Origin of the sequence: Nitrosomonas sp. Nm51, from assembly GCF_900111165.1 — a bacterium.
Lineage (GTDB): Bacteria > Pseudomonadota > Gammaproteobacteria > Burkholderiales > Nitrosomonadaceae > Nitrosomonas.
Genome location: NZ_FOGH01000001.1, coordinates 115,343 through 173,013, shown reverse-complemented (window position 1 = coordinate 173,013; position 57,671 = coordinate 115,343). Strand labels below are relative to the sequence as shown.

56 protein-coding genes (2 of these 56 running past the window's edge) are annotated in these 57,671 nt (G+C 48.7%); 25 read left to right on the top strand and 31 right to left on the bottom strand.

The genetic code is table 11. The features are described from left to right. From BMY60_RS00800 to BMY60_RS00765, 8 genes are all read right to left on the bottom strand, one after another. Positions 1-337 carry the 5' portion of a cysteine desulfurase family protein gene (locus BMY60_RS00800; protein WP_090330435.1) on the bottom strand. Its footprint begins 821 nt before the window's first position, so 337 of the gene's 1,158 nt are visible here — the first part of the coding sequence; it begins with the start codon at positions 335-337; its stop codon lies off the left edge, out of view. A gap of 225 nt (positions 338-562) precedes the next feature. Continuing rightward, positions 563-1,414: a formylglycine-generating enzyme family protein gene (locus BMY60_RS00795; RefSeq protein WP_218141590.1), complete on the bottom strand. Its 852-nt coding sequence runs from the start codon at positions 1,412-1,414 to the stop codon at positions 563-565. Next, positions 1,386-1,727 carry a formylglycine-generating enzyme family protein gene (locus BMY60_RS00790; RefSeq protein WP_090330432.1) on the bottom strand — a complete coding sequence of 114 codons (342 nt, stop codon included), beginning with the start codon at positions 1,725-1,727 and terminating at the stop codon, positions 1,386-1,388. Before BMY60_RS00790 ends, BMY60_RS00795 begins: the two co-directional genes overlap by 29 nt. 2 nt (positions 1,728-1,729) lie before the next feature. After that, complete coding sequence (locus BMY60_RS00785; protein ID WP_090330430.1) at positions 1,730-2,737, bottom strand: RNA-directed DNA polymerase; 1,008 nt, start codon at positions 2,735-2,737, stop codon at positions 1,730-1,732. Then, positions 2,712-3,206, bottom strand: a complete 495-nt coding sequence (locus tag BMY60_RS00780; protein WP_090330429.1) for an HRDC domain-containing protein — start codon at positions 3,204-3,206, stop codon at positions 2,712-2,714. Before BMY60_RS00780 ends, BMY60_RS00785 begins: the two co-directional genes overlap by 26 nt. Beyond that, positions 3,203-6,088, bottom strand: a complete 2,886-nt coding sequence (locus BMY60_RS16100; protein WP_256250602.1) for a formylglycine-generating enzyme family protein — start codon at positions 6,086-6,088, stop codon at positions 3,203-3,205. The genes BMY60_RS00780 and BMY60_RS16100 overlap by 4 nt, the downstream gene beginning before the upstream one ends. 3 nt (positions 6,089-6,091) lie before the next feature. Beyond that, positions 6,092-7,117: an AAA family ATPase gene (locus BMY60_RS00770; RefSeq protein WP_090330427.1), complete on the bottom strand. Its 1,026-nt coding sequence runs from the start codon at positions 7,115-7,117 to the stop codon at positions 6,092-6,094. A 20-nt stretch (positions 7,118-7,137) separates the two neighbouring features. Further along, positions 7,138-8,604, bottom strand: coding sequence for a toll/interleukin-1 receptor domain-containing protein (locus BMY60_RS00765; RefSeq protein WP_090330426.1), 1,467 nt, complete (start codon positions 8,602-8,604; stop codon positions 7,138-7,140). Positions 8,605-8,842: 238 nt separating this feature from the next. Here BMY60_RS00765 and BMY60_RS15590 point away from each other — a divergent pair, with 238 nt between their 5' ends. Beyond that, positions 8,843-8,989, top strand: coding sequence for a hypothetical protein (locus BMY60_RS15590; RefSeq protein WP_177166523.1), 147 nt, complete (start codon positions 8,843-8,845; stop codon positions 8,987-8,989). A 152-nt stretch (positions 8,990-9,141) separates the two neighbouring features. Here the strand turns inward: BMY60_RS15590 and BMY60_RS00760 are convergent, their stop codons facing one another. Further along, positions 9,142-10,725, bottom strand: coding sequence for a M23 family metallopeptidase (locus BMY60_RS00760; RefSeq protein WP_090330424.1), 1,584 nt, complete (start codon positions 10,723-10,725; stop codon positions 9,142-9,144). A 108-nt stretch (positions 10,726-10,833) separates the two neighbouring features. On the opposite strand from BMY60_RS00760, the gene BMY60_RS00755 reads away from it, so the two are divergent. The 3 genes from BMY60_RS00755 (at position 10,834) to BMY60_RS00745 (ending at position 14,029) form a co-directional block, all read left to right on the top strand. After that, entirely contained in the window at positions 10,834-11,034 is a 201-nt protein-coding gene (locus tag BMY60_RS00755) for a hypothetical protein (RefSeq protein ID WP_143057314.1), read from the top strand. 235 nt (positions 11,035-11,269) lie between these two features. After that, on the top strand, positions 11,270-12,502 hold the full coding sequence (locus tag BMY60_RS00750; RefSeq protein ID WP_177166522.1) for a porin: 1,233 nt from the start codon (positions 11,270-11,272) through the stop codon (positions 12,500-12,502). Positions 12,503-13,120: 618 nt separating this feature from the next. Next, the gene (locus BMY60_RS00745) at positions 13,121-14,029 is read left to right on the top strand and encodes a LysR family transcriptional regulator (protein WP_090330419.1); all 909 of its coding nucleotides are present in this window, start codon (positions 13,121-13,123) and stop codon (positions 14,027-14,029) included. 11 nt (positions 14,030-14,040) lie between these two features. Here the strand turns inward: BMY60_RS00745 and rluD are convergent, their stop codons facing one another. Further along, entirely contained in the window at positions 14,041-15,063 is a 1,023-nt protein-coding gene (gene rluD, locus BMY60_RS00740; RefSeq protein ID WP_256250600.1) for a 23S rRNA pseudouridine(1911/1915/1917) synthase RluD, read from the bottom strand. A gap of 19 nt (positions 15,064-15,082) precedes the next feature. On the opposite strand from rluD, the gene BMY60_RS00735 reads away from it, so the two are divergent. Further along, positions 15,083-15,889 carry an outer membrane protein assembly factor BamD gene (locus tag BMY60_RS00735; RefSeq protein WP_090330415.1) on the top strand — a complete coding sequence of 269 codons (807 nt, stop codon included), beginning with the start codon at positions 15,083-15,085 and terminating at the stop codon, positions 15,887-15,889. A gap of 13 nt (positions 15,890-15,902) precedes the next feature. Here BMY60_RS00735 and BMY60_RS00730 read toward each other — a convergent pair whose 3' ends face one another. Then, the gene (locus tag BMY60_RS00730) at positions 15,903-16,349 is read right to left on the bottom strand and encodes a universal stress protein (protein ID WP_090330413.1); all 447 of its coding nucleotides are present in this window, start codon (positions 16,347-16,349) and stop codon (positions 15,903-15,905) included. A gap of 112 nt (positions 16,350-16,461) precedes the next feature. Next, entirely contained in the window at positions 16,462-17,334 is an 873-nt protein-coding gene (locus tag BMY60_RS00725; RefSeq protein ID WP_090330412.1) for an alpha/beta hydrolase, read from the bottom strand. A 258-nt stretch (positions 17,335-17,592) separates the two neighbouring features. On the opposite strand from BMY60_RS00725, the gene BMY60_RS00720 reads away from it, so the two are divergent. After that, positions 17,593-19,245 (top strand): diguanylate cyclase, encoded by a 1,653-nt coding sequence (locus BMY60_RS00720; RefSeq protein WP_090330410.1) that lies wholly within the window; start codon positions 17,593-17,595, stop codon positions 19,243-19,245. Positions 19,246-19,466: 221 nt separating this feature from the next. Here BMY60_RS00720 and BMY60_RS00715 read toward each other — a convergent pair whose 3' ends face one another. The 4 genes from BMY60_RS00715 to BMY60_RS00700 all read right to left on the bottom strand — a co-directional run bounded on the left by BMY60_RS00715 (position 19,467) and on the right by BMY60_RS00700 (position 23,696). Further along, a complete protein-coding gene (locus BMY60_RS00715; protein WP_218141589.1) occupies positions 19,467-19,847 on the bottom strand; it encodes a hypothetical protein in 381 nt (126 codons plus the stop codon). Between the two features lie 374 nt (positions 19,848-20,221). Beyond that, entirely contained in the window at positions 20,222-21,454 is a 1,233-nt protein-coding gene (locus BMY60_RS00710; RefSeq protein WP_256250598.1) for a hypothetical protein, read from the bottom strand. A gap of 287 nt (positions 21,455-21,741) precedes the next feature. Beyond that, positions 21,742-22,695 (bottom strand): cytochrome-c peroxidase, encoded by a 954-nt coding sequence (locus BMY60_RS00705; protein WP_090330521.1) that lies wholly within the window; start codon positions 22,693-22,695, stop codon positions 21,742-21,744. A 389-nt stretch (positions 22,696-23,084) separates the two neighbouring features. Next, positions 23,085-23,696, bottom strand: a complete 612-nt coding sequence (locus tag BMY60_RS00700; RefSeq protein WP_090330405.1) for a hypothetical protein — start codon at positions 23,694-23,696, stop codon at positions 23,085-23,087. A gap of 285 nt (positions 23,697-23,981) precedes the next feature. Between BMY60_RS00700 and argH the strand changes: the two genes are divergently transcribed. From argH to htpX, 6 genes are all read left to right on the top strand, one after another. Beyond that, positions 23,982-25,391 carry an argininosuccinate lyase gene (gene argH, locus BMY60_RS00695; protein ID WP_256250597.1) on the top strand — a complete coding sequence of 470 codons (1,410 nt, stop codon included), beginning with the start codon at positions 23,982-23,984 and terminating at the stop codon, positions 25,389-25,391. Between the two features lie 41 nt (positions 25,392-25,432). Next, positions 25,433-26,317, top strand: a complete 885-nt coding sequence (locus tag BMY60_RS00690) for a fructosamine kinase family protein (RefSeq protein WP_090330402.1) — start codon at positions 25,433-25,435, stop codon at positions 26,315-26,317. A 93-nt stretch (positions 26,318-26,410) separates the two neighbouring features. Further along, on the top strand, positions 26,411-28,093 hold the full coding sequence (locus tag BMY60_RS00685; protein ID WP_090330400.1) for a CTP synthase: 1,683 nt from the start codon (positions 26,411-26,413) through the stop codon (positions 28,091-28,093). A 322-nt stretch (positions 28,094-28,415) separates the two neighbouring features. Further along, positions 28,416-29,699 (top strand): phosphopyruvate hydratase, encoded by a 1,284-nt coding sequence (gene eno / locus BMY60_RS00680; RefSeq protein ID WP_090330399.1) that lies wholly within the window; start codon positions 28,416-28,418, stop codon positions 29,697-29,699. Between the two features lie 10 nt (positions 29,700-29,709). Next, the gene (ftsB, locus tag BMY60_RS00675; RefSeq protein WP_090330398.1) at positions 29,710-30,036 is read left to right on the top strand and encodes a cell division protein FtsB; all 327 of its coding nucleotides are present in this window, start codon (positions 29,710-29,712) and stop codon (positions 30,034-30,036) included. Between the two features lie 216 nt (positions 30,037-30,252). Further along, positions 30,253-31,140, top strand: coding sequence for a protease HtpX (gene htpX, locus BMY60_RS00670; RefSeq protein WP_090330396.1), 888 nt, complete (start codon positions 30,253-30,255; stop codon positions 31,138-31,140). 124 nt (positions 31,141-31,264) lie between these two features. Here the strand turns inward: htpX and BMY60_RS00665 are convergent, their stop codons facing one another. Together BMY60_RS00665 and BMY60_RS00660 are read right to left on the bottom strand one after the other, a co-directional pair. Continuing rightward, on the bottom strand, positions 31,265-31,636 hold the full coding sequence (locus BMY60_RS00665) for an exosortase system-associated protein, TIGR04073 family (RefSeq protein ID WP_256250596.1): 372 nt from the start codon (positions 31,634-31,636) through the stop codon (positions 31,265-31,267). Positions 31,637-32,056: 420 nt separating this feature from the next. Next, on the bottom strand, positions 32,057-32,566 hold the full coding sequence (locus tag BMY60_RS00660; protein ID WP_090330394.1) for a protein tyrosine phosphatase family protein: 510 nt from the start codon (positions 32,564-32,566) through the stop codon (positions 32,057-32,059). An 822-nt stretch (positions 32,567-33,388) separates the two neighbouring features. On the opposite strand from BMY60_RS00660, the gene BMY60_RS00650 reads away from it, so the two are divergent. From BMY60_RS00650 to dapD, 3 genes are all read left to right on the top strand, one after another. Next, on the top strand, positions 33,389-33,778 hold the full coding sequence (locus tag BMY60_RS00650; RefSeq protein ID WP_177166520.1) for a DUF4168 domain-containing protein: 390 nt from the start codon (positions 33,389-33,391) through the stop codon (positions 33,776-33,778). A 735-nt stretch (positions 33,779-34,513) separates the two neighbouring features. Further along, positions 34,514-35,719 carry a succinyldiaminopimelate transaminase gene (dapC, locus tag BMY60_RS00645; RefSeq protein ID WP_090330390.1) on the top strand — a complete coding sequence of 402 codons (1,206 nt, stop codon included), beginning with the start codon at positions 34,514-34,516 and terminating at the stop codon, positions 35,717-35,719. Between the two features lie 78 nt (positions 35,720-35,797). Next, the gene (gene dapD, locus BMY60_RS00640) at positions 35,798-36,619 is read left to right on the top strand and encodes a 2,3,4,5-tetrahydropyridine-2,6-dicarboxylate N-succinyltransferase (protein ID WP_090330389.1); all 822 of its coding nucleotides are present in this window, start codon (positions 35,798-35,800) and stop codon (positions 36,617-36,619) included. Positions 36,620-36,758: 139 nt separating this feature from the next. Here the strand turns inward: dapD and BMY60_RS00635 are convergent, their stop codons facing one another. The 10 genes from BMY60_RS00635 to BMY60_RS00580 all read right to left on the bottom strand — a co-directional run bounded on the left by BMY60_RS00635 (position 36,759) and on the right by BMY60_RS00580 (position 46,995). Further along, a complete protein-coding gene (locus BMY60_RS00635; protein ID WP_090330387.1) occupies positions 36,759-37,091 on the bottom strand; it encodes a BON domain-containing protein in 333 nt (110 codons plus the stop codon). A gap of 638 nt (positions 37,092-37,729) precedes the next feature. Continuing rightward, positions 37,730-38,098 (bottom strand): VOC family protein, encoded by a 369-nt coding sequence (locus BMY60_RS00625; RefSeq protein WP_090330384.1) that lies wholly within the window; start codon positions 38,096-38,098, stop codon positions 37,730-37,732. 93 nt (positions 38,099-38,191) lie between these two features. Continuing rightward, complete coding sequence (locus BMY60_RS00620; RefSeq protein WP_090330383.1) at positions 38,192-38,908, bottom strand: glutamine amidotransferase-related protein; 717 nt, start codon at positions 38,906-38,908, stop codon at positions 38,192-38,194. Between the two features lie 37 nt (positions 38,909-38,945). After that, positions 38,946-40,109, bottom strand: a complete 1,164-nt coding sequence (locus BMY60_RS00615) for an iron-containing alcohol dehydrogenase (protein WP_090330382.1) — start codon at positions 40,107-40,109, stop codon at positions 38,946-38,948. 10 nt (positions 40,110-40,119) lie between these two features. Beyond that, the gene (locus tag BMY60_RS00610; protein ID WP_090330380.1) at positions 40,120-41,511 is read right to left on the bottom strand and encodes an aldehyde dehydrogenase family protein; all 1,392 of its coding nucleotides are present in this window, start codon (positions 41,509-41,511) and stop codon (positions 40,120-40,122) included. Positions 41,512-41,787: 276 nt separating this feature from the next. Further along, on the bottom strand, positions 41,788-43,182 hold the full coding sequence (locus BMY60_RS00600) for a glutamine synthetase family protein (RefSeq protein ID WP_218141588.1): 1,395 nt from the start codon (positions 43,180-43,182) through the stop codon (positions 41,788-41,790). A 436-nt stretch (positions 43,183-43,618) separates the two neighbouring features. Further along, entirely contained in the window at positions 43,619-44,389 is a 771-nt protein-coding gene (locus BMY60_RS00595; RefSeq protein WP_256250608.1) for a formylglycine-generating enzyme family protein, read from the bottom strand. After that, on the bottom strand, positions 44,383-46,266 hold the full coding sequence (locus BMY60_RS00590) for an NACHT domain-containing protein (protein ID WP_090330375.1): 1,884 nt from the start codon (positions 46,264-46,266) through the stop codon (positions 44,383-44,385). Before BMY60_RS00590 ends, BMY60_RS00595 begins: the two co-directional genes overlap by 7 nt. A gap of 164 nt (positions 46,267-46,430) precedes the next feature. Further along, entirely contained in the window at positions 46,431-46,772 is a 342-nt protein-coding gene (locus BMY60_RS00585) for a type II toxin-antitoxin system PemK/MazF family toxin (RefSeq protein WP_090330374.1), read from the bottom strand. Continuing rightward, positions 46,765-46,995, bottom strand: coding sequence for a type II toxin-antitoxin system MazE family antitoxin (locus BMY60_RS00580; RefSeq protein ID WP_090330373.1), 231 nt, complete (start codon positions 46,993-46,995; stop codon positions 46,765-46,767). The genes BMY60_RS00585 and BMY60_RS00580 overlap by 8 nt, the downstream gene beginning before the upstream one ends. Before the next feature lie 447 nt (positions 46,996-47,442). On the opposite strand from BMY60_RS00580, the gene BMY60_RS00575 reads away from it, so the two are divergent. The 4 genes from BMY60_RS00575 (at position 47,443) to BMY60_RS00560 (ending at position 49,978) form a co-directional block, all read left to right on the top strand. Further along, positions 47,443-47,730 (top strand): type II toxin-antitoxin system ParD family antitoxin, encoded by a 288-nt coding sequence (locus BMY60_RS00575; protein WP_090330371.1) that lies wholly within the window; start codon positions 47,443-47,445, stop codon positions 47,728-47,730. A 23-nt stretch (positions 47,731-47,753) separates the two neighbouring features. Next, the gene (locus BMY60_RS16520) at positions 47,754-47,975 is read left to right on the top strand and encodes a type II toxin-antitoxin system RelE/ParE family toxin (RefSeq protein ID WP_371264173.1); all 222 of its coding nucleotides are present in this window, start codon (positions 47,754-47,756) and stop codon (positions 47,973-47,975) included. Positions 47,976-48,080: 105 nt separating this feature from the next. Continuing rightward, on the top strand, positions 48,081-48,446 hold the full coding sequence (locus BMY60_RS00565; RefSeq protein ID WP_256250595.1) for a hypothetical protein: 366 nt from the start codon (positions 48,081-48,083) through the stop codon (positions 48,444-48,446). Then, positions 48,443-49,978, top strand: a complete 1,536-nt coding sequence (locus tag BMY60_RS00560; RefSeq protein ID WP_090330370.1) for a recombinase family protein — start codon at positions 48,443-48,445, stop codon at positions 49,976-49,978. The genes BMY60_RS00565 and BMY60_RS00560 overlap by 4 nt, the downstream gene beginning before the upstream one ends. Before the next feature lie 57 nt (positions 49,979-50,035). On the opposite strand, the gene BMY60_RS00555 is transcribed toward BMY60_RS00560, so the two are convergent. Continuing rightward, a complete protein-coding gene (locus tag BMY60_RS00555; RefSeq protein ID WP_090330368.1) occupies positions 50,036-50,413 on the bottom strand; it encodes a hypothetical protein in 378 nt (125 codons plus the stop codon). Between the two features lie 342 nt (positions 50,414-50,755). Between BMY60_RS00555 and BMY60_RS00545 the strand changes: the two genes are divergently transcribed. The 4 genes from BMY60_RS00545 (at position 50,756) to BMY60_RS00530 (ending at position 54,281) form a co-directional block, all read left to right on the top strand. Continuing rightward, positions 50,756-51,163: a hypothetical protein gene (locus BMY60_RS00545; protein WP_218141587.1), complete on the top strand. Its 408-nt coding sequence runs from the start codon at positions 50,756-50,758 to the stop codon at positions 51,161-51,163. 437 nt (positions 51,164-51,600) lie between these two features. After that, positions 51,601-52,461, top strand: coding sequence for a flagellar motor stator protein MotA (gene motA / locus BMY60_RS00540; protein ID WP_090330366.1), 861 nt, complete (start codon positions 51,601-51,603; stop codon positions 52,459-52,461). 42 nt (positions 52,462-52,503) lie between these two features. Continuing rightward, on the top strand, positions 52,504-53,442 hold the full coding sequence (gene motB, locus BMY60_RS00535; RefSeq protein WP_090330365.1) for a flagellar motor protein MotB: 939 nt from the start codon (positions 52,504-52,506) through the stop codon (positions 53,440-53,442). Between the two features lie 17 nt (positions 53,443-53,459). Further along, the gene (locus BMY60_RS00530; protein ID WP_177166519.1) at positions 53,460-54,281 is read left to right on the top strand and encodes a class I SAM-dependent methyltransferase; all 822 of its coding nucleotides are present in this window, start codon (positions 53,460-53,462) and stop codon (positions 54,279-54,281) included. On the opposite strand, the gene cysS is transcribed toward BMY60_RS00530, so the two are convergent. Continuing rightward, the gene (gene cysS / locus BMY60_RS00525) at positions 54,278-55,660 is read right to left on the bottom strand and encodes a cysteine--tRNA ligase (RefSeq protein WP_090330364.1); all 1,383 of its coding nucleotides are present in this window, start codon (positions 55,658-55,660) and stop codon (positions 54,278-54,280) included. The genes BMY60_RS00530 and cysS overlap by 4 nt on opposite strands. Positions 55,661-55,796: 136 nt before the next feature. Between cysS and BMY60_RS00520 the strand changes: the two genes are divergently transcribed. Both BMY60_RS00520 and BMY60_RS00515 read left to right on the top strand, forming a co-directional pair. Beyond that, positions 55,797-56,390, top strand: coding sequence for a peptidylprolyl isomerase (locus tag BMY60_RS00520; RefSeq protein ID WP_090330362.1), 594 nt, complete (start codon positions 55,797-55,799; stop codon positions 56,388-56,390). A gap of 11 nt (positions 56,391-56,401) precedes the next feature. After that, positions 56,402-56,893, top strand: coding sequence for a peptidylprolyl isomerase (locus BMY60_RS00515; protein WP_090330360.1), 492 nt, complete (start codon positions 56,402-56,404; stop codon positions 56,891-56,893). A gap of 98 nt (positions 56,894-56,991) precedes the next feature. Here the strand turns inward: BMY60_RS00515 and BMY60_RS00510 are convergent, their stop codons facing one another. Next, positions 56,992-57,671 carry the 3' portion of an O-succinylhomoserine sulfhydrylase gene (locus BMY60_RS00510; RefSeq protein ID WP_090330359.1) on the bottom strand. It continues 499 nt past the right edge of the window, so 680 of the gene's 1,179 nt are visible here — the last part of the coding sequence; the start codon falls outside the window, past its right edge; its stop codon occupies positions 56,992-56,994.

Here is a 57,671-nt window from a genome sequence, read left to right as displayed (position 1 = left end):
CAGACCGCTGCGACAACGCCTGCGCCGGTTTCAGAACGCAGGGATGCTCGATAGCGCTGATCGCGATATGACCCGGCTGCAGACTGTCCGCCGCGCCGCGGATAAACAGATTGTTGGCTTCGGAACCGCCGCTGGTAAAAATCACCTGCACCGGCTGCACCCCGGCAGCAGCCGCCACCTGTTCGCGCGCCTTGTCGATGGCGCGCCGCGCAACCGTTCCCAGCGCATGGCGGCTGGACGCATTACCGTATTCCTGCTGAAAATAAGGCAGCATCGCCGCCATCACTGCATCATCCACCCGCGTAGTGGCATTGTGGTCAAAATAGTTGAGTGTCATTGTTTAACATAAATTACGTTTTATTTCTCATTAGGGGTGTTGATACTAATACTGACCCGGTTCAGACATAGCGTATGCGATCGCTCGGACAAAAGCAAACGCATTGTTTTCGTTTCACCGCCGGATAAACCGCTACCGCACGGCCTGCCGCGCCTGCTTCAGTGCAGGCGCAGCTGTCCGTGCTATCCGCCGAATGCATGACTTTGCCCGCCTTTTTGCCTGAGCTCAATGACCTAGGGCAAGACGGAAACCAAGAAGGTCGTTACGCCCGTCAGGGCTGAACCCGGAGCGGTGAGCAGAACGAACGAGCCTGCCGAAGTTGAACCAGGAACCACCGCGGATAACACGCCCCGCGCCGCCGGCCAATTTGTCTTGCCGCCAGGGATCCACCTGAGGCTGCTTACCTAAATGTTCCTGCCACGCATCCGCGCACCACTCCCAGACATTGCCATGCATTTCATACAAACCCCACGCGTTGCACGGATAGCTTTTAACTTCGGCAGTCGATCGCCGCGCCCCTTTCCCCCATCCATTTGAATCATTAAAATCCCAGACGCCACGGTAATTGACTTTTTCCAGATGCAATTCATCGCCAAAATGAAACGCGGTTTCACTGCCTGCACGGCAGGCGTATTCCCATTCCGCCTCCCACGGCAGGCGGGTTTTGAGCGCCGGATGAAAACGATTGAGTGTTTCGATAAATGCCTGAACATCATCCCAGCTTACCTGTTCCACCGGCAGATTGTCTCCTTTGAAATAACCCGGATTGTCTCCACGCACCGCACGCCACAATGCCTGCGTTACCGCCGTTTCACCGAGCCAGAAACCGTGGCTGATTGTTACACGATGCCGGTCTTCCCAGTCAAAACGTCCGTTCTCATTTTCAAGCGAACCCATCCAGAACATCCCCGGAAGTATCCAGCGGAAAACAGTGCGCACGCTCTTAAAATCCAGCGCCATCCACAAACCGTAACGGTCTTCGCCCCATGCCGGCGCCCATGGATACGGGAACGCCGGTGGAGAACCGGCATGAAACTCTGTTTCCATGTCAAGAACATTGTGAATCAATTGCTTCATTGGCACCAGGAATCGTATATTTGACCAAATCGGCCACCCGGCAAGCGTTCACAGCGGACTTACGCGCATTACTAGCGTACCGGCGGCCTGGCTTTTTGTTCTTGCGCACGGCAAAAAACGGGATGACGATCTGGTCATTCACGCACCATCCGGCCGCATGTTGAGCTAGGGCAAGACGGAAACCAAGATTGTTGTTACGCTTGTCAGGGCTGTTCCTGTTGCGGTTAGCAGAACGAACGTTCCTGCCGTTGTTGTTCCAGGAACCACCGCGGATAACACGCCCCGCGCCGCTTGCTGATCTGTCACCCGCCATTATCATACCGCATACGCGGGATGACGGCGCAGGTTTTCTATACGCCACGCACGGGAATCAGTTTGCGCGGTAATAGCCTGCACGCCGGCGTATGCCCGCTGTAGCTGTTGCGGGCTGATTTCGCCATGCCGGCAAAGCTGTTCCCAATAGAGCCGTCGTTGCTGATAGCGCCGCTTGCGCCGTCGACTAAGGCGCATGGCGCCGCGCAAAACACGAAAGCCGCAATAGGTCACACCATGGCTGCTCGGTTGAATTTGCGCATTCGGCTTGATCTTTAGGGTTCTTTCCCGCCATAACCATTCAACTAAAAACTGCAAAACGTCGCGAACCGACTGTCTGTCATCACCCCACCAGATAACATCATCCATATAGCGTACATGTCCTTTGACCAGAGTCGATGCAGACAACAACCGATCCAGACCATCCAGATAATAATTGGCGAAATACTGCGATGTCAGCGATCCAATCGGCAAACCAGTTTCTGGGCCACTCTGGTAACTGGCAATGATACGTTTGAATTGCGCAATGCACGCCTCACCCTTGTAGCGGCGCAACAAAACTTCAAGCAGGCGGCCGTGCGGTATCGATGCAAAATAGCCATCGATATCGATTTTGCCATACCAGGTATTGCGGCATAGAAGCTGCTGTACTTTTTTCGCTGCTTTATGGACACCCATTCCCCGACGGCAGGCAAAGCTTTGTGGCATCATTGCCCGTTCCAATACTTCACCAGCAAGATTCATCAAAGCATGGTGAAAAACGCGGTCTTCAAAACAAGCCGCATGAATGAGGCGTTTTTTCGGATCATGAATTTCAAAAGTCCTGAACAGCCCATACGGCAGGCGTAATTGGCAAATATCTCGACCCAACCGGTTCAAATTGGCATCCATATTGTGAAAAAAAGCCTGCACATCGGACCGGTGCCGCTTGCCCCTTGCTGCTTTATGCAAGGCAAGCACAAGATTCTTGCGCTCGGAAATGGCCTCAAGTGTGATCAGTATTCTTTTCATCCGCGTGACCGCTGGCGTAAAAATTTTTCAAACATGCCAGCAATTCATCGGCATACTTTTCTACACGCATTTTTCCTATGCCCTCGATTTCCAGCAAAGCCGATTTTGTTGTGATGCGCTGCTGCACAACGGCGGCAAGTTGCGCATTGGTGAATACGTTATACGCCGGCGTTCCTTCGCGTTCAGCAATCGTTTTGCGCAGTACGCGCAACCGGGAATAGAGGGTGAACTCATCATCGCCCAGCAATTCCTTGTAATCGATTTTATCATTGCGCTGCCTGACGCTGCCCGAAGTCAGAGCAGTTTCCTGATCGGTCCATGTCACACAAAATGACCAAAAACTGGCTGCGCCATGCGCCACAAAGTGTTTTTCGACTTCGCAAATTCTGTGCTGCGCACAGAATTGATTCAGTTCATGTGCAGCGTTGACTGTATCACTTACCGGTATGGTGAAAAAACGGTATTTCATTGTTTTTTTCGTAGCTTCTGCTTCAACCGCTTCAGCATTCCCTGCTGATTTGCGTCATGATTGCCTGCCGCATCGTCCCTCAGCGGCTGTCCATCATGACCGGCCTGTCCGGGCTCAACATGACCCAGGGCAAGACGGAAACCAAGATCGTCGTTACGCTCGTCAGGGCTGCGCCAGTTGCGGGAAGCAGAACGAACGCGCCCGCCGAGGTTGAGCCAGGAACCACCGCGGATAACACGCCCCGCGCCGCCGGCCGGCCCTTGCGGATTGGTAACCGGTTCTGCCGGATAATCACCGTACCAGTCCTGACACCACTCATAGACATTACCATGCATTTCGTACAGTCCCCACGGATTGGCTGGTAATGATTTGACTGCAACGGTTTTCCCACGATAATCACCCTTTTGGCCACCTGCATAGGGAAAATTACCATCAAAATTCACCTGACCAGCAGTCATCGTTTGACCAAACGAAAATGGCGCTTCGTTGCCTGCCCGGCACGCGTATTCCCATTCCGCTTCGGTCGGCAGTCGCAATTGAACAGCCGGGTGCTGTTTATTCACCGTTTTGATAAAGTGTTGCACATCATCCCAGCTCACCTGCTCCACCGGATTATCGTCACTCTCTTTAAAATGCGCCGGATTTTCCCTCATCACCGCCTGCCACAGCGCCTGCGTGCAGGTGGTATCCGCAAGCCAGAAACCCTTGCTGACTGTTACCTGATGCTGTGCTTCGTCATCAAATCGCTCAAGCTCGGTTTCCGGTGAGCCCATTTGGAACGTGCCGGGCTCTATCCAGCGGAAGCGCTGGGTGACGCCGCTGATCGTCAAATCGAAATACAGGCCGCAGTCATCAAATTGGACAATATCCTGCGGGTCCTGATTGATCCAGCCATACAGTGAGATACCTTCACGTTCTCGTTGAAACGCATCCCAGGAAAAATAGTGTGTCGCGGCAGCCAGCGTCATGCTGGCGTAAAGCTTACTGTCCCAATAAATGGCGTGCGCCCAGGCGGGTTTTTGCATGGCTTCCAGATGCACCCGCTCCCAAAATGTGTGCAGCGCAAGCGCTTTGTCATGCGGCACGCGCACGTGCGTGCCATGCTGAACCGGAATACGCTCACCGGATGGCAGAGTCAGTACCGGCGGTATCTGCGCTTGCGCCTGTATTGCAGCCACAGGCGCAACAACCGTTTGACCCGCTGCATCCGCCTTGTCCTGTTGCAGCAATACACATTGCCCCTGGTCGCCCGTTTGCGCCACCAGCCACGTTACCCGCTGTTCATGCTGATCGTCATCGAACAGCCAGCGCAGTTGCGCCGGATCGAACCCCGGTTCCAGATATTGCGGCCATTTTCCAGCCCGGATGTCATCTTCATATGCAGATGCAAACAATTGATAACCCAGTTCGCGATAATTCCGATTCGGGTCTTGCCAGATACCGGGTGGTGCGGAAGCCAGAACGGTGCGGCATTGCTGTTGCAGCATTTTGCGCCGCGCGGCGTCCGCGTCCGGCTTCGCAAGCGTGGCGCACAAGCTTTGCATATACTCGAACATGCCGTCATCCTGCTGATCCTCGAACAGACACTGATTCAGTTTTTCCAGTTGACGCAACCCGGTAAAGGCGCTCCGGTGATGTACATTGACGATCCGCCAGAATTTTTCCGCCTGGAGGGTTTTGGCAAACTGCGCCTGGTAGCGCTCCCGGTATAACTTTGCGACTGGCTCTTTCAACCGGATGCCGATCCCGATTCGGTCGATAGCCACATGGTTCCAGAGCAGACTCTCCAGTTCGCTGCCGCCCCAGCGCAATTCATCGCGCAGCCGGCGCAGCAGGCCGCTGTCCACCACCGGCAACGCGGACAGAAACGTCAGGCAGTCCTGTAATTGATCGCCATCCTGAACACCGCAATCAAAACCGCTGCGCCCGGGATGACGCGGCAGGCTGCGCTGATCGTTCAGCGCGTGCGGCCGGAATATGCGGCAGGCCACCGGATCTTGCGGAGACTGCCGTGCCGGACTCAGCGTGACAACAGGAGCAGCATGCAAGTACAAACGGCGCGCAAAACGCCGCCAGCGGATTGCGGCATTACCTTCCGGCTCACTTGCGCCCAGATCGCCCAGTATCAGGATGGATGTATCCGGCGAAGGCAATTGCCAGCGCTGCCACTGAATTTCATGAGCGGCGCTTTCTTTTGCCACGGCACCGGCTAGCCAGGTAATGCGCAGACAGTCTTCGCGGTCCATCCGGTCGTGTTCCAGCCGCACCGATTCAACCGCCTCGTCGCCGAGCAGTTTTTTCAGCGCGCTCACAATCAATGCAAAATCAGACCAGAACGGCTCCAGCGCATCGCGGCAATCGACGATAATATGCAGCCGCTGCGGCCAGCGCTGCCGTTTTTTGTACGGCAGCCGTTGCAGCGGCTTGCCCTGTGTAATCCAGCGTGCGAGCCGGTGATGATCGAGCCGGTTACTCATCACCGGTTGGCCCAGACTGTTCAGCAAAAACGGCAGCAGACGCGCCAACGGCAGCAGCGGGCGCGGCGGTACAAAAGCGTATGTTCCCGGCTTACCGTCGTTCAACGCTAGTTGTTTTTCAGGATCGTCGAGATAGCCGGGACGTTGCGGTTGTTCAACGTCGCCCGGAAATTCGGTTTGCGTCACGCAAATGAAACGCGCGGGCGGTCTGCGTATTTTTGCAGCAGGCACGCTATGCTCCGGTTTCTTTTCCGCAACAAAGTCTTCAACCCGCTTTGAATCGCCGTCTTTCTGCAACGCATCGTTCAACGGCAACTGTTCGTAACCGAATAGCGCCGCCGTCTGCTGCAAAACCTGTTCCGACTCGCCCGCAGCCTGAATCAGCGCCAGCCGCCCCCATGCCATGATTTAATCGCCCGCTTCCTTTTGCAGCGCATAGCATGCAATTTTCTGCAAGCGATCTTTTTGTTCCTGTTTAGGTAAATCCCGCAGCACATTCAACAGATCGATATACTCAGCCAACCCGGGCGGGTAGCGCAGATGCGCACCGGACGTTCTGTCCTTCCACAGCAAGTCAGCCGCCACTTTGTATACATCATCAGCAATTCGCGCGCCGAAATGAAGTTGACCGCGTTTGACCAGCCAGTCGACACGCGCTTCCAGGCCATTTTCCAGTTTTTTCGTGGAATCTTCCATGGTTAAGGTATGGACAAAGCAGCGGCGTACAAACGCGCTCGGCAGTTCGCGCTCTTCATTGGTGGTAATGACAATCAGTACCCGGGATGGATCGGCACCAATTGGGTTTTTCACTGACTCTTCAGTAACGTCATCTTTGAGGTACGGCACGGTGAACCGGTACTGCCCGAGTGTCTCGAGCAGACCGTTGGGCAGATCGGGTTCAGCCTTGTCGATTTCATCGAGCAACAGCACCACGCCGCCCGTTTCAGGCTGCCAGTTTTTTCCTGTTTCGTTTGTCGCATCAGGTTTTTCCGGTTTGGGACGCAAGTGGTTGTTGCGGCCCGTGTATTGCTGCTCAGCGCTTTTCCAGTGAAACGCCCACCAGAAAGCGCCCGGCGACAGAAAGTTGAGCGGATCGAGCCTGTCCGTGCCGTGTGTATCTCCTGCAATACCACGCGCCTGTGCCTCCCCCAGACGGCCGATGGCGTCAAAATGCCAGTGAAGATCACTCAATTCGGTATTGCCGCGAATCACTTCGCTGACAAACGCCCACCCGAGCTGTTCGGCAATCGCTCTGGCCAACTGGCTTTTCCCGGTTCCCGGCTTGCCGCGCACCAGCAACGGCCTGCCCGCCGAATACGCCGCCCAGAGCGCATAGCAATCCCGTTCGTCAAACAGGTGATGCAATTGTCTCGAAGGATTTGAAATTTTCAGGTCTTGCGGGAAAAAATTTTCAAGCGGAAGTTGTGTCGACATACCAGGTCCTTAGTCATTATTTATCTGCCTCGCAAAGACAGCAAATATCCGATTTGTCCGATCAAACCCTCCTGTTCTTCCAAACTGGAAGGCATGGTTTTCAGTGCTTCATCGCGCGGAGGGATATCGCAGTAAACGAACTGCAGATAACCTGTGAGTTTCTGTCTGGCGTAGGCATACCAGGATTGCTGCTCAAACTGGTTCAGAATATCACGCGACAGCAAATAACAGACAGGCCTTCCTTTGGACTTATATATCGCATAAGCCCGACCATAAACCTCATCCACAATCATTTCGTCCGTGTCATTCGGGCCCTTGTTTTTATCGCACAAATCTTTGTAGATATCCGACAAAAACTGTTGACCTAGCGCATCTTTTGAAGCATCAAATACCACCATTAAATTGATCTCAGCATCTATCGAGGGCACGGCTTTGTTTTTGTCCAGCCTGAAACTGGCGTTACGCAGAATGCTGCGGGAAATAATCACTTCAGCATACGCATGATGCTCCAGTATTAACTGGTTCCTGATATCCGTTTTCCCAATGTGTTTCATTTTCAACTGGTGATGGAACCACCAGACCGGATCGACGCTGCCGATCAACAGCCAGCCGCAGATCTGCTCCGCATCGGATAACGCCTCATACCAGCGGTTATCCTGTTTTAATTGCGCTTCCTGATTGGTGATTACCCCCGTGATTGCTCCAATTGCGTCGCTGACTTGTTTTTCCACAAGGACTTCGGCCAATTCTTCGATATCGGTACCTGGTAGAAGTCCAAGCCTATGCTTCAAATGCTTCAGCGGAATATTGTGTTCTTCCAGAAAAAATGTCAGTTCTGATTGAATCCTTTTGCATAACAGTTCGTGTTCATCGGCAATTGCTTTATCGATGGTTTCCCTGACCGTTGCAAGCTTTGCCTCCAGAACCTCCTCAGGCCCGTTTTGTTCCAGTGACGGGGTTACCGTATCCAGATTTTTGCCAACGATCGCATCCCAGGCATCAAGAACACATTCCCAGACTGCGCTTTCATCATTTTCTTTCAGCCTGCTGCACAATTCGTTGCGCACCGCTTCACTTTTCAGCCAGCAGTCATTTTTGGCACCGGTTTTTACATATGCGCTCATATCCGCTGTCGCGCGCAATGGAAAAATAAAGCGCCTGTCCAGGTCTGCATTTTCATAAATGCGGATGAGTTCATACAGGGTATAGGCCGATTTGAAATATTCGGGACTCAGAAGTATCAAAACACAGCGCGCTGATCCGAGATCATTCATAAACCGGGTCAGGTTTTCCCCTTCGCCCAGTGTATTCTCATCGTAGATCAGTTTAAATCCATGCTTGGTGCATAATGCTGCAAGCATATCGCGTGCTTTTATATCGTCAGGATTTTTCTGTCGGTATGACAAAAAAATGTGGATTTCATGCCCCATGCGCGTTTTTTTAATCCCCGTTTTCGGGATTATTTTACCCTCAGGAATCGTCGGCACAAGGAAAATGTTTCGAAAATACGAATGTTCGTTTTAGCCAATTCGAAAGCGAACGCAGAATTCTGAATAAACTGCGCGTTCATTTACTCCATTAAGTTTAACGCATTCCAGTAACTTGCAATCAGCGACTTGAATCAGTTCAGCAAGCACATTAACCTATTTTCCTCAGTTAGATCTACAAAAATTAGCTCAAACGTAGTAGTGTCAAGGTTTTCGGACTAAAGACAGGAGTCACCCAATGGGTGAAATGGAATTTGAGCAAAGAGAGCTGGTAAAAGCAGTTAATCTCGCTGTACATGAGATGAATCAAAGTACAAAGGAATTACGTTTATCAACACCTGGCGGACGATTTCATGTACGTTGGGATGAAGGATTAAAGTTTTAGACTCATGGCCGGGAACGGCAACGTACCGGCACTAGCGATGTCGGTACGTTGCCGCTTAAAGTGGTCAGCGTGCATAGATCAGAATAAACAGTTCAAGCCGGCACTGAATTTCCGCCACGTTTATTGATAACAATCCTGCGCGATAACGCAGTTCATTTGCGCCACAATCCCGCAAATCTGTGTTTTGAAGCAGCGCCGTCAAATGCGGTCAGAATCATGGTGTTAAAACCTTTATCCACGGCATTTTTCCACTCTTTCTGCAAAACGGATGCACTCATACCATGCCTGGCTTTTAAACTGCCGCCGCCATTTTTTGCAAAAATTGCAGAAAAATACGTCGTTCCTTTGTGTTTATAGGCATTGAGATACACAGGTGTTTTACCGGCTTTCTTGAAATCGTTGAAGACTTTCTGGTAATCGCCCTCTTTGATCCGGGATTTAATGTTCCAGGCGCCATAATTGCGGTTACGGTAAAGTACTGTGTAACTCAGGTTATTCCCAACGGAAGCAACGGAAACGTTAACCGGCTCAAGTTTTCTTTTTTTCGCTTCCTTCATAACCTGCATATGCTGATCATAGGTCAATCCATGACGCGCCATGTAATTGCCTGGCACCGCTTTCAGAATCACGTTGTAACGGACCTTTCCGCCGATTGTGTAGCTGTCAACAAAAATGGGGGCCAGATTCTTGTTGGTGTCATATCGCTTTTGATACTGCGCGCCGGTTTGTCCGAAATAGGCTTTCCATTTCTTTCCTGAGGCCGGCTTCCAGCTGAAATTGAGGTAGCCCTGATTATTTACACTGTATCCATCGATCCATTCCAGTTCATAGCCTGAATCAACCAGATGGTCAAACAACCGTTGGAAATCGTCATCTTTATAACCAAAGCGTGTGTACTCATTGAACACTGTCCGCGGCGGCCAGATTAAAATTTTTCCATCCGGAATTTCTTTTTTAGCAAAATTTTTCCATCCGTTCAGATCAGCATTGACACTGCTTTTATACAAGCCGCGCTCGAAAAACATTTTTGCGGCTTTTCCAGCTTTTTGCATATGGAGGTGAAGATGCGGACCGGAAGAACTGCCTGAGTTACCCGCTTTTCCCAAAAACTGTCCTTTTTTAATCTTTACCGTTTTACCGGCGGGCAACATCACATAATTACCCTCTGGATTGGCGTCGGATTTTGGCTTGGGAAACAATTGGGCATTATTGGCACATAATTTCTCATAAATTGAGCCTGGAATCATATGCGCATAGAGCACTCTGGTTCCATCGGCATGATCCACCCAAAGCATGTTACCGCCGCCCGGAATTCTATCTTTTTTTGCATGCCGCTCTCCAGGACGAGGATTTTCGGGGGCATTCCGCCAGCAACCGACTATCGTACCGTCACCAATCGCATAAACCGGTTTGCCATATATCAGATAGTCCGTATTTTTCTTGCCATCGGTGCCGTTTTTAACATGACTCCACTTTTTATTTCCCAAATAGCGTTTTACGCCAAAATCTTCTCCTTCGCCTTGTATACCGCTGGCATGATCTCCCGTAGAGACCCGTTCTCCAGCTTTTAAATCTTCCGCTTTAAAAGGCAGGGCATGGTATGTAACAGCGCTATGGGCATTTTGCATAAACCCGGCCATCAGAAAAATTCCAGCCGCAACCGCCCACAAAAACTTGAATGATTGCTTCCGGAATATGTCGCGCATCCCATTAGCGGCGATTTCATACTTGTTCATTTGTATTTCCTCCAATTTAGGGACATAGACGAACAAAGAAAAACGAAGAGTCGTTTCCTTCTAACAGGAATACACTTTAAATGCGGTGCACAAAACAAACAGTGCCAAATGTCACATTCTCATCAAGATTGGGATGCCGGCATGACCTTAACTGGTCAACGTAACATTTACCTGTCTAATAATCGCATTCGCATCAAGAAAAAAGAGGCTGGAGATTTTCTCCAACCTCTTAGTTTATGGCTGGCCCAGCCTGAATCAGCTCTTTTTATACCCTCAAAACTGCAGCTTGATTGGCATGCAGACGCGTAATTTGCTCAAAATAACAGTAAAGTGGGAACTTTTCACAACAGATTGTTGTAATTATGTAAAATAAATGACGAAAATGTTTGCGTGTTAAGTTGCCGTTCAGTAAGCTAAACCTTGCGCAGGATATGGATTTTTCTTCGTGCCTCGATCTGAAGGGCGGACAGTATGTTTTGCCCTTAAAAAATAATGAATCAAAATATTAATTATGGAGGACTACGTTTTGGTTACGCATACAAAAATGAGAATGAAAGAATTGACGCTTGCCATTTGCGGCGCGTTTTTTGTTTCATCGCTGGCACATGCTAATACAGAAGACTGGGAATATAGTGGCCATGAAAGCTATGGCGATTTAATCGATGAACTTACAAGTGATGACGAATCTGGGCTGATTGAGAGTTTGACAGGTTATAAATATAATGAATCGTCATTTATGCAGGCGCTAGGTATACAGTTTAAGGGTTGGACTGAAATTGGCTTTTCTGGTAACACCGGCACTTCGAAAAGTTCGCACGGGAATGGACCGGTCACATTTAATGATGGACCAAATGAATTCAAGCTGCATCAGGTCTATGGCATTATTGAACGGGAAGTTAATACCGCTTCTGATTCAATCAGCTTCGGTTTTCGCGCGGACGTCTTGTACGGAACCGATGCGCGTTTCACAACAGCATCAAATTTTGACACCAATATTCTGAATGATACGAATCAGCGTAAGCTGGCGTTTCCGCAGGCTTATGTGGACGTTTTTCTGCCAATAGGCAATGGGTTGACCGCAACAATGGGGCATTTTTATACGATGATCGGATATGAAACGGTACCTTCGGCGGGCAACTTCTTTTTCTCGCATGCCTATACAATGCAGTACGGCGAGCCCTTCACGCATTCAGGCGGTTACCTGACGTATCAACTGACCGACAACATCACGTTGAGAGGCGGTGCCGTGACAGGATGGGACGCGCACTTCGATCAACCGGTAAACTTCCTGGGCAGTGTTGCGTATGCGACAGACGATGAGAGAACCTCGCTGACCGCGTCTTTAATCACCGGCAGTGTAGAAACCGGGAGTCCGCATGACGACCACAACCGGACCATGTACAGCATTGTGCTTGAACATGACATTACCGACAGGCTGCATTATGTATTGCAGCATGATCTGGGCGTAGAAAGCAGTACATCAACAAACACTTCCGCGGAATGGTATGGCGTGAATCAATATCTGTTCTACGAAATTATGCACAATCTTGCTGCCGGCTTGCGTATGGAGTGGTTCCGCGATGATGATGGCACCCGCGTAAATAGTTTTGCCGAGAATTATATTGGCGTGACAGGTGGATTGAACTATACACCGATTGCCGGTTTCACTATCCGGCCAGAGGTCAGATATGATCGCACGACGGAAAATAAGGCTTTTGATAACTTCAGGGATAACGATCAGATCATGCTGTCAGTCAGCGGGATTTTCCGTTTCTGATGCTGAGTTGTTTGTCTAGGAAAAAACCAGGAAGAAAAGAAATTATTCTGACTATATAAATAACTTCTCTCTTCCTGTTTTTTTTGCTGCTTGCTGGCCACTACAGGCCTTTTATTACGATTTTATAGAGCTGTTTTTCATCGTAAATCTGCTGCTCAACTAAAGAGCATATATGCTTGCTGCCACCGTAAGAAGCTAAATCCTGTCAGAACTTTTTAAACAATACTGGCCGGCAGAAAAAATGTAAAAGAAAGCACCTTAATGAGTATTACCACACCTATAACCTTGATCAAGGTCAGATCTAAATCCTTATTTACTTTCATTTGATCTTCCTCATAGCAACCAGACCATATTCTCGTTCTTCCAGGTTGACAATTGTAACGTTACAATTGAGCCGTCCAAAAGGACAAGAACGATTCTAATAAACGCCATTAATTTTTGGCTTTAGACATCTGTTTGTTATAAAATGCGTTTTTATCCTGTCTCAAACAAATCTTCTCAAATTCGTCTTGTCTTTAATTTAGAGTGAATCATACAGACATAAATTCCACACGATAAGTACCAAAAATTGAATTATATTGTTTCCTTTTAGTTGACAATAATTAGCCATCGTTGGCAATGCAGGATCTTAATCTTTTTATCATTTTTGCGCGCGTCGTTGAATCGGGCAGCTTTGCAGAAGCTGCGCGAAGAATGCGTATTTCGCGATCAGCAGTCAGTAAAGCAATATCAAAGCTGGAGAAAAGCCTTGGGGCGCAGCTATTGAATCGCAGTACCCGTGTTCTTAGTTTAACCGAGGCAGGCGCTGTCCTGGCAGAGCACTCCGCACATATTCTCGATGAGGCCGAACAGGCGGAGCGTGTTGTCAATAGTCTGCAAGCCGAACCGCGCGGCATGTTGAAAGTCAGCGCTTCTGTGGCATTTGGAACGCTTCATGTTGCGCCGGCGCTGGCTGATTTTTTGTCCCGGTATCCGGAAATCCGGATTGATCTGACGATTACCGACCGGCCTGTCGACCTGATTGGTGAAGGATATGATGTGATTATTCGAGTGACCAATGAGCCGGATCTTAATTTGGTTGCGCGCAAGCTTGCGCCTGTACGGCGCAAATTATGCGCAACGCCACAATACTTTGAAAAAAACGGCGTGCCGCAGACACCCGAGGATTTAATCAGACATAACTGTCTGGACTATACGCTCTCCGGCGAACAGGGTTACTGGAACTTTACCGGACCGGAAGGGGTGATCGCTGTGCCTGTGTCAGGAACGCTGCGCATTAATGATGACGATGCTTTGTCGCAAGCGGTATTGGGCGGCTTAGGTATAGCGTTGCTTCCCACTTTTACGGTGGGGAAAGATCTGCAAAGCAGTAAATTGCAGGCTGTGCTGTCGGAATATATTCCAGTGGAACGCTATGTTTATGCATGTTATCTGCCCAGCCGTCACGTGCCGGCCAAAGTACGCTCCTTTATTGAATTTCTGCTGACGCGTATCGGAACAGTACCCTACTGGGATCAAGACGCCTGACCGGAATTTCGTTAGCAGGGGTCCAATGGGATATTACATCCTCGCCGGCATCGCCTGAGTTGATTCAATAACGTTGTCAGATCATCCGGCAATTCCGCCTGCCAATGCACCGTTTGCGCATTTTCCGGGTGAGTCAATGCCAGTTGCCAGGCATGCAGTGCCTGTCTGGGAAATTCTGCTAACAATCGTCCGATTTCTGCAATTGTTTTTTTGGGTTTTCCGCCGTAGACCGGATCCCCTACCAATGAGTGATGTATGGAATGCATATGCACGCGAATCTGGTGCGTGCGCCCCGTTTCCAGACTGCATTGCAGCAGCGAACAACCGGTCAGGGATTCAATTGGTTTAAAATGCGTTCGTGCCGGCTTTCCCCGTGAGGTTACAGCCATTTTGGTGCGATGGGTGGGATGACGGCCGATGGGGGCGTCGACAGTACCGGCCTGGTTCACTTGACCCAACACCAGCGCAAGGTATTCGCGTTTCATCGTCCGTTGCTGTAGCTGACGTACCAGCCGGATTTGCGTTTCAACCGTTTTAGCGACGACCAATAATCCGCTGGTGTCCTTATCCAGCCGGTGAACAATACCCGCCCGGGGTACATTTTCCAGTTGCGGCGCATGATGCAACAATGCATTCAGCAAAGTGCCCTGCCGATTACCATTACCCGGATGCACAACCATACCGGCTGGTTTGTTGACAACAATCATCGTATTGTCTTCATGAATGATGTTTAATGCAATTGCTTCGGGACCATGAACGGATGGCGGCTCGTTAAAATAAGGATAAACCCGTATATGTTCATTACCCCATACCTTTTGCTTTGCCGTACACGATTGATTATCGAGCTTGACGCGCGCCTGCGCTATCCATGTCTGAATACGATTGCGCGACCAGCCGGGAAGCTGTCTGGACAACGCCTGATCCAGGCGCAACCCGGCACAGTCCACCGGTATCTGCAAATGGATACAGGATTCGCCGTCCTCGCCCCATGAAGCGGATAAAGGATTTACGTTATAATCATCGTCAGTTTTCATGTTTTTGATGAAGGATATCATGTTGCATCACGTGACTTTAGTGTTAATTGTTATTTCGGCGCTGTCCGCATGTGGTTTGTTGCCCGATCAAACAGAAGATACGCATAACTGGTCTGCAAACAGGTTTTATACTGAAGCGAAAGAAAAACTGAATAATGGCAACTATGAAGCGGCGATCAAGCTGTTTGAAGGACTGGAAGCGCGATATCCTTATGGCCGTTACGCGCAGCAGGCGCAGCTTGAAACCGCGTACGCGCATTACAAAGATTTGGAGCCTGCATCAGCGATTGCGGCGGCTGACCGCTTTATTAAATTGCACCCCAATCATCCCAATGTTGATTATGCCTATTATATCAAGGGACTGGCTAATTATCACGACAACTGGGGAATTATGAATTTTATGATGCGTGGTTTTTTAAAGCAGGATATGAGCGAGCGCGATTCCAAAGCATCGCGCGAGTCCTTTGACAACTTCAGGGAACTGGCCAGGCGTTTTCCGGACAGCAAATATGCCGCGGATGCCCGGCAGCGCATGGCGCATTTGCTGAATGTTATTGCCATGAACGAGGTGCACGTGGCGCGTTACTATATGAAGCGCAAAGCCTATGTTGCGGCAGCCAACCGGGCGCAGTTTGCGGTGCGGGAATATCCGCGCACACCCGCAACCGAAGAAGCGCTTTTTATCATGGCGCAAGCATACAATGCGCTGGGTATGCATGCGTTGAGCGACGACGCCGAACGCGTTTTAAAGCAAAATTTTCCGGATAGTGAATTTATCGAAGATATTCATGAAACCGAGAATCCACCGTGGTGGAAGATCTGGTAACAGCTTCATTGGCCTATTGGTCGCCACGTAAATGTACTGTCATCACATCGCATTCAGCGTGGAAAATAACATTTTTGGCGGTTGATCCCATGAGCGCGGCAAGTCCATGCCTGCCATGCGAACCGACTATAATCAGATCAATTTTTTTCTGCAGAGAGAGCCGCGTGATTTCTTCTTGAGGCACACCCCATATCAACCAGCGATTGGCGGGTATTATCTGTACTGCATCGCAGATCTGGATAAACTTGTTTTTCTCGGTCTGCAGCAGCAAATCGTCCGACGGCCCGTCCAGAGGGATCAATGTGCCATAGGGTGTATCCGGCATAGGGATATTATCAAGAACATGAATTACATGCAGTTCGGCACGAAAAGTATCGGCTATATATCTGGCCTGTTTGGCAACCAGGTTACCATAGTCGGAAAAATCAATCGCAACTAAAATTTTTTTATAATTGTGCATGGTTTATCTGTTTGAATGGTGTGTCCGGGGTTTTTGATTCGCGCACCTGGTCCGATATTTTTTGGTTTTTTATTATATACCGTGGCCGATTGAGGATACATATCCTGAATCGTCAATGGTATGCAGAAGGTCTGAGGTAATAAGACAAAAATTCCAGCACTTCCTGTTCATATACTTTGCCTGCATATTCGTGCATATTAAAATGTCCTGCGCCTGGAACTATCCAGAGTTCCTTGGGCTCTCTTGCTGCGGCGAACAAACGTTCGCTCTCGGGTGGGGTGGTATGTTTATCGCTGGCGCCGGATATAAACAATACAGGTGAATTCAGGTTATTGATATGTTTAATCGGACTCAGCTCATCAACATTCGTATCGGTAAAAAAAGCAATTTGCGCGAGTAATAATGGTAAAAACAAGGTGCCCGATTCGCCAAGAAAAAGTCTCAGCCGGTTTTCTACGGCTTCTTCCAGCGTTGGATGTAACGATTCGAGGATTACAGCGCTCAGCCGTATATCTTGCCTGGCGAGAACGATCGCTGCCGCGCCCAGCGATACACCAATGGCGCCAATGCGTTCGTTAGGGAACGTACGGCTTAAAAAATTAATGGCCGACTCAACATTTCTTGATTCGCGGGCACCGAAAGTAATACGGGAACCGGGTGTTTCCCCGTGCGCTTGCAAATCTATCATCAGCACATGATAGCCATGAGCGGTCAGAAAACGCGCACGACTCAGCATTTCAACGCGGTTACTGCGAATGGAATGCACAAGCAGGACCGCTCCGTTGCCATGCTCGCCATTAACGAGCCAGCCGTGAACATTCGCCCCGTCTCCGGCTGGAATGTTGACCGATTCTACGGGCAGGTCTGCCAGCAAAGTCTCGGTGGCAGTGGCGGCGGAACCCGTAACCAGTTCGCCAGCTAGAAAACTGATAGCCAAAAGAAGAACGGTTACGCCAGCCAAGCAAGTCCATATACGTTTAAACATGTCCGTGTTAATCGTACAGATTTTTGTAAAGTCTTAATGTTACAATTTAACGGGCAAACAGAGAATATAAATTTGTTTGCGACGATTGGTTGTTAATGCATTTTCGTACCATTACATGCAAGATCTAAACATTGAGAGGAAAGCAGGTATTCGCAGTGTATATTCGATTTCCCCGCAAAAGCGAATACAACACAAGTCTGCTTGTCTGAAACACTGAGACAGCTATATAAATCTTTATTTACAAATAGGTAACCTGACATGAATAGTTCTGTAGCAGATTTTCAAGAAAGAATGCAGCTTTTGGCAAATGCATTTATCAAGGAACTTCCGGGAAAAACCGAAGATTTAAAAACGTTATGGCAACAGCTTCAGAACGAATGGCATGCCGAAAAACTTCAAATTGTGCATCGTAAAGCGCACGGCCTTGCCGGCTCAAGTAAAACATTCGGCCTGAGTGAGTTGAGCCGGGTGGCGGATTCTATGGAGCAGACCCTGAAAGCGGCGCTACAGAACAAAACCCCCATGGATGAACGGCAGTGCGAAGAAATCTTTTCTCAGCTACTGGAACTAAGCCGCCTGGCAGCCAACCCGGCGCCGGATCTTTCTCAAGTGATTGCTCAGAAGCTAAATGATTATCTGGTGGATACAGATGATGCGTGTCGTGTTTTTGTTGTTGACGATGACCAGGAAGCCGCGCAGGAACTGGCATTGCAGATAAGCTATTACGGTTATGAAGTTGAGGTTTTTGGCCGTTTGGCGGATTTCCGCAAAGCAATCAAAAAAACACCTAACGCCATCGTGTTAATGAATGTCGAGTTTTCTGATGACGCAATGGCCGGTATACGAATTATGAAAGAAATTCAGCGTGAAATGGCAGAACCCGTGCTGGCTATGTTTCTTTCCTCGAATGACGATTTGGCTGTTCGGCTTGAGGCCGTACGTGCAGGTGGTATTGCGTATCTGACAAAACCCATTAATTCTACAGAATTGATCGAACAGCTCGATTCGTTTGCAGTGCCGCAAACGCAGACCCCCTTTCGGGTTTTAATTATCGACGATAGCGCCAGTGACCTGGCCTATCACACCGCTGTCCTCGAACTGTCCGGCATGGTCGTGAGGGGAGTTGAGCAAATGGATGGGGTCATGAAAACATTACTGGAGTTTAATCCGGATGTTATTTTGATTGATGTTTATTTGCCTGAATGCAGTGGTATCGAACTTGCGAAAGTAATTCGCCAGATCGACGGCCTGCTCAATGTCCCAATCGTGTACTTATCCTCAAAAAATGATTTCAATACCCAGCAGGAAGCCATGCAGCTGGCAAGTGATGATTTTCTGGTTAAGCCCATCGATCCGAAGGGATTGATTTCTGCTGTCACCATGCGGGTGCGGCGTGCGCGCCTTTTGCGCGGACTGATGGTGCGTGACGGCTTAACAGGATTATTCAATCACACTGCCATCAGAGAGCAGCTCGGACGTGAAATTGTGCGATCGAACCGACTGAAAACGCCGCTGTCATTCGCGATGATTGATGTTGATTTTTTTAAAAAAGTAAATGATAACCATGGACATGCAGCAGGCGATCGTGTATTAAAAAGCCTGGCGCGGCTTCTTAAACAACGGCTGCGCGGCACTGATATTGTCGGCCGATACGGTGGTGAAGAATTTGCGGTAATCCTGACCGATACCAATGCACCGGAAGCGGCCAAGGTGATCGATGAAATCCGCAAGGTGTTTTCACGTCTGCTGCATATGAGTGATAATAAGGAATTCAAGGTTACGTTCAGCTGCGGTATTGCAGATATTAAACATTACCCGGATGTAAAAAGTGTCAGCGAAGCTGCTGACAAAGCGCTTTATCAGGCCAAAAAGAAAGGCCGCAATCAGGTAATGGACAACGCGGGCGATTAACAGACGGAGAAAACGCTTTCAAAGCAGCCGATACAAGGCAAAACTGGCGTTTATGTTTCAACATCCGCCAGTCTTAGGAGCCGCGAATAAATAAGTGTGACAATTGGGCGCGTCTGGCGGGATGCAATGCAGGGCGAGAGAATGAGTCATAGCACAAGCTATGGCGGCGGCAAACAACGCCGCAGCGTGCCCGCCAGATGCGATCCGGGTGTTGCAGTTATTTATGAACGACCCCTTATATAACTGATTATAAAAAAGAAAATTCGCTCTAATTGCGCATTTTCTTTTTGGTTGGCTGCCGCCTGAATAAGATTGCCGGCTGGACTTTTTATTAAGTTGCGTTTTATGGCATTATCCCAACCAGCAAAAACAAACCAGTTTTCAATAATAGATTGCAATAACCAGAATTGGCTGCGTTGCACTAAACCGTTTAGCGAACTGAGCCAAGTGGCGCTCTGCTTGATATTTACTTTATTAAGGTATGAAGCATAATTCGTGCCAGATTTTCTATATTTTTGTAATATTTTGATAATAAATATTAAAATAAGAAATATTGCGTTTTGATTTGGTGTGATTCCTACTTGTGTAAAAAAAACCGACAAAAATAGGACAAATTCTATTGTCAGGACGGGAAAAGACAATAAAGCATTGTCATATGACACTTGGTTCGAAAAAAACTTTTTCTGTCAATGAATTAAATGGACCCATCAAAGATGTGCTGTTGTGCAGCCCGGGTGCTGTGAATGACCGCATCGAAACTGTCAAACACGTCTGTAATAAAAGTGTCAAAAAATCTTACACATTGTATTGACTGCCCTGGGACACGTATTTCGAAAGAATCGAACGAAAATATTCTGGTTCGTCCATAATTCTGGCAATGCCTCATTGCTTGGGTTTTCCGGTAATGTATTATGCGTGCTGACGTTTAAACGGACGTGCCGTACAAGATCAACAATAGCGGCCACATCAGCAACTGTTAACGGTCCCTGATTTTGATTTTCAGTTCAGGCGCTGAATGCCGTATGACCGGCGGAATAGCGGATCGGTTGAGTCCAAGCACGCTAACCCTGTGCGAGGCATTGAAGCCGGGCGCACCGTTTTTATCTCTAAGGATTGACGATAGTTTATACTCAAGCCCTTTGGTTTCCGGATCGAAGCGGATATCGTGTATCCATATGCCCGCACGCTGCACATGCTGGTGGTCGCATTCATAATCCAGATTCCATCCGGTGAGCATGGGAACGACATAATCATAAGGCAGATCATAAAGACGAAACGTTTCTGTGTGCACGACACCGTCCACGCCATTGCGGCAAATACCGGTTTTTCCCGAGCGCGAATTAAGCGGCAGGAAATTGGCGCGCAGTTTTACGCTGTCCCCACCGATGAGCGCGGCGCGTGTTTTCACCCAGTGCGTGCGAGTGCCGCTGTCTTTGAAAATAGTCTGTGTGACCCAATGCGGGTTTCCGTCCGGATTGGGCGATGCGTCAGTCTGGAAAAGACTGTAGGCGACCTGGCGCAAAGGATGATCGGCCGGATCATCCCATCGGCAAGGCGGAAAGCGAAATTCGCATTCAAATTGATTGTCGTATTGAAAATCGAATCCGCGGGGAATAACGGCGACTGAGTCGTGCCCTCTCAATGCACCGCCGGTCCATATGCTCTCCAGAGTGGCGATCGGCCCGTCCGAATGTATCTGCAAAGCCTGGGTTTCAATGCCGTTATAATCACCCTCGATACGTGCATTGATCCATGCCGAATTGAAACCCAGGCCGGTGTAGTAGACGCAGAATTCATAAGCGTCATCCCCATTCTGATCACTCAGCTCGCCTGCCACCTCGAACACGAGCGTTGGCGGGCCACCGCCACCCGTCACCAGTTTGCTATGCGAAATATCGGCGCGCAGCGTGCGCACCTCATGATCTTTGTGCAAATAGCGCAAGCTCCAGCCATTGAGTATTACGGTGGCGTTGTTAACATAGGCAGGCAAATCATGCGTAATCAGCATAGTCGCCGGCTCGGGCCCGCTCGCCTGCTCGCCGCATTGACTGCCTTCCACCATAATAAATTTGCCTGCATCTTCAAACCCGATCGTACGTACGACTTTGAAAAACGACTGATCTGATAAAGATGTGCTCTGCTGTTCGGGCAGCGTAGATACGTCACTTTCTTCCCGGCCGGTAGCGCAGCCCGTCAGCATAATCAGCATAACCATTGCAGGAAGGATAAAACGCTTACAATTCATTTTTACATTTTGCATAATATCCCGTTTTCTGGCGAAGTAATCGGTTGCGAAGAATTGTCAGTCTAACGCGTTAACGCAGCAATGAGAAATATTTTCGAGTGGGAGTTTAAAAGCCAAGCCACCGGAACTGACCAGCTATAAAATACAATGCGGTAGCAACAGATATTCGCAGTCTAAAATAAACATTCCCTCGGCTGGTTACGCCAGCCGAGGGAATGTTTATTATCTATTTTACGAAAGGAAGATGATGATTAGTCCTTACCTGTCAAAGATCCCAAAAACGCTTTGATATCCTCGACAAATTCCGAATCCGCGTCCTGGCCGAGCTGATGTTTGGCCATCAAACGAATTGCTTCATCCAGGGTTTCAATTGAACCATCATGAAAATAGGGCGCTGTTTTGGTGATATTCCTCAGACTCGGGACTTTAAAGACTTTTTTATCACTTTCCATGCCTGTAACTTCGTACCGCCCCAGATCATCCGTTTCGTAAGGCTCCACTAGACCGATTTTTCTGAAGGAATTGCCGCCGATCACAACGCCGTTATGACAGGTCACGCATCCTGCGTCGATAAATTTGTTCAACCCGCTTAATTCCTGCTGACTTAAAGCGTCTTCATCACCTTTCAGATAATCATCAAAGCGGGAGGGTGTCAGCAGCGTACGTTCAAAGGCGCCGATTGCAACACCTATATTATTATAATTAAAAGGGAATTCTGAATCAGGAAATGCTTCTGCAAATAATTTCTGATATTCATCAATGGCTTTTAATTTTGCCACCACGTCTCCTTTGTTCGCCATACCCATTTCAATAGGATTGAGTATTGGGCCCAGTGCCTGTTCTTCCACGTCACTGGCGCGCCCGTCCCAGAATTGTGCGATATGCAGCGCGGCATTCATGGTGGTGGGGGAGTTTCTATCACCGCGTTTATTGTCATGACCCGGAGATGTCGGTTCGTTATCGACGCCGTAACCATCCAGCTTGTGACACGAATTACAGGAAATTTTATCGTTGACTGACAGTCTTGGGTCCAGGTAAAGCGTCTTGCCGAGTTTAATCAGCGCGGCATTCTTTTCTTCATCGATGATCGACTCCGGCAGCGGTTCGAAGAATCGCTTGAGATCATCTGCATCGATCTGTTGAGAGTTATCCTGTGCATACGCCTGGGCACTGAACATCAGCGCCAAAATAAAAAAAAGTTTCATATAATTCTCCTTAGGGACGCGCCCGTTGAAATTAAAAAATGGCAGTTTACAATTATTGCTCTGCGTTTTAAATGGCAAATGAATCTTCAATTCCAACAGCTGATCAGGAAAACCGGGCTGGAAATGAAGTGCCTGAAGTCGGAAAGTAACCATGCGTCATACATGCTTCGATTCTTTCCTGCTTTCATTATAGGGTTATTATAATATACTAGAAACGCGCTTTATCGATACTGTCAAAGCCAACTTGCCAGTAGTTTTTTTCAGGCGCGCGATGGACGTCCCTGCCTGCGCGCACAAAAAACCCCTGCACATAGCAGGGGTGAAACAATTCGCTTATTTTGCAGCATGCCAAGCTTTCGCTTCACATAACTACCGATCCAACCAAATACTCAACTGATCTTACTTTGATTGTAGCTGATTACGAGAACGGCAATACGCTTATTAAAATCAGCTATCGGTGCAATCAGCAGTTTCTTACCATCCACATCTGATTTAATGGTGATTTCATGCACATTGATTACATCCTGAGGATACAGATCACCGCCTTTTACATCTTCAAGGCGCTTATCGGTAGACACCAGCAATTCACCGCTGTCACTGATCAACACGATACGATCAGCATCAATCTGCTTGACAATGTCGTTGAGATACAGGCCGATTTGATCAATATTATTGCGAATCAGTTCGCTGCGCACAGCCCATGCCAGAACCTGGCCAAAGCGCTCTTCTTCTTTTTTATATTGTTTGTCAGCATGCTCGCGCGCTTGCTGGGTAATGAGTGTACGTTCATTTTCAAGCTGCTTGTTCATATCCGATTCGATTTTGCTGACAGCTATCAGCTTCCAGGCAAAAACGAAGATAATGATACCTACCAATACAAAAGCATACTTCATGGGCAACTGCTTTTGTGGAAGTTTTTCCAGTACTTCAAACCGTTGACCCAGCATTGAGAAAAATGTCGTTGCTTTAGATTGTAATGATTCATTATTCCGATCCGTCATCAATAGCTCCTTGTTTAGGTGACAGGTAAAAAAACTCCAATTATCCACTAATCCAATCTGAAGTGAAAGCGGAGCATTTTAAAAATTAGTTTTCAGGACAATTCAATATGAATAGGTGTTACAACAATGTGTTACGGGGATTCTTCCGCCGTCTGGCGGCGATTATCCTGTATCCGGAGTATAGCAAATAACGCTTCATCCATTTTGTTTTATAATTCAAAACAAACGCCAGTCATCAAGAATACAACACATGACATTATAACTATTCGAGAGGAAACATACATTTTGGCTGAAAACAATGACAGCGATATCAAAAAATGGTCAGGCAGATTTAATGAACCTGTCTCCGCGCTGGTGGAACGTTATACGGCATCGATTGCCTTTGACTACCGTCTGGCAGAACACGACATACAGGGTTCTCTGGCGCATGCACAAATGCTCGCCGCTCAAGGAATTATCACGCAAAATGATTTGTCGGCCATTGAGCAGGGATTAAAACAAGTTGGCGACGAAGTTCGAGACGGCCGCTTTGAGTGGTCGCTGCAACTGGAAGACGTGCATCTGAACATCGAGAAACGATTGACTCAATTAATTGGCGATGCCGGTAAACGTCTTCATACAGGCCGATCCAGAAACGATCAGGTGGCTACGGATATCAGGCTTTATTTGCGCGCTTCTATTGATGAAATCAATCATCTTATGCGTTCTTTACAATGGGCGATTGTCAACCTCGCCGAAAACCATACTGAAACGGTCATGCCAGGATTTACGCATCTTCAGGTTGCCCAACCGGTCACATTCGGCCACCATCTGATGGCTTATTTTGAGATGTTTAAACGGGATACAGCACGATTATCCGATTGCAGAAAACGTGTCAATCAATTGCCATTAGGCGCTGCTGCACTGGCGGGCACGAGCTATCCGATTGATCGTGAGCGCGTGGCGCGTTCACTGTCGTTTGAAGGCATCTGCGAAAACTCGCTGGATGCGGTTTCGGACAGAGATTTTGCGATTGAATTTTGCGCCTGCGCCGCGTTGATGATGACACATCTGTCGCGTTTGTCGGAAGAACTGATTTTTTGGATGAATCCCGCAATCGGCTTTGTCTCGCTGGCGGACAGGTTTTGTACCGGCTCATCCATCATGCCGCAAAAAAAGAATCCCGATGTGCCCGAACTGGTGCGCGGTAAAACCGGCCGTATCAATGGCCATCTGATTGCGCTGTTGACTTTAATGAAAGCACAGCCGCTGGCGTACAACAAGGACAATCAGGAAGACAAAGAACCGTTGTTCGATACTGTTGATACCGTAATCGATACATTGCGTGTTTATGCCGACATGCTTTCCGGTATTCAGGTTAATCCTGAAATTATGCGTAACGCCGCATTGCAGGGTTTTGCTACTGCGACCGATCTTGCGGATTATCTGGTGAAAAAAGGCATACCCTTTCGCGATGCGCATGAAATTGTCGCCCGCTCCGTGCGATATGCCGAACACAAAGCATGCGATCTGAGTGATCTGGCGCTTTCCGAATTGCAGCAATTTTCAGCCGCAATTGAAGCCGACGTATTTTCCGTTCTTACCCTGGAGGGATCATTGAACAGCCGTAGTCATCCGGGCGGCACTGCGCCGGAACAGGTGCGTGCGGCCGTAATTGGAGCAAAAAGCTGGCTGTCTGGAGAAAAACATGTCTAATTGCCAGACAAAAACTATCCGGCAACTCTCTTGATGACATCATGAATAATTTGACTGATATAGCCAGGCACATCACCGAGGCAACGCAGCAGCCGTTTGAACCAAAAAAAACCATCACCGTCGGCGGTGGTTGCATTAATCAGGCTTTTTGTGTAGCCGATGACAAACGGCGCTTTTTTGTCAAAATCAATCATGCCGATGGACTGCCCATGTTCGAAGCCGAAGCTGCGGGGCTTTATGAAATCGGCCAGACCAATACGCTGCGCGCCCCTCAAGCGGTATGCTGGGGAAAGGACGCGCGTAACGCCTGGCTGGTACTCGACTATCTCGAATTGAATCAACGCGGCAGCGGTAATGTTAAGGAATTAGGCGCCAGGCTTGCCGCCATGCATCGCGTTCATGCGCGGCAATTTGGGTGGGTGCGCGATAATACTATCGGCAGCACTCCCCAGATCAACGCGCAAGACCCGTATTGGGTATCGTTTTGGCGCATCCAGCGGCTTGGTTATCAGCTTAAGCTCGCCGAACGAAACGGTCATCACGGCAAGCTGCTGACCCTCGGAGAACGCTTGCTAGAGGATTGCGATCAGTTTTTCACCGATTATACACCCGCGCCTTCACTGCTTCATGGCGATTTGTGGAGTGGTAATTTTTCTTATGACAATACCGGTCAGCCTGTCGTATTCGATCCCGCCGTGTACTATGGCGACCGGGAAGCCGATATCGCCATGACCGAATTATTCGGCGGTTTTTCCAGAGAATTTTATTCTGCCTACCGGCATGAATATCCGTTGGATTCAGGGTATAATAGCCGCAGGGTTTTATATAATCTTTATCATATCCTGAATCATTTGAATCTTTTCGGTGGCGGCTATCGCCAGCAGGCCGAACAGATGATGGATAGTTTGCTTGCTGAAATTCGCTGACAAATCACGATGCCCGATGACACTGGCCGTACCCATGCCCAACCAGATCAAAAACATTTATTTTCTTCAGATTGCAAGTAGTTTTTGCGCCCGATGACCAAGTACGTTTTTGTAACGGGTGGCGTTGTATCATCGTTGGGCAAAGGCATTGCCGCGGCATCCCTTGCCGCTCTGCTGGAAACACGGGGGATCAACATGACCATGCTCAAGCTCGATCCATATATCAATGTTGATCCAGGCACCATGAGTCCGTTTCAACATGGCGAGGTATTTGTTACTGAAGATGGCGCCGAGACCGATCTTGATCTGGGGCATTACGAGCGCTTTATCAGCACCAAAATGACCCGGCATAACAATTTCACCACAGGCCAAATCTACGAAAGCGTCATCCGCAAGGAAAGACGCGGCGATTATCTGGGTGGAACCGTCCAGGTAATTCCGCATATTACTGACGAAATCAAGCGGTATATTCAGGCCGGCGTCGATGATGCCGAGGTCGCCATCATCGAAATCGGCGGCACGGTCGGCGATATTGAATCGCTACCGTTTCTTGAGGCTATACGCCAAATGGCTACGCAGCTGCCCGCTGATGATACCTGCTTTATCCATCTGACATTACTGCCCTACATTGGCTCGGCTGGTGAATTAAAAACCAAACCGACGCAGCATTCTGTTAAAGAGCTACGGGAAATCGGCATACAGCCCGATGTTCTACTCTGCCGCTCGGACCGCGAGGTGCCCAAGGAAGAACGGCGCAAAATCGCGCTGTTTACCAATGTCAAAGAACAGGCGGTTATCTCTGCCGTCGATGTCGACAGTATTTATAAAATTCCTGTGCTGCTGCACGAGCAAATGCTCGATGAAATCATCTGCCATAAACTTGACATACTGGCAAAGCCCGCTGACCTGAGTGTCTGGAAAAAACTGATTTATGCACTCGCACATCCGGCTTACACGGTGACCATCGCACTGGTTGGCAAATACGTAGACCTTACCGAATCGTATAAATCGCTATCGGAAGCGCTGGTTCATGCCGGTATCCATACATGCTGCAAAATCAACATCCGCTATGTCGATTCCGAGCAGATTGAGAAAACGGGCACTGACTGTCTGCAAGACATGCATGCCATTCTGGTACCGGGCGGTTTTGGCAAGCGCGGCGTGGAAGGCAAGATACAGGCTATCAGTTATGCGCGCCAAAACCGAATCCCTTATTTGGGCATTTGCCTCGGCATGCAGCTAGCGGTAGTTGAATATGCGCGTAACAAAAGCGGCATGAAAGCGGCGCACAGTACTGAATTTAATCCAGACACGCCTTATCCTGTCATTGCGCTGATTACCGAATGGTGCACTCGTGACGGACGCCTCGAAACACGCGATGAAAATTCAGATATTGGCGGCAGTATGCGCCTGGGCGGACAAGAATGCATGTTGAAGAAGAATTCGCTTGTCTGGAAAACTTACGAAGCGGATAAAATTGTCGAGCGCCACCGTCACCGGTATGAAGTCAACAGCGACTATTTGCCGGAATTGGAACAAGCCGGATTATGTGTCAGCGGTGTGTCGCGCGATGAAAATCTGTGCGAAATAATTGAACTGTCCGAAACAGAGCACCCCTGGTATCTCGGCTGCCAATTTCATCCGGAATTCACATCAACGCCCAAAACAGGTCATCCGCTATTCAAGTCATTTATCAAAGCGGCTATTGATTATTCCTGTAGCCGGCGATCAACCGGAGGATCGCAAATCAAGCATGTTGCAGCTACAAAAACATGATGCCAGCGCCGTCTGTATGACAAATACAACAGGCCGTAAAATCAAATCGAAAAAATAAATAAAAACTTAACCAACAGCAACTTGAGGTTATATAGTGTTAACAGGTTGTTGAAAAACGCTTTAGAGGCAGCTGGCGCAAGGCGGAAACAGGGGCAAGCTAGGCGTGGCAAGCAGCTGTAATGCTGACCCGAAGAACAGCGCCCGGGGTGGGTCGAGTATTTTGTGTCTGCTGTTAACGCTGAAGCGGCAACGCAGATAATTTCTCAAGGGCCTGTTAGAATTAACAACAAAACCAATCAGATAACATAGGAAAAACGTAAGCATGAGTGCAATAGTAGAAGTCATCGCCCGCGAAATTCTGGATTCTCGCGGCAATCCAACCATAGAAGCAGATGTGCTGCTGGAATCCGGGGTGCTTGGACGCGCCTCGGTGCCATCGGGCGCATCGGTTGGCACCCGGGAAGCTGTTGAGCTTCGGGACGGTGATGCGCAGCGTTTTCTGGGCAAGGGGGTGCTCAAGGCCGTTGAAAATGTCAACACCGAGGTATCGGAAACACTGATCGGACTGGATGCGGTCGACCAGAGTTTTATTGATCAGGCACTGGTCGACCTGGACGGCACAGATAACAAGTCGCGTATCGGTGCAAACGCATTGCTCGCTGTTTCGCTGGCAGTCGCCAAGGCAGCTGCAGATGAATCAGGGCTTCCATTGTACCGTTATCTTGGCGGTGCCGGAATGATGTCGATGCCGGTCCCGATGATGAACCTCGTCAACGGAGGCGCGCACGCCAACAACAATATCGATATGCAGGAGTTTATGATCGTCCCGTTTGGTATTGGCACCTTCCGCGATGCGCTACGCTGCGGTGCAGAGATTTTTCATGCGTTGAAAAATCTGCTCAATGAAAAGAAAATGCCTACCACTGTTGGTGATGAAGGCGGCTATGCGCCAAATTTGAACAACAATGAAGAAGCACTGCAACTGATTGTCGATGCCATTGATCTGGCCGGTTACCAGCCAGGCACTGATGTCGCAATCGGCGTGGACTGTGCAAGCTCAGAATTTTTTTCAGATGGAAAATATCATCTTGTATCCGATGGTCTGAGTCTGACGCCTGCGCAATTCGTAGACTATCTTGCCGCATGGGTGGACAAATATCCTATTATCAGCATTGAAGACGGCATGAGCGAAGATGACTGGGACGGCTGGGAATTGCTTACACGCCGGCTCGGCAAAGCCGTGCAGCTTGTCGGCGATGATATTTTTGTAACCAATGCTAGAATTCTGCAGGAAGGCATTTCGCGTAATATTGCCAACTCCATTCTGATCAAGGTCAACCAGATCGGCACGCTGACCGAAACCCTCGCCGCTATTGAAATGGCTAAATGCGCGGGCTATACCGCTGTCATATCACACCGTTCCGGTGAAACGGAAGATACGACAATAGCCGATATTGCCGTTGCCACCAACGCGCTGCAAATCAAAACCGGCTCGCTTTCGCGTTCGGACCGGCTGGCAAAATACAATCAGCTGCTGCGTATAGAGGAAGATCTGGGGGATACCGTAAAATATGCCGGCCGCAGAGCTTTTTATCAATTAAGGTAACCGTCAAATCATGAAATATCTGACCGCCGTGCTTTTGTTTTTGATTATCATGCTGCAGTATCCGTTGTGGTTTGGCAAACCCGGTTGGTTAAATGTGCAACAGCTCAAACAAAATGTTGCTGCTGCACATGAAAAAAATCTTGAACTGCGAGACCGAAATACACTGCTGTATGCAGAAATCAATGACCTCAAACAGGGAACTGATGCTATCGAAGAGCATGCACGCAGTGAGCTCGGCATGGTCAAAAAAAATGAAATTCTATTTCAGATTATTGAAAGCAGTCCCTCAACTACAATGCCGCACACAAATTTTGCGCACATAAATCGCGTGCAGTAATCTAACCAGATCATCCAGGGGTGCGCTTGTCAGCGTACATGGCAAGCACACCTTGCAGGAAACAGCCGTTCTATTGTCAAAAGGCGAGTACCAGCCGGCACATATTACCAGGCTGCGCTATGCATTACCGTCGCTTGAAAACATACAAACAGACCGTATATTCTTAGACGCAATCTACAACACGTTATGATTTGAATTTTCTTCGGAGCAAATTGAATGAAAAGAATTTTTCTTTTTCTCGCAACAAACCTGGCGATCATTGTTGTATTGAGTATTACGTTACGCCTGCTGGGGTTTGAAAGAATTCTGGATGAGCAGGGAGCAGGGCTGGATATGAATTCCCTGTTGTTGTTTGCCGCCGTCTTTGGTTTTGGCGGCTCGTTCATATCACTCGCCATGTCAAAATGGATTGCCAAACGGCTTACAGGCGCCCAGGTTATTGAGATGCCACGCAACGCTCAGGAACACTGGCTGATCTCGACCGTGCAGCGGCAAGCAAAAGCAGCAGGCATCGGTATGCCGGAAGTTGCCATTTATAATGCACCGGACGTTAATGCTTTTGCTACCGGAATGTCAAAAAATGATGCGCTCGTTGCCGTCAGTTCCGGTCTGCTAACTGGCATGAATCAGGATGAGGCCGAAGCGGTGCTTGCACATGAAGTCAGCCATGTTGCCAATGGCGATATGGTAACGCTTGCACTAATCCAGGGCGTTGTTAACACATTTGTTATCTTCATCTCACGCGTTATCGGACATACGGTTGATCGCGTTATCTTTAAAACCGAGCATGGACATGGTCCGGCCTTCTGGATCACAGCTATTATTGCAGAGGTTATTCTGGGTATTCTGGCGACCACCATTGTGATGTGGTTCAGTCGTCAGCGCGAGTACCGTGCAGATGCAGGCGGTGCCAGTCTTGCCGGACGCGAAAAAATGATCGCGGCATTGCAACGCCTGCAAATGACAGTCAAACAACCGCATTTGCCGGATCAACTTGCGGCATTCGGCATTGCAGGAAGCATTGGTTCTGGACTCAAAAGCCTGTTCATGTCGCACCCGCCGCTGGAAGACAGAATCGCAGCATTACGCGAATCACGCTATTAATTTGAGTTTTGATTTATTGCGATAAAAATGCTTTCACTGTAAAAAGCACTGCGCTGCCTCGTCCGGTGATGCAGTGCTTCTTTCATACAAAAACCCTGCTGCGCCTGTGTACGTGAATTGCTTGTTAGTAGGAAGACTCGACAGAAAAATCCTGCCAGACAAAAGTCGGTTGTATGGAAGGCGGTGTCGGAATAAGAAATGTCGCGACATCGAATACCCCAATGACAGTACGCGCAACCGTATGCATGATTCCCGACACCAGGCCTATGGTCATTCCATGCACAATAGTATCCTTTTGCGTTGTCAAAATAATATTTTTGGGCAGTTCAACAAATCCTGTCGCTGTATTGGTAATACCTGTAACAAATTTTTCACTCGCCATTCCGATATAGCCCTGCCCATAACCAAGACCGTAGCCGTACCCGCCTGATGCAGTTGCTGGAAATGACGCCAGGCAAAGCAGCAGCATACAAAATGATTTGGTCATTTTTCCCATTAAAAAACTCCTTATATATCAAAGATCGTACTATCCAGTTCATCCCAATTCTACAGAATTTAGAGCCAGCCTGTTAATGCAGCCCGATCCGGTAATCCGTTTCGCAACAAATGCATCGGCATTTATTGAAAAAATTTCCAAAATAGAATGGCACTTTTCCATGGTTAAAAACATATAGGAGAGCGCTTTGCCGGCAGCCGACAGCCGGCAAGGCGTGCTTTGCAGGCAATAGTCGTTCTAATTGTCAAAAGGCGCAGCGCAGCCGATGGATGCTACAAGTTCACCCACAGGGTGCTACCGTGATGTTCTGCAACTGTGTACAGTACTTGAAAAGGGAGTAACCCTTTCCAGCGCGCTGTGCCTTGCTGCATAACACCACGGTAGCGCTAACCGGCAATATCATATGGATAGGGTACTAGATTATTCTGCAAAGAGCGCTCTGACTTTTTCTTCCATTGGCGGCCGCATACCGGCTTTGCGGCCGGCCTCAACCGCTTCCTCTATGTCGGCGCCCTGGCTGATGAGGTAACTTGCCCAGATTGCGCCCGCCCGATTACCCGACCCGCAATGCACCAGAACCGGTTTGGGCGAATTATTCATGGCTTCAGTGAATGCTTCCACGTGTTCCTTACTGATATTGGCGACCGTCATGGGTATGTTGACATAAATCAGAGCCGCGCCTTCAACCAGCGCTTTTTCCTCGCGGGTGCCTTCATTGGCGGTACGCATATCAATCACGGTTTTGAAACCGTGCGCTGCCAGCAGGGGTGCGCCGCCATCGCCGATTAATCCGGATGTAGCAACCTGTGGCGCTGCACGATTGTAATTTTGAACAGTTTCAACCTGATGTCCGAAAGGAATCCGTCCAGCATATACAGTAACGGAAAGCAGCGTCATCATCGTAACAATGATTATTAAAGCGTATTTCATGATAAGCCTCGTTTTATAATTCTAATTAACGCGAATGAACGTGTAACTGGTAAAGTGGATGATAAGGTAAATTCTGCCTGATTTGTAGTATTTTAACGGGATATCCCAGTGGTCGCGATAGAAATGCCGGCTACCTGGCACCCCTTGCACAGATCCCAGCGTGCACTACTAATACACTGGGCTCCTGCCTCAGGTTCCGGCGGCAAAGCGATCGAAAGGCAAGGCGTCTCCACAAGCGCCCCAATCGCTCCCATGTCATGCGCTGGCGCTGGCTTCTTCGTCTTAGCATTCGAATCCAATACCAGGCCGCACGATTGAAAAAGTATTTTAAACTGGCACCATTTCCTGGAACCGCGTAGCGTAGTCGTAGCAGTTCAAGTGACCCATGAGGATTCGCCTTAACCATACGCCAGTTTCGGATATTGGCGCGTGTAAACGCTCACGCAGCGCATGCTTGACCTCTAGAAGTTGAGTCCGCATTCGCTTCTTGATTGTCTTTCTTCCGACAACAAACCACTCTCTCTTTTTTGATTTCGTACAATAATGTGTAAAACCCAGAAAATCGAAAGTATCCGGTTTTCCCTCACCCATTTCCTGATGTTGAGCCTTGGCAAATCGCCATTATCGCACAGCAAGTATATCAGCACGTTCACGCTGCTCGATTTTTTCGGATGAGAAATCTCAAAAAAACAGATCAGTATTTCCGAAAAATTGAATGCTATCGAATTATCTGTTAGGGTGGTTCTTGAAGCAAGCCTTCAGGTTAACAGGTTTACCTGTTCAAAAACCGGGCAAATTTAAATGAACCCAAAGGAGTTATGCATGCATAACAGATGGATTAACAGTATAGTTACTGCTTGTTTATTAAGTATTCTTTGTTCGATACCGGCAATGGCACAGAATCAGGGTAATTCCGAAGCTGCGGAAATCACCTACACCAATGAAGAACTCAAATCTTTTCTTATCGCAAACGCCGGTCTTTATCAACTGCAGCAGCAGGCTGTTTCCCAAATGCAAAATACGGAAACAGATCAACAAAAGCAGGAAGTTATGCAGTCGATCAATCAACAAATGCTGCAAGTACTACAGCAGGCTGGGTTAACGGCGGATGAGTATAATTCGATGGGACAGACTATTCAGTCTGACGTTCAGTTGCAGGAGAAAGTCCACACAATTGCATCAGAACTATTCCAGCAGGAAGAACACCAATAACCTGCGAAAGCCTAGTCTAGCCGGATATTACATCGGTTGCTGGAATTTAAACGCTGAGCTGTTTTGAATTGAGCGTGTTCGCGGCCGCAGGCGCAGTTATTCTGCGGGATAAGGACATGTGCGCTCAATTCAAGATAAAGCAAGTTAAAACCCGGAAAGTAGATCCGGGGTATAGACTGTATTTTTGTCAGAATCCATGAAAACCGCTAGACATAATAATTTTTACTATAATGATAACAATTATCATTTACAAAATGAATAATGCTCAGTATACTAACTATATCAACATACATTGAGCCCTTATCTGACGATGTATTGCCGCACCGATCAGCGCATAGCCAGTATGCGTAGCCGGATGATTGGAACAGTTAACATTTATAGCATTATACAGGAATGTTACCCAGCATATCATTGCGCCGAATAGCTGCTGTGATGTGCTGGGATTTTTTGTTTGCCATTCCGTGCAGCCCAATTACAGCAAGCCGGAAAACGCATGATTGGTTTCAAATCTTGCACGCAAGCACCAATGACCAAGGCTCCCCAACAGTTAAAGCTGCGTTTTATCGTTTTTTGTCCAACAGACCCGGTTGCCTGAGTACGTGTTTGGATTGGCCATTCATGCACACACGCTTTATAATCAGGTAACAATTCATAAAGTGATCGGTATAATTTCCGAATCCTGTAACTGGTGGCTGGTCACGTACAATAAAATATCAGCGATGAATCCGCAACAGCATGAATTCTAATCTCAATCTTTTGCAACCTTACCCATTTCAAAAACTGCGAGAACTGTTTGATGGTGTCACACATAAGGCGGGTTTAAACCCGATTAATCTGCATATTGGCGAACCCAAACATGCAACGCCGGATTTTATCCGCCAGTCCGTGGCAGACCATTTAAACAGGTTGTCACATTATCCGACGACACAGGGTACGCCCGAGCTGCGTCAGAGTATCGCTGACTGGGTCATGCGCCGGTTTAACCTGCCTGCAGTCAACCCGGACATTGAAATTATTCCCGTAAACGGCAGCCGTGAGGCTCTGTTTTCATTCGCTCAGGCCGTTATCGACACCACGGCAAAGCCTGCGCCTTATGTCGTATGTCCGAACCCCTTTTACCAGATATACGAAGGCGCGGCATTCTTGGGCGGCGCCTCGCCGCAGTATATCAACACCACCGCGGACAAGGCATTCAGACTGGATTTCACTCAACTACCCGGTACAGCCTGGCCGCGCACGCAACTGATTTATGTCTGTAATCCAAACAATCCGACAGGCGGCGTCATGTCGCTGGATGAATGGCGCCAGCTTTTTGAATTGTCCGATCGTCACGGCTGCATCATTGCCGCCGATGAATGCTATTCCGAAATCTATTTCGACGAAAACCAGCCACCACTCGGCGCACTGGCAGCCGCACATCAATTGGGCCGCACAGGATTTCCCCGGCTGGTTGTATTCAACAGTCTGTCCAAACGGTCTAACGTACCGGGATTACGCTCAGGATTTGTTGCAGGTAACGCACAGATTCTGGAAAAATATTTACTGTATCGCACCTATCATGGCTGCGCCATGAATCCCGCATCGCAGGCAGCCAGCATAGCCGCCTGGAATGATGAAAACCATGTGTTGGAAAACAGGCGTTTGTACACCCAGAAATTTTCCAAGGCAACAACCATGTTATCCGGCGCAACGGCAGCACAAATGCCTGACGCAGGCTTTTATCTGTGGTACAAAACGCCAGTCAGCGATACTGAATTCACAAAACGGCTGCGCCGCGATTACAATGTCACCGTATTGCCAGGCAGCTACCTGGGCCGTGAAGTACGCGGGGTCAATCCGGGCGAAAATCATGTACGCATCGCGCTTGTTGCTTCACTGAACGAATGCACCGAAGCGATCGACCGGATAAAAAGTCTGTTAAACAACCTGGGCTATGCTTAGGCGTATTAACAATTGGCAAATTATTAAGATCCTGGCCAGAAACATCAATAAAACTCTACTATCAAATCAGGAAAAACTATGAAAGAACTGCAAGCCACAATCGAAGAAGCATTTGACCGCCGCGCCGAAATCACCCCGCGCAATGTAGGCGCCAATCTCAAGGAGTCTATCGCACAGGTGCTGAATATGCTCGACAGCGGCAAACTGCGTGTTGCCGAAAAAATCGGCGGTGAATGGGTTACCCATCAGTGGATCAAAAAAGCCGTGCTGCTGTCTTTCCGCATTGAAGACAACAGTTTTATCAAAGGTGGCTTTTCCAATTATTTTGACAAAGTGCCCTCAAAATTCGCGGACTACAGCTCGCGCGATTTCCGCGACGGCGGCTTCCGCGTTGTTCCGCCGGCCGCGGTTCGTAAAGGCGCGTTCATTGCCAGCAACGTGGTGTTAATGCCGTCGTATGTCAATATCGGTGCTTATGTCGACGAGGGCACAATGGTTGATACCTGGGCCACGGTCGGTTCATGCGCACAAATCGGCAAAAATGTGCATTTATCCGGTGGCGTTGGCATCGGCGGCGTGCTCGAACCCGTACAAGCCAATCCGACGATTATTGAAGACAATTGTTTTATCGGCGCACGCTCCGAGATCGTTGAAGGCGTGATTGTCGGTGAAAATTCGGTTATTTCTATGGGTGTATATATAGGACAGAGCACCAAAATCTATCATCGCGAGACCAAAGAAGTCACGTTTGGACGCATCCCGCCCGGTTCGGTTGTTGTCTCAGGCAGTCTGCCTTCAGCCAATAAGGAATACAGCCTTTATTGCGCGGTGATTGTCAAACAGGTTGACGCCAAAACGCGCTCCAAAACCGGAATAAACGAATTGTTGCGGGGTATATAACGGACCGTAGAGCAGTCGCCAAATCGTAAAGCTGTCAAACGATCCGCTTATTCCTTGTTTCGGAATAAAGCGCGCCTGCCGGGAACGGACAGGCGCGCTTTTTGATCGTCCACTTCATTCCCGGGTTTGTAAGATTCAGTCACTTGACAGACAACTGGTTATCGACCTCTTTGACACCGTCAACCATCCAGGACAGCATATTGATTTTGGTAATCTGGTGATTATTCGCCACAGTTCCGGTTAGCAGTACGTTACCATCATCAACCTTGAGTTCTACATCGCTGCCTTCCAGGTCTGGGTCTGTATTCAATTCGTAAGAGATTCTGGCATAAATGGTTGAATCATCATAAGTAATACCGGCCGGTTTTTCGACCCACGATTCGTGCGTTCTTTCCGCATAATTTTCGCAGCCGGCCAACAAGAATGCACCTACGATCATTGCCAGCATTGGTGATTTATAGCGATTATACATAGACCTATTCCCTAATAATATTCAGAGATATCTTCATGTCCAAACTAAAATAACTCAGACAAATATTTCAATTATACAAATCAGCGCAGTTAACCGCATTTTACACTTCTGTATGCATCTGCTGTGTTTTATTATATTAAAGACAACGCCCGGCAAATATAGCACAGTGAATCATAGTGCTTCTGCAGGACCATAGACAAACCCGTCAATCGACGGCCGGTTTTCTTCAGACACCAATATTGCATCATGTTGACGATTGACGTATTACATTAATATATGTCAGGGTCAAGAATGATAAAGAGCTTTAAACGTAAGCGCCAGGCGGAAAAGCGTCTCCGAATACTGGATGCCGCCAATACGCTTGAACGCTGGTTGATTATCCAGTAATCGCTTTAAACGCTTATCCGGCGAATTTCTCGCTGATGAATTAACAGAAATTGGCATGACACGCACGGGACCCGCACGGCAAATTGACGTGTCATCAAACCGCATCTCACAAATTATTCGCGGCAACCACAGGAAGAAACGCACATTTAGCCCGGATATTGCATCAGTTGCTGGAATTTAAACGCCGAACTGTGTTGAATTGAACGTGCTCGCAGACGCAGTTATTCTGCGGCATAGGGAGCACGTTCAATTCACTTCATCGAATGCAACCCGATCGTGTTGCCTTCGGTATCCGTCACCAACGCAATAAAGCCGTATTCGCCGATAGAAAATTTTTCTTTAAGTACCTTGCCGCCGTATTCGGCTGACCGGGCCTGCTGGATTGCGCAGTCGTCGCAGGCAAAATACACGATCGTGCTGTTGCCGCCCGCCGGACAGCCCTCCATTTTGACCAGCGCGCCCATGGCGCCGTATGCGTTCTGATCGCCAGGAAAGCACCATAATTCAACATCCGGACTATTCAACGGCTCCAGTTTGCATTCAAACACCGTTTCGTAAAACGATTTTGCTTTTGCCATGTCGTCCACATAAATTTCAAACCAGCCAATCGGGTTTTTCATATCGCGCCTCCAGTATTGTTGCTGCATTAACTAACGCCCGGCCATAAGAAATGGCCGGACAGGTTTATGAAACAAGGCATCAGACCTCAGGCCTCAGCGGCCCGGTGCATTGAAAAAATTGACCATCCATTGTGCAAATGGTTGATCATCCAGTGTTTTTTGCAGAGATGCAATCCCCCGCTCGACACGCTCTGCCGGAATGATGCTGCGACGGATTTCCATCAGTGCGTTGGCGTAATCCTTGATAAACTCCGGGTGCCCCTGGACGCTTAAAAAATGATCGCCGCAAGCCAGCATGTAATAAGGGCAGAACGAACTGCCGGCGAGCACATCGATATCGACATTCGGCGGCAACGCGACCACCTGGTCCTGATGGCTGGCGACCAGATTCAGCGCCGGTTGCACCGGTTGCATCCAGGGTCTGGTGTGTACCACCTGATTGACCGTCACGCCGATTCCCCAGCCTTTGCCGGACTTTCTGACCTCGCCGCCAAGCGCCTTGATCATGAGTTGGTGACCGAAGCAGATACCCACGTACCGCTTTTTCGCCTGGTGCAGTTGACGAATAAAATCTTCCAGCCGCTGAATCCACGGTTGTCCGTCATTAACGCCATGACGGCTGCCGGTGGTGATATAGGCGTCGCACTCGTCCAGGCTGCCGGGATACTCGAACGCCTGCACGCGAAACACCCGGAACTGATATTCCGCCGCTACGTTGGCAAACAACGCGGTAATCATCTGCGGATAATCGCCGAATCTCGGCTGCAGTTCTCCGCGCACATGGTCGCACTGTAAAATACCTATGTTCATACTGTATTATGCATCGTCATCAAATTAAAGCACACCTCTAAAGCTTGCCATTAACGGCATCGGCAAAAATAGCGCTGTAGCGTTCGGCGCTGAAGTTTACCGGATTACCGCTCGCAGATGGGTCGGCAACAGCCATTTCTCCAACCCGCTCGGCCTGTGACGTATCGATGCCAATCATGGACAGGTTGCGCGGTATGCCCAGCTGGTCGCGTAATGCCAGCACCCAGTCCATAAAACCGTTAAAAGTATTTGTATCGAGCGCTAAAAAACCGGTTAAGCGTACGATCCGGTCTTCGATAGCCGCCTGGTTCGCCTTGAGGATATACGGCATCAGTATGGCGTTGAGCAGTCCGTGGTGCGCATCGTATAGCGCGCCCAGAGAATGTGCGATGGCGTGCATGCCGCCCAGGCCTTTTTGAAAAGCGGCCGCGCCCATCATTGACGCGGTCAGCATGTGCGTGCGCGCTTCCAGATCCTCTCCGTGCGCAACAGCAATCGGCAAATATTGCTTCACCAGGCGCATGCCTTCCATGGCGATACCGTCGGCCATCGGATGATAAAACGGCGCGCAATACGCTTCCAGATTATGCGACAGCGCATCCATGCCGGTTGCAGCCGTAATTTTCGTGGACAGCGACACAGTCAGCTTCGGGTCGAGAATCACTTGAGCGGGCATCATTTTCGGGTGAAAAATAATGCGCTTGCGCTGCTGTTCGGTGTCGGTGATTACGGACGCGCGGCCCACTTCGGAGCCGGTCCCGGCAGTGGTAGGTACGGCAATCACGGGCGCCATGCCTGCTTCGTTCACACGCTGCCAGTTATCCCCGCAATCTTCGAAATCCCACAACGGACGCTGCTGCCCGGCCATCAATGCGACCACTTTACCGGCGTCGAGCGCCGAACCGCCCCCCAGGGCAATCACACCGTCGTGACCGCCTGCATGATAAGCGGCAACGCCGTCCATGACGTTCTGGCCGGTCGGATTACCCTTGATGCCACTAAAAATCGTGCAACGTACGCCGGCTGCATCGCAACGGCCGACAATTTCCTGAATAAACGGCAACGCCGCCAGACCCGGATCGGTGACCAGCAGCGGCGCTTGCATGCCCTGCTGTTTACAGGCGTCGGGCAGTGTCCGAATGCGGCTAATGCCGAGGCTGATTGCGGCGGGATAATTCCAGTTGGCGTGTAGATCCGGCATGTTGCGCCTCTTACGATACGATTTTGATATGAAACGACTTGGGGCGGGTAAATGCATTAAACCCCAGTTTCGACAGCGTGCAACCGCGCCCTGTGTTTTTTACCCCGGTCCAGGCCAGTTCGGGATCGAGATAATCGCAGCGATTGACAAAAAAGGTGCCGGTCTCGATCTGTCGCCCCAGTGCCTCGGCCGCTTCGATATCCCGGGTAAAAACCGATGCCGTCAATCCGTATATGCTATCGTTCATCAGCGCTACCGCCTGTGCATCCGAATCCACTTTCATAATCCCGGCAACCGGCCCGAAGGTTTCCTCGGTCATCACGCGCATGCCGTGATTCACCTCAGTGAGCACCTGCGGCGCCATATAGGGCGTGCCAGCCTGATCCAGCGGAAAATCCGATGGCGTGATATGCGCCACGGCACCCTGCGCGACAGCCGCATTAACCTGATCCCTGACAAATGCCGCCGCTTGAGCATTGACAAGCGGCCCCAGCGTGGTTTCGGGGTCGTCGGAGCGGCCCAGCCGGTATTGGCTGACCAGATTGACAAACTGTTCAACGTAACGCTCATAAATCGATGCATGCACATAAATACGCTCAATGCCGCAGCAGGATTGACCGGAATTGAAAAAAGCACCGTCCACCGTATTCTCCACGGCATAATCCAGATCCGCGTCCGCGCGGATATAACTCGGGTCCTTGCCGCCCAGTTCCAGCCCGACGCCGATAAAACGCCCGGCGGCCAGTTGTTCAATGCGCGCGCCGACCGGCACCGAACCGGTAAAAGCGATGAAATTAACCTGCCCCGACTGAATCACATCCTCCACAGCCGCATGCGACATATGCAGATATTGAAACACGCCTTCCGGAACACCGGCCTGCGCAAACGCCTCAGCAATCCGTTCGGCGCACAGCGGCGTTTGCGCGGAATGTTTGAGAATGACCGTGTTGCCGGCCAGCAATGCCGGAATAATCGAATTAATCGGCGTATGCAGCGGGTAATTCCACGGCGCGATCACCAGCACGTTGCCGGCAGGCTCGTGCTTGATGTAGCGGATAAAGCCGGGCCTGTCGCCGGCCCGTACCGGCGCGAGCGCTTCATCTGCAATGGAAATCATATAGCGCGAGCGCTGCGCAAAGCTGGCGACCTCATTGGCGGCGTAACGGATCGGCCTGCCCATCTGCCAGCACAGTTCCTCGGCAATCACCGCCTCGTTGGCGGCAAAAGCCTCAACCGCGCGGCTGCACAGCGCCTTGCGTTCTTCCAGCGGCATACTGCGCCAGCCTGCCTGCGCCTGTTTTGCCTTTGCCAAAGCCGCATCAACCTGCCCGCTACTGGCCAATGCGCGTTCGGCGTAGACTGAGCCGTCAATGGGGCTGATCGTTTGTCGTATCTCTGTCATGGTTCTAGAGGGTGTCGTCATGTGTTATGTGCAATTCTGTTTGTTTTTCGGACAAAAGGATCAGGTTTTTGTGCCGCATGACATGCCAGAGCATATTCAAGGCGCAAAGACGACGATAATTTTGTTCGAAAAACAAACCCGAGGGGCGCGGCATATTTTTGCACCTGTTTGTTCAAAGCGCTTGAACATAGCTATGGCTATGCTCTGCACGCTTTTCACAAACATTCATCAAAAATCTGCGCGCGCATAATTGTACATAACACATGACGACACCCTCTAGATAATTTCAAAATACCGCTCCAGCTCCCACTCGGTAATGTGTTTGCGGAACTGACGCTCCTCCCATTCGCGTGTCGCCACAAAATGGTCGACAAACGCGTCGCCGAACAGTTCGCGCGCGGCGTCGGACTGCTTGAGCCGTTGCGCCGCGTCCCATAGCATCGCAGGCAGCGCCAGATGCGACGGCGGCTGATGCTGATACGCACTGCCTTTGATAAACGGCTCCGGTTCCCACTGCTGCATCACCCCGTACAGCCCGGACGCCAGCGCCGCGGCCAGCGCAATATACGGGTTACCGTCGGCCGCGCCGATCCGGTATTCGATACGTTGGGATTTCTCGCTGCCCGGAATCACCCGCAAAGCCGTGGTGCGGTTTTCCACGCCACAGGTCGCGCCGGTCGGCGCCCACGCGCCCGGAATCAATCGGGTATAACTGTTCACAGTCGGCGCAACCATCGCCAGAAACTCCGGCATCAGCCGCTGCTGCCCGGCCAGAAAATGGCGTTGGGTGACGCTCATTTGATGCTCCTGATCCGCGTCGTAAAACGCGGAACGGCCTCCGTTGCGGTAACGCAGCGACAAATGGATATGCCCACTCTGACCGGGATAATCCGGCGACCATTTCGCCATGAACGTTGCCATCAGGTCATTGCGCTGCGCCAGCACTTTCATGAACGTTTTAAACAGCGCCGCCTTATCGGCCGCATCACCGGCATGATCCACCGCCAGCGCCGCTTCGAGCACGCCCGGCCCGGTTTCGTCGTGCAGTCCTTCAATCGGAAAATCCATCGCCTGCGCCATTTGCAGGATCTGTTCCATGAAACCGGCGTGCACCGAGCTGCGCAGCACCGAATATCCGAACCACCCTTGCGTCAGCGGCTGCAGGTTCCTGAAGTTTTTTTCGCGCACGCTCCCGGATGTTTCCCTGAACATGAAAAATTCATACTCGAACGCGGCAAACACATCAAAACCCATGTCGCTTGCACGCTGAATCACGCGCCGCAACAGATTGCGCGGACAGATCGACGCCGCTTCCTGCGCAAATTCGCAGATAAACAGCAACGTGTTTTCTTCAAACGGAATCTCGCGGCAGCTGTCAACGACAATACACACCGGCGCGTCGGGGTAGCCGGTATGCCAGCCCGTATAGGCAGTATTGTCGTACAGCTGATCCTTCGAATCCCAACCCAGCACCACGTCGCAGAAAGCAATCCCGTCCACCAGCGACGCGAGAAACTTGTCCGCGCTAAGATACTTGCCGCGCATCACGCCGTCGATATCGAAAATGCCGATTTTGACATGCGACAGATTGCGTTCATTAACGATCCGCCGCGCGTCTTCGATGGTTTTGACTGCTCTGGGGTTTAACATGGCAACCTCGGTTGTTTTCAACGTATCCTGTCAAACTGTCAAACTATGCTGTTTTACCCTGCTGTAAGTTGATAGCGTACACACAAATCGGTTGAGAATAAACCGGCATCATGACATCTTCGTGAAAAACGGTGTCATTGTCAGAACACTATCCCGACTGTCAGGAAAATGAGCAAAGTGGCTGATGATTGAATTTATCGTCTCGGTACCGGTACTCGATTATCGCGCGATAAAATGGGCATCTGCTGTGGCTTTGCATCGCTCATAACAGAGATTCATCGTCCAGAGATTTCATCGATCAGCGATATGGGGACAAAACAACACGAAACCCGAGATAGTAGTTCCGGAGGTCCGGCCTGAGGTCGTAACGCACAGCACAACGCACGCAGTCGTGGATGAAGTCGAACGCACCGCCGCGCAACACGCAAACGGACAAATCATTCTTTTCCCGTTGCTGTTAGGCTGCCGTATTCACGGCCGGATACGGATAATCACCTTTTTCGGAACGCGTCCACTCCCAGACATTACCCGCCAGATCATGACAACCATAGGGACTGATATTGCCAGAATATATTCCGGGTGTCGAAATGCCGCCCGCATTCATCTGGTAATTGGCATAACTGTCATCAATCAGATTACCCCATGGATAACGCCGCTGGGATTCAGAATTGGATTTCATCGCATAACCGGCAGCAGGTTTTTCAAAAGCAATCGTTGCGATACTGTTCACCAAGGGTGTGACAGGCATATCCAGACCGCCGCGCGCGGCTTTTTCCCATTCCGGTTCGTTCGGCAGGGTCACGCGCCATCCTTCGGGAAGCGCACCACTTTTCTGCCAACGACGCGTCAGCCAGTCGCAGAAAGCCAGCGCTTCCTGTTGAGAAATCAAAACAACCGGTAAGTTACTGTCGGCCTTCAAGGCATCGGTATCGCCCAGCTCAAAACCGCTGTCGTCAGCAAACATTCGAAACTGCGACACCGTCACCGGATACTGCGCGATCCAGTAATCATAATTCAGGTCGTATTCGCCAGAGGGTGTTTCTCCCAACAACCACGCTTCATTCTCATTGTCATACGCCCCTTTTCCCATGAAAAACGGCCCAGCAGGCACATGACAAAACCGCATGGCATCCACGTTAGACACTTCCGGGCGTAGATCGCCGATCTTCGCCAGATAACGGCCGATCGCTACCCGTTCCAATACCGGCAGGTGCGGTGTTATCAGCACCTCAGGCAAAACACACTGTATCCGGTTGAATATTTTTCCCGCTTGGGATTCAGGTCGCTCAACGCCACGCTCTCCGCCAGGATTTCACCTGCCAGGCGGAAACCCCACGCCTCACATCTGGACAGCTCTTGATAGCCATCGCGTTCTGTCAGCGCCTGCAACAACCTCCATACCGGGCCAGGTTCACACAGCACCCGAATGCCGCCAGCTAATATCACCACTTCACGCCAGCGGTCCGGATCGGCCCGGGCCAGTTGCGCGATCAATTCCTGCCAGGTGTCATCCACCAGATCGGCGGACTGCTTTGGAAACAAATTGAACAACGCTTTTTCTTCCCGGCGCAGATAGGCCGCAGACAGATATTCCTGAAAGCTGCGGTGCGGGAAGGTATAAACAGCGTCCTGTTCGTTACTGCCCCCACGCTGATACAAAATACCGACCCGGTCACGCAGATATTCAAACAGCTCCGCAACATTGACATCCTCTGCTTCATCGCTTAACGCATCTTTAAGCTCTTTTGCGGCAATATCAGCGGTATCCTGCTGTCCGCCCTGCTGGGTATGCGCCTGGAATGCCAGTTTTTCAAGCACTTTTCGAATCGCATCCTGTCCGATCTGCAAAAATTCCGCCAGGCTGGCCTGCGCCAGTTGCCGGGCTTTGCCGGCATCGCCATCGGCCACGTTAAAACGGGCTTTCTCCCATTTATTCACCAGCAATTTCAACAGGCTTTCATACAGGTCGGCTCGCCGCTCGGGCCATTCATGATGGTAGGCATGCAAACAAGCAATCAGACTCAGCAACAGCGGACGCCTGGCCAAATCCCGCGAATCGGGACGGCCCAATACCTTGTGTTGCAATTCTTTTCCGCGTTCGGCAGTTGTTGCTCTGTCCAGTGCAGGCAGGCGGTCGTACCAGCGCTCGATAAAGCGGATGATCTGGCCGCGTTCAAATGCGGCCAGCTTACCGGAAGCGAACCCCGGCAATTGCCACTCCCGGTCGCGGTACGCATACGGACGGCAGGTCACCAGATACCGGCAGGCTCCGAAGCTTTTAACAAAACCGTCGATACAGGCCACCAGGTGTTTGCGCCTGTCACCAGCCCGCGGCACTTCATCCAGTCCATCCAGCATGACCAGCACCTGCCCGTTTCGCAGATGTTCCTCCAGCACCTTGAAATAGGCTTCACACCCTTTGCGCTTCAAGTCCGATTGCAGAAACTCGAGCAAATGATGGGTTTCGGGCATGTCGTGATCATTCGGGAAACTAGCGGAAGCGGAGAAATCACGCAAAATGATTCGCAGTGGAATGAATACGCCCTGGCTCCAGTCCTGCCGTACTTCCACCCGGGATGCGTCAACTTTACGCGTTTGTGGCCGGCCGTCTTCATCCGGTAACGGCTGTGTCAATGTCATTAAATTGACCGAATCGCCCAATTGCTCGCCAGCCAGACACAGCGCCACGAAATTGACAAACGCGCTTTTGCCGCTGCCCGGATCGCCCAGCAGCACCAGCCGCGGCTCACGATTCAACAGTTCGACGGCTGACAAGCGCCCCTGCCTGACCGGGTCTTCTTCGTTTACGTCTTCCCTGGATGCGGGCAATTCCTGCTTATCACGGAACTCCGTGAGCAATTCGGTATAAACCGCGTCCAGACACATGCCGCCTTCCCCTTCTTCCAGATTCATCAGGGAGAGCCAGTCCAAACCGCCGCAATCGGCGATCAGCCGCCGCAGATATTGCATCTCCAGCTTTCTGATCGCCTCTTCGGTCAGACCGGATTGAGTCACAAAATGGTTTGTGACTGTAATCGGTGCATAATTTTGCCCGACACTGACACTGCCACGATTCGCATTATTATTCGTTGTCTGGTCTGTCATATTCACCGACTTTGAACAGTTTGCTGTAGTTTAAGAAAAAAGCCGCCTTGTCGACAATCCGCTGAAACAGACCCGCTGAATCAGTTTTTATCAACTCACGCCAATTTTTTAACATAAAACACACAAAACGCGATGCGCACCCTGAAACCATTATTCATATAAGATCACAGATCAAACACAATTGTTAAAGCACCCTTGATGGGATCAATATATTGACTTTCGAGTTTTCCCTGTTTCCGTCTGATCCGCAAAATATCAATCGCCCGTAATTGCTTCAAATTGATATGACGCTTTTTATCAAGCCCATTTGCCTTGGTCGGTTCCAAGTTTACTGCAAACGGCCATGATTTATGCTCTGGAAGCAACGGTGCAACAATTAAGGTCTTTGATTCTATATTTACAAAATCACCCTGAATAATGACACACGGTCTAAGTTTTTGAGTTTCTGCACCTTTGGTTGGTTCAAGATCAACCCAGTAAATATCAAGCTGCTTGTAATCAGTCATTCGCTAAACCATCAGATGCTGTGCTGTTCCATTCCTGTAACTCATTTTGATAATTTTCATCTTCTGCTTCTTCCTGGTTGGCCTTGAGAAGCTTTTCCTTTAAAACAATTTTCCGTTGTTGCTCCAAGAGATGGTTGATATACGCACTGCGGTTGTTACCAGCAACACTATTTAAAAATGTGAAATTACTGTCATTAAGAGTGATTGTTGTCCTATGCATCATATTACTCATCATCTAATAAATCATACTATCCATCATGCATTATGATATGATTATTGTCCAGATAATTCGTATAGAAGACCACTGGTGATCGCAAAGTGACAACATTTTGCACGTATCCTCAACAGGCCCCTTCTCTTCCTAAGAAAAGAAGCCACATAAGGGCATCTCTAAAAATATACATATTTACTGATACAGGATTCAATCACGCAACTCAGTTTTTTTGACCTTGAGAATCGCTATGAACAGCTAAGCAAGCTGGAAGATCCGCTTGAAGAGCTCAATCGTATGATCGATTGGAATTTATTCGCTGATCTTTGAGAGTGTACGTCCCCGGTAACAACCAGAACACTGACACGAGCATCAAGGGTGAACAAATTTTTCTTTCATTTGCCTATATTATCCGATATAGTAGGATTATATCGGATATTTTTATAAAGGTATGACGCTATGGTGATGATTAAAAAAACCATTACGGTAACAGATCAACAGGAAGAATGGATTAAATCGCAAATAGCCAGTGGTCACTATGGCAATGACAGCGAACTGTTGCGTGATTTGATCAGACGGGAACAATCCCGGAATTCCGAGATTGAGATCATTCGTGAAGCACTGATCAAAGCAGAAGGAAGCGGTTTTAGCGATCGTACTCCTGATGACATCAGGAAGGCTGTAAAGAAGCGGTTAAAAGATAATGGCAAGTTTATAGGCTCAGCCAGACAGCAGATGAAGATTTAGATCGTCTTTATGAATATGGTGTCCTGACTTTCGGCTTGGAACAGGCCGACCGATATTATGACGGGTTAATTCAGAGGTTTCAGGAATTGGTAGAAGCACCGCGTCTCTGGCAAGCTGTTGATCATATTTGTGCCGGATATCGACGTAGCGTCTACGGCAGTCATTCCATCTATTACCGTATTGATGGCGATGCTATTGAGATTATGCGTATCTTGGGACATGAAGATACCAAAACTCAGTTTTAACCATCCCATACATAGTCATACACTTGCATTCAATATGCCAATAGTAGGAATATTTTCTTGTATTTAAGAAAAATATTTGCTACAGCTTTATCAGCATGACCGCCCATGCGTTTTTTTATAACGCATCTCATCAGCCGCCCGAAACTTTCGGTGCATGCCCTTACACTCCATCCTGTTATCAATATTGAATGTGCATGCCATACGGTTTGTACATTGAAAGGAATTACTATGTCACTGAATATCGAAAAATACCGCAAACATCTTGCGCCGCTTAAGCTAGGTAAAGAACAAGAAGAAAAGGTTATTCGTTTTATATACGCGATCATGGGGGAGTTTGTTTCTGCGGCATTTGGCAAACACCCGGTTCAGCAGGCCGTGGATGAGAAAAACCGAAAATCTTTGCAAGAGCAAAACCGCGTGATAGATTCTAGGGATCGCAACAGTCAGAACAATAAGGAGCCTCGATCATGACACAACAGGCCGTTATTTATTGCCGCATTTCCAGCTCCAAGCAAGTGACCGAGGGTCACGGCCTTGCCAGCCAAGAAACACGCTGCCGCGAATACGCCAAACATAAGGGCTATGACGTGATTGACGTATTCCGTGATGAAGGACTGTCCGGCAAATTGCTGGATCGTCCGAATATGAAGGCGATGCTGTCATACATTAAGAAACGCAAGGCCGATAAACCGGTAGTGATTATCGACGATATTAGCCGTTTGGCACGTGATATCGAAACCCATATTCATTTGCGCACCGCGATTAACGATGCAGGTGGTAAATTGGAATCGCCATCCATCGAGTTCGGCGACGATTCCGACAGTCGTTTGGTCGAGCATCTATTGGCGTCTGTTGCCGCACATCAGCGTGAAAAGAATGCCGAACAGGTACAAAACCGGATGCGGGCGCGGATGATGAATGGCTATAACGTGTTTAATGCGCCGACTGGCTACCGTTACGACAAGGTGGGTAAACACGGCAAATTACTGGTACGTGATGAACCTTGTGCATCTGTGATGACTGAAGCATTGGGCGGATTTGCTTCGGGGCGTTTTGAAACACAAGGCGAGATCAAACGTTTTCTAGAAAGCTCACCGCACTTCCCAAAAGACAAATCCGGTGAAGTTCATCTACAACGGGTTAAAAATATTCTGACCAATATCATTTATGCCGGGTATCTGGATAAACCGGACTGGAATATCAACCTTATCAAAGCTCACCACGAACCGTTGATCAGTTATGAAACCTACCAGAAAATACAGGAACGTCTAAATGGCAAAGCCAAGGCGCCAGTGCGCAAGGATATTAATGAAGATTTTCCACTACGTGGGTTTGTGGCTTGTGCGTCTTGCGGTAACCCCATGACGTCTTGCTGGTCGCGGGGTACGGGCGGACTTTATGCCTATTATTTATGTCACGGCAAACATGATGACGGTACGCGGTGCGATCTGTACGGAAAATCTATTCGCCGTGAACAAGTGGAAAGTGATTTTGAGAAACTACTCGGTGAAATGAGGTCATCTAAGGAAATGCTTCTCCTATCTGCTGATATTTTTACCGATTTGTGGAATGCTAGATACGAAGCAGCCAAACAGGAAGCCGAGGGCATCCGCCGCAATATCTTGCAAATTGAGCGCAAGGCCGAACAGTTTTTTGACCGAATTACTGAAACGGACAGTGATACGCTAATTACGGCTTACGAGAAGAAAATCCGAAAACTGGAGGAAGAAAAGATCATTTTGGATGAAAAAATTGCGAAATGTGGTCGTCCGCTAGCTTCGTTTGATGAAACTTTTCGAACTGCACTTTCGTTTTTATCAAACCCACAGAAACTCTGGGCTTCCGATAAGTTAGAGCACAAAAGAATAGTTCTGAAACTCGCTTTTAGCGAGCCAATCCAATATTGCAAAAAAGAAGGTTATCGAACTCCCCAAAAAGCGCTTCCCTTCTCGCTTTTGGAGGGGGTAGATACCAACAATTCAAAAATGGTGCTGACAAATTGATTCAAACCACAAGTGCCGGTCCGGTTACAGCGCCCTTCTGTATTTTATTCGCGTGTATCAGTGCTTCTCAACATCCTGAATATCAATCACATTATCGCCCAATCCATCACAGCACTGGCATGCCGCTGAATCATTGGGCTGGTCATTATCAACACAGGCCCTGCAGCATTCCCAGCGGGGGCCATTGGGACTTAGTGCAGTTCCTTGCAGCGCTTCAATAATCACCTTGTTAAAATCGAGCTGCGAAAAACCTCTGGCTTCCATCGATTCGGCAAGCGCGACAACTGCGCGTGTCGAAGCCTTGCAAGACAACTGGCTGTAAAAAGCTTTATTTTTGGCGTCATATTTTGCAGCTTCCGCCGCTACCGGCGGTATGATCAATACCATGCCTAAAAGCACGGTGAAAAAATGGAAATACAAGTTTCTTACGTTCATGATCGGCACTCCTGTCAACATGTGTTTTTCATTGAAATCCTTCTACTATTTACGATATTCAGGGTACCAGCAGTTGAATAATGACACAGTGAAAAATCCCACAGACACATACTGTTACTTTTTTGACTTGCCGCTTTTTTACACATTGGAGCTTTGTATTGATACGGCTAATAATCTGCACATCCTGTTGCGTGTTGCAGTTACACGCTGCAGTCTGAATCAGATTACGCACCATCCTAATGGTTTCACTTAGTTAAGAATAATGGTCACCCCGGTTTTTTTAACACTTTATATTGTTTAGACTCACAGTTTTATTTATAGGATCGTTAAAGGAGCGTGATCATGAGAAATGTAACGATAAAAATCTCCGCTGCTGTGACTGTTTTGGTATTTATGTGCATTGTTCTACCTATGAGTGCTTTTGCTACAGGACAGAATGACGTGTCAAATTCGACTGCATTAGAAAGCACCGGCAAAGCAGATCACGCAGCACTGGCGCGCCATTATGAGGAACAAGCCAACGAGATGTACGGCAAAATTGAAGAGCAAATCGAAACGTTGAAAAAAAGATCACGCAGCAGCTACCTGGGAAAACGTGGGCGGGATATTAAAAAGCATGTGAAGTATAAAATCCAAGAATTTGAAAAAGCAGCCGAGGAGAGTCTGGAGAAAGCAGCCTACCACAAAAAAATGGCCGGGGAGCATAGTTCTCAACCGGTCCTTGCGGAATCGGGCAATACCAAAAGCTAAAAAATAGATGTTATAACAGCTCTTATAGTCAATTTTAAAACCCACTTCGGTGGGTTTTTTTATGTCCGATTTTCAATCGAAATCGTCCGGACAGACCATTCTGATTCCGCCCATGACCTGACAAAATCTCCACACACGACCACACATGATGCGCAAGCCAAATAATCGCCACGATGAACTGCTTTTACCAGCTACGGCATTTATCTATCAATCACGATGTTGAATAATAACCGATTGCAAAACTGGACAGTTTCGATAATCTATCGGCTCAGACTTCATCCCAATGATTCTTAATCGTTTTTTACTGATGACATAAAAACTCAGTAAAAATACGGGTTAATTGCCGGCTTTCTCATTCCTTTATTTCCAGCTGCCTGTGCTAATTTTGCAGAGATTTTTGAACCTTGACTGTTTATTTACTCCAGGGACTTTCTGCAATGTTAGTTATCGTTGGCTATATCATTATCCTAATATCTATTTTTGGCGGTTTTGCGCTTGCAGGCGGACATTTGGCCTCATTATGGCAACCGGTTGAAGTATTGATGATAGGCGGTGGCGCAATTGGCGCTTTCGTTGTCGGCAACTCCAGCAAAGCGCTTAAGGCGACTCTTAAGGGCCTTCCCGGCGTTCTCAAGAGCTCGAAATATACCAAGGCCGTATACATGGAGCTAATGACATTACTCTATGAAATCCTGGGAAAAATCCGCAAAGAAGGATTGATGTCAATCGAGGCGGATGTCGATGACCCACAAAACAGTCCGATTTTCACAAAATACCCAACGATTTTGGCTGACCACCATGTAACAGAATTCATTACTGATTATCTGCGTTTGATGGTTAGCGGAAACCTGAATGCATTAGAAATTGAAAATCTCATGGACAGCGAACTCGAAACGCATCATCAGGAAGGTGAAGTGCCGATTCATTGTATAGCAAAACTGGGAGACGGCTTACCGGCCTTTGGTATTATCGCCGCAGTCATGGGGGTTGTTCACACCATGGAATCCGTGCATTTACCACCCAGTGAACTGGGCATATTGATTGCTGCGGCATTGGTTGGGACTTTTTTAGGTATTTTGCTTGCTTATGGTTTTGTCAGTCCATTGGCGGCCAAGCTGGAACATCAGTTACATGAATCAAGCAAACTACTTGAATGTATCAAAATCACTCTATTAGCCAATCTGAATGGCTACTCGCCCGTTCTGGCTGTTGAGTTTGGCCGAAAGGTTTTATTCTCCACCGAGCGGCCATCATTCATGGAACTTGAAGAACACGTGAAAAAAAGCAAGGCTGAATAACACGTGTAATGAAGCCCGGAACTACAAAAAACGAGGTCATGCATGGTTGAAGATCTTTCTCAACGTCCTATTGTTATCAAGCGCATAAAAAAAGTTGCTGGCGGACATCACGGTGGCGCATGGAAAATTGCCTACGCAGACTTTGTAACAGCGATGATGGCATTCTTCCTGCTGATGTGGCTGCTGGGATCGGCTTCTCAAGGCGACCTGGAGGGCATTTCCGAATATTTCAGAACACCTTTGAAAGTTGCCATGTTTGGCGGTTCAAGTGTAGGCGATGCTACTAGCATTATAAAAGGCGGCGGCACCGATTTATCCCGGAGCAGCGGTCAGGTAAAAAAAGGCGAAACTGTCAAGGAAGTACTGGACTTGAAAGCAGCCCAAGCCGAACGCGAGCGTCTGGAGTTGCAGCGCCTCAATCAGCTGAAAATTAACCTGGAAAAAGCCATTGACGCCAATCCACTTTTAAAGCGATTTAAAAACCAGTTGTTACTGGATATTACTACGGAAGGACTGCGTATTCAAATTGTGGACGAACAGAACCGTCCAATGTTTGCAAGTGGACGCGCAGATTTGCAACCGTACACAAAAGTCATTCTGCATGAAATTGGGAAAATGCTGAACGATGTTTCAAACAAGATCAGTCTTTCGGGGCATACGGATGCAACGCCGTTTCCAACCGGCGACAAGGGCTACAGTAACTGGGAGTTATCCGCTGACCGAGCCAATGCATCCCGAAGAGAATTGATTACCGGTGGAATGGATGCAGACAAAATATTGCGCGTAGTCGGATTATCGTCGGCAGTGTTATTTGATAAGGAAGATCCTTTTAATCCGATTAACCGCCGTATCAGCATCATTGTCATGAATGAAAAAGCTGAAAAAGCAATTACGCATGAAAATGAAACAGTGCACATAGATGGAAAAACAAATTTAGACGCACCGATACTTTTGAAACCAGCCATTTCACTGCAAGATTAACTTAAGATTTTTCAGATATGTCCACCACTGTTATGAAAACCAGCCGCAGCCCGGTATTGATGGCGTTATTTTCTCAGTTGATCGCATTAACCGTCATAGCCCTGCTAGTCAGCATTTCACCGTGGCTAACAATTTTTGAATGGGCTTTATTACAAGGAATTCTGGCTGCGTTTATCAGCTATTTTTTAAAGATGGATATCTGGTGGGTTCCAATCCAGCTATGTTTTCTTCCGGCATTAATTACAACACTTGCACTCGGATTTCCTCCGTTATGGTTCGGCATTGGTTTTTGCATGCTTGTATTGGTGTACGGAAAAACATATCAGACACAAGTTCCTTTATATCTCTCCAGCCATGCAGTCACGCAGGCGTTATCGACATACCTGCCGCAAAAGAAAAATTTTTCTTTTATTGACTTAGGTTGTGGCTGCGGTGGGCTTCTCAGTTTATTAAGTAAAACCAAGGCCAACGGTACTTTTCATGGCATAGAAGCTGCATTGCTGCCATATTTCATTGGCAAAATAAAAAACTTGCTTGCGAAAGCAGACTGCAACATTCAATGGGGCGATTTATGGCAGCAAAATCTGTCTCGCTACGACATCGTATATGCGTACTTATCGCCTGCACCAATGAAAATACTCTGGAAGAAAATATGCAGCGAAATGCGCCCTGGCAGTGTTTTTATCAGCAACACCTTTATAATTCCGGATATTGCTCCTGATGACTGTATCAAACTCGATGATTTTTCGGGCTCCACTTTATATATCTGGCGAATCAGATCCGACAGCGATACATCCGTTACGAAAATACAAAATCCAGTCATACCAGAGAAAGTTTAATTTCGTCGCCAGGTCGTTCCCTGCGGACTGTCTTCAAGAATGATACCCGCATCTGTAAGATTCTGGCGTATTGTATCCGCCTCGGCATAATGCCCGTTTTTTCGGGCTTTTAGCCGTTGCTGTATCATCTGTTCAATCTGTTCGGCGGAAATGCGCTCTGTTTCAGACGAATCAGGTGCGTGCTGCAAATACAAATGCGGCGATTGCTGCAGTAACCCCAGAACACCGCCCAGTAATTTAAGTAGCGTTGCATGCAGTGCTGACCGCGTTTTATTAACAATACTGGCTAGCTCAAACAGAACCGCAATCGCTTCAGGCGTATTGAAGTCGTCGTTCATCGCAAACTGGAACGCCCGCGCATGTTCATTTGTCCAGTCTATTTCGCTGCTATCGACGAATTCAAAATCTTTCAGCGCAATATACAAACGATCCAGAGCAAGCTTCGCATCCCTTAGATGTTGATCCGAATAGTTCAACGGACTGCGATAGTGCGCACGCAATATAAAAAACCGGACAACCTCTGGTTGATAGTTTTTTAGCACTTCTCTTACGGTAAAGAAATTGCCCAGCGACTTGGACATTTTTTCACTGTCGATCCGGACAAAGCCGTTGTGCATCCAGTAATTGACAAAAGGATGATCGTGCGCCCCTTCACTCTGGGCTATTTCATTTTCATGATGCGGAAACTGCAAATCCTGACCGCCGCCATGAATATCGAATTGCTTGCCCAGATAGTGTTCGCTCATGGCGGAACACTCGATATGCCAGCCCGGCCTTCCCCTGCCCCACGGCGATTCCCAGGAAGGTTCACCCGGCTTGGCGGATTTCCACAAGACGAAATCCAACGGATCTTTTTTATTTGTATCGATTCCAACACGTTCACCCGCCCGCAGATCATCCAATGATTTGCCAGACAATTTTCCATACCCTGGGAAACGATGCACCGCATAATAAACGTCACCATTAGCAGCCACATAGGCCAATGATCTGTTGACCAACTTCTGAATCATAGCAATCATATTTTCAACAAACTGCGTGGCCCGCGGTTCGTACGTTGGCCTGTCAACACCCAGTATCGCAGCATCCTGTTCCATTGCTGCAATGAAACGTTCTGTCAACAATTTAATCGTTTCATTATTTTCAAGTGCACGTTGAATAATTTTATCATCGATATCGGTGACATTCCGGACATAAGTGACCTCAAACCCACTCACTCTCAACCAGCGAACAACCATATCGAACACAACCAGAACACGCGCATGACCAAGATGACAAAAATCGTAGACTGTCATACCGCATACATAGATTGTCACTCTTCCGGGCGTTAAGGGGACAAAATTCTGCTTGTCGCGTATTAAAGTATTATAGATTTTCAACATGCGAGGAAACGTTATAATTGTAGAATGATTCGTCTTCTTGATAGAATCCAGTGCGAGCACAAAAACTTGGGGAGTATAACATACCAAGTTACCGTTAATTCCTCGACTTTAAAACAATCAAATTACAGGAAATCTAATGCGTTTTACACAGTTTTTTGCAGCCGTTTTATTCATTTTCTGGAACATTACCGGTCACGCCGCCAACCCCCAGGTAATCATAAAAACAAATTTCGGACCTATTACGCTGGAACTCTATCCGGAGAAAGCACCCAAAACTGTCGAGAATTTTTTACGTTATGTTGAAAACGGATTTTATAACAACACAATTTTTCATCGCGTTATCCCCAATTTCATGATTCAAGGTGGTGGTTTTGACACGGCTTTCAATCAGAAAACCACACGCGGCCCGATCGCAAATGAAGCCAATAACGGTTTGAAAAATGAAATAGGCACCATTGCCATGGCAAGAACATCCGACCCGCATTCGGCAACAGCGCAGTTTTTCATTAATGTTGCAAATAACACATTTTTGAATTACACCGCGCCTAACGCAAGAGGGTACGGCTACACCGTTTTCGGCGAAGTGACCGATGGCATGAATATCGTTCACCAGATTGCTAAAACGCCTACCGGTTCTGGCGGCCCGTTTCCCGGAGATGTTCCCAGGACAATAATTACGATTGAAGATATCTCTGTCTTAACATTCGAAGACAATAAGAAACAGCAATAACAGGAAATATTATGATCAAACTGACAACAAACTATGGCGATATTACGCTTGCGCTTGACGCTGAGAAAGCGCCTGAAACAGTACAGAATTTTTTGAATTATGTCACCAGCGGGTTTTATAACAACACAATTTTTCACCGCGTGATAGATGACTTCATGATTCAGGGAGGTGGCTTCGAGCCTGACATGAGACAAAAAAAAACCAATCCGCCCATTCAAAATGAAGCTGCTAACGGCCTGAAAAACGAAATTTATACCATTGCTATGGCAAGGACCGCGGACGTTCATTCAGCCACATCACAATTTTTCATCAATGTCGCGAATAACGGATTTCTCAACTACAAAGAACCCACCACCCAGGGATTTGGATATTGTGTTTTTGGCAAAGTCGTGGAAGGTCAGGCTATAGTAGATAAAATAAAAAAAATCAAAACAGGCGACCGCAGCGGCCATCAAAATGTTCCACTTGATGATATTGTGATTGAAAAGGCCGAAGTTATCTAAAGAGACCAAGATTAGGCGGCACCAGCATAAATACGGCCCAATTGAATGAGCGGTGAGCCGCTCGACTCCATCAACTGGTCGCGATAAAGTTGATGGAGTTAGCCAAGCCCTCTGGCCAGATCGGCCTGAATATCCTCCACTGCCTCCAGTCCGACCGCGATCCGCAACAAGCCGCCGGTAATACCTGCCGCATCACGCGCTTCCTGACCGATACGGCCATGCGTTGTCGTAGCCGGGTGTGTCAGCGTAGTCTTCGCATCTCCCAAATTGGCTGTAATAGATATCAGCCGCGTATTGTCTATGACACGCCAGGCAGCTTCTCTGCCGCCTTTAATCTCAAATGTGACGATACCGCCGCCAGTGCTTTGCTGGCGCACGGCCAATTCATGTTGCGGATGAGATGGCAGTCCAGGGTAAAAAACCCGTTCAACATTTGGGTGTGCCGACAGCCACTGCGCCATTTGCAAGGCGTTTTTTGAGTGCGCGTCCATACGCACTTTGAGCGTTTCCAATCCTTTCAAAATCACCCATGCATTAAAAGCGCTCAAAGTTGGGCCGGCAGTGCGCAGAAATCCGTAAACACCGCCCTCCATCATCAGTTCCCGGCTGCCCAGAACAGCCCCTCCCAGCACTCTGCCCTGGCCATCCAGATATTTTGTCGCCGAATGAATAACGATATCCGCACCCAACTCAATGGGCCTTTGCAAGATAGGGGTACAGAAGCAATTGTCAACCACAAGCCACGCACCCGACTTTCTGGCGATTTTCGCCAAGCCGG

Excerpts from the sequence above, each read along its gene's own strand:
- BMY60_RS00795 (WP_218141590.1), bottom strand. The coding sequence starts at position 1,414 with ATGAAGCAATTGATTCACAATGTTCTTGACATGGAAACAGAGTTTCAT.
- BMY60_RS00790 (WP_090330432.1), bottom strand. The coding sequence starts at position 1,727 with ATGGCGGGTGACAGATCAGCAAGCGGCGCGGGGCGTGTTATCCGCGGT.
- BMY60_RS00785 (WP_090330430.1), bottom strand. The coding sequence starts at position 2,737 with ATGAAAAGAATACTGATCACACTTGAGGCCATTTCCGAGCGCAAGAAT.
- BMY60_RS00780 (WP_090330429.1), bottom strand. The coding sequence starts at position 3,206 with ATGAAATACCGTTTTTTCACCATACCGGTAAGTGATACAGTCAACGCT.
- BMY60_RS16100 (WP_256250602.1), bottom strand. The coding sequence starts at position 6,088 with ATGGCATGGGGGCGGCTGGCGCTGATTCAGGCTGCGGGCGAGTCGGAA.
- BMY60_RS00770 (WP_090330427.1), bottom strand. The coding sequence starts at position 7,117 with ATGTCGACACAACTTCCGCTTGAAAATTTTTTCCCGCAAGACCTGAAA.
- BMY60_RS15590 (WP_177166523.1), top strand. The coding sequence starts at position 8,843 with ATGGGTGAAATGGAATTTGAGCAAAGAGAGCTGGTAAAAGCAGTTAAT.
- BMY60_RS00760 (WP_090330424.1), bottom strand. The coding sequence starts at position 10,725 with ATGAACAAGTATGAAATCGCCGCTAATGGGATGCGCGACATATTCCGG.
- BMY60_RS00755 (WP_143057314.1), top strand. The coding sequence starts at position 10,834 with ATGTCACATTCTCATCAAGATTGGGATGCCGGCATGACCTTAACTGGT.
- BMY60_RS00750 (WP_177166522.1), top strand. The coding sequence starts at position 11,270 with ATGAGAATGAAAGAATTGACGCTTGCCATTTGCGGCGCGTTTTTTGTT.
- BMY60_RS00745 (WP_090330419.1), top strand. The coding sequence starts at position 13,121 with ATGCAGGATCTTAATCTTTTTATCATTTTTGCGCGCGTCGTTGAATCG.
- rluD (WP_256250600.1), bottom strand. The coding sequence starts at position 15,063 with ATGAAAACTGACGATGATTATAACGTAAATCCTTTATCCGCTTCATGG.
- BMY60_RS00735 (WP_090330415.1), top strand. The coding sequence starts at position 15,083 with ATGTTGCATCACGTGACTTTAGTGTTAATTGTTATTTCGGCGCTGTCC.
- BMY60_RS00730 (WP_090330413.1), bottom strand. The coding sequence starts at position 16,349 with ATGCACAATTATAAAAAAATTTTAGTTGCGATTGATTTTTCCGACTAT.
- BMY60_RS00725 (WP_090330412.1), bottom strand. The coding sequence starts at position 17,334 with ATGTTTAAACGTATATGGACTTGCTTGGCTGGCGTAACCGTTCTTCTT.
- BMY60_RS00720 (WP_090330410.1), top strand. The coding sequence starts at position 17,593 with ATGAATAGTTCTGTAGCAGATTTTCAAGAAAGAATGCAGCTTTTGGCA.
- BMY60_RS00710 (WP_256250598.1), bottom strand. The coding sequence starts at position 21,454 with ATGCTGATTATGCTGACGGGCTGCGCTACCGGCCGGGAAGAAAGTGAC.
- BMY60_RS00705 (WP_090330521.1), bottom strand. The coding sequence starts at position 22,695 with ATGAAACTTTTTTTTATTTTGGCGCTGATGTTCAGTGCCCAGGCGTAT.
- BMY60_RS00700 (WP_090330405.1), bottom strand. The coding sequence starts at position 23,696 with ATGACGGATCGGAATAATGAATCATTACAATCTAAAGCAACGACATTT.
- BMY60_RS00690 (WP_090330402.1), top strand. The coding sequence starts at position 25,433 with ATGAATAATTTGACTGATATAGCCAGGCACATCACCGAGGCAACGCAG.
- BMY60_RS00685 (WP_090330400.1), top strand. The coding sequence starts at position 26,411 with ATGACCAAGTACGTTTTTGTAACGGGTGGCGTTGTATCATCGTTGGGC.
- eno (WP_090330399.1), top strand. The coding sequence starts at position 28,416 with ATGAGTGCAATAGTAGAAGTCATCGCCCGCGAAATTCTGGATTCTCGC.
- ftsB (WP_090330398.1), top strand. The coding sequence starts at position 29,710 with ATGAAATATCTGACCGCCGTGCTTTTGTTTTTGATTATCATGCTGCAG.
- htpX (WP_090330396.1), top strand. The coding sequence starts at position 30,253 with ATGAAAAGAATTTTTCTTTTTCTCGCAACAAACCTGGCGATCATTGTT.
- BMY60_RS00665 (WP_256250596.1), bottom strand. The coding sequence starts at position 31,636 with ATGGGAAAAATGACCAAATCATTTTGTATGCTGCTGCTTTGCCTGGCG.
- BMY60_RS00660 (WP_090330394.1), bottom strand. The coding sequence starts at position 32,566 with ATGAAATACGCTTTAATAATCATTGTTACGATGATGACGCTGCTTTCC.
- BMY60_RS00650 (WP_177166520.1), top strand. The coding sequence starts at position 33,389 with ATGCATAACAGATGGATTAACAGTATAGTTACTGCTTGTTTATTAAGT.
- dapC (WP_090330390.1), top strand. The coding sequence starts at position 34,514 with ATGAATTCTAATCTCAATCTTTTGCAACCTTACCCATTTCAAAAACTG.
- dapD (WP_090330389.1), top strand. The coding sequence starts at position 35,798 with ATGAAAGAACTGCAAGCCACAATCGAAGAAGCATTTGACCGCCGCGCC.
- BMY60_RS00635 (WP_090330387.1), bottom strand. The coding sequence starts at position 37,091 with ATGTATAATCGCTATAAATCACCAATGCTGGCAATGATCGTAGGTGCA.
- BMY60_RS00625 (WP_090330384.1), bottom strand. The coding sequence starts at position 38,098 with ATGAAAAACCCGATTGGCTGGTTTGAAATTTATGTGGACGACATGGCA.
- BMY60_RS00620 (WP_090330383.1), bottom strand. The coding sequence starts at position 38,908 with ATGAACATAGGTATTTTACAGTGCGACCATGTGCGCGGAGAACTGCAG.
- BMY60_RS00615 (WP_090330382.1), bottom strand. The coding sequence starts at position 40,109 with ATGCCGGATCTACACGCCAACTGGAATTATCCCGCCGCAATCAGCCTC.
- BMY60_RS00610 (WP_090330380.1), bottom strand. The coding sequence starts at position 41,511 with ATGACAGAGATACGACAAACGATCAGCCCCATTGACGGCTCAGTCTAC.
- BMY60_RS00590 (WP_090330375.1), bottom strand. The coding sequence starts at position 46,266 with ATGACAGACCAGACAACGAATAATAATGCGAATCGTGGCAGTGTCAGT.
- BMY60_RS00585 (WP_090330374.1), bottom strand. The coding sequence starts at position 46,772 with ATGACTGATTACAAGCAGCTTGATATTTACTGGGTTGATCTTGAACCA.
- BMY60_RS00580 (WP_090330373.1), bottom strand. The coding sequence starts at position 46,995 with ATGATGCATAGGACAACAATCACTCTTAATGACAGTAATTTCACATTT.
- BMY60_RS00575 (WP_090330371.1), top strand. The coding sequence starts at position 47,443 with ATGGTGATGATTAAAAAAACCATTACGGTAACAGATCAACAGGAAGAA.
- BMY60_RS00565 (WP_256250595.1), top strand. The coding sequence starts at position 48,081 with ATGCGTTTTTTTATAACGCATCTCATCAGCCGCCCGAAACTTTCGGTG.
- BMY60_RS00560 (WP_090330370.1), top strand. The coding sequence starts at position 48,443 with ATGACACAACAGGCCGTTATTTATTGCCGCATTTCCAGCTCCAAGCAA.
- BMY60_RS00555 (WP_090330368.1), bottom strand. The coding sequence starts at position 50,413 with ATGAACGTAAGAAACTTGTATTTCCATTTTTTCACCGTGCTTTTAGGC.
- BMY60_RS00545 (WP_218141587.1), top strand. The coding sequence starts at position 50,756 with ATGAGAAATGTAACGATAAAAATCTCCGCTGCTGTGACTGTTTTGGTA.
- motA (WP_090330366.1), top strand. The coding sequence starts at position 51,601 with ATGTTAGTTATCGTTGGCTATATCATTATCCTAATATCTATTTTTGGC.
- motB (WP_090330365.1), top strand. The coding sequence starts at position 52,504 with ATGGTTGAAGATCTTTCTCAACGTCCTATTGTTATCAAGCGCATAAAA.
- BMY60_RS00530 (WP_177166519.1), top strand. The coding sequence starts at position 53,460 with ATGTCCACCACTGTTATGAAAACCAGCCGCAGCCCGGTATTGATGGCG.
- cysS (WP_090330364.1), bottom strand. The coding sequence starts at position 55,660 with ATGTTGAAAATCTATAATACTTTAATACGCGACAAGCAGAATTTTGTC.
- BMY60_RS00520 (WP_090330362.1), top strand. The coding sequence starts at position 55,797 with ATGCGTTTTACACAGTTTTTTGCAGCCGTTTTATTCATTTTCTGGAAC.
- BMY60_RS00515 (WP_090330360.1), top strand. The coding sequence starts at position 56,402 with ATGATCAAACTGACAACAAACTATGGCGATATTACGCTTGCGCTTGAC.